Source organism: Psychrosphaera sp. 1_MG-2023, from assembly GCF_030548245.1.
GTDB classification, from domain to species: domain Bacteria; phylum Pseudomonadota; class Gammaproteobacteria; order Enterobacterales; family Alteromonadaceae; genus Psychrosphaera; species Psychrosphaera algicola.
Map to the genome: position 1 here is coordinate 57672 of NZ_JAUORW010000007.1, position 57671 is coordinate 115342.

Here is a 57671-nt window from a genome sequence, read left to right on the forward strand (position 1 = left end):
GCTAGGCGAATGATATTAGGGATATGTCGAGCAATAATAAGTAACGCTAACATGGTTACTGCGATTGTATATTTAGGCGAGGTTAGGTAAGTCACCAGTGGTGAAATCCCGACAGATACTATAGCGGATAAAGATGAATATCCGGTTAAACGGAATACGATCATCCAAGTTCCTAATAGAGTAAACGCAAGAGTCGAACCGACGGGCAGTAAGCAACCTAACGCGGTTGCGACCGCTTTGCCGCCTTGAAACCGGAAGAAAATCGGAAACATATGTCCGAGGCAGCAGGCCAATGCAATTGCGCCAATTTCTAAAGTCGAAAATCCTAGGTAATAACTCCCCCAGCTAGGGATTATTCCTTTTAGAACATCGAACAATAAAACCTGGATAGCCGCGGTTTTACCCGCAATACGGTAGACATTTGTTGCGCCAGGGTTAAAAGATCCTTTAGAGCGAGGGTCAGGTAATCGCCACAATTTACAGTAGATGATCGCTGAATTGACTGAACCTAGTAGATAGGTTGCAATTAATGTAAGAAAAAATTCAGCGGACATGAGTTCCTCATTGTTGGTATTTCAGCTATTATTCGCGCTTTCAATTTTCGCGTCGCGTAAACTAAGAGCGAAACGTTAATTTGGTAAGCAGATATTTATCATTGAGAGAGACGAATTACTATACAAATTTGTATTTCGTTATGGTATCCGACCTCTTGGCGATACACAAATACAGCTCAGTTATACTATGTTGAATTGAATTATATAGGACCAAAAATTACATGGCGCAAGATATTGTTTTTATTGAAGCTCTCAAAGTTGATACTGTTATTGGTGTTTACGAATGGGAAAAAACGATCCAACAGACATTGCAATTTGACGTTGAAATGTACACTGATATTAGTCAAGCGGCACAAATAGATGACCTATCTAAAACAGTTGACTACGCCATTGTTGCAGAAGATATAGTGAAACTTGTTAAACAAAATCAAGCGGAGCTTATTGAAACCGTTGCTGAAAAGGTCGCAAGCCACATTTTAACGTCGTTTCCTGTTGAACGTTGTCGAATTAAATTACGTAAATTGGGTGCTGTAGCAAGTACGGCATCTGTTGGTGTGTTTATTGAGCGCACAAAATAAAAGTTAACGCATTAAGGGAAATCTAATGGGGATCATAGAAGTCATTGTTTTGGCGATACTGCAGGGGTTAACCGAATTTTTGCCAATTTCGAGTTCAGCGCATTTAATTTTGCCGTCGCAGATTTTAGGTTGGCAAGATCAAGGTTTGGCATTTGATGTTGCTGTTCACGCGGGTAGTTTGCTCGCCGTTGTTTTATATTTTCGGGAAGAAGTCGGCCGCATGGCGGTGAGTTGGGTTCAGTCATTTAGTGGCAAACAGGATAAAGACAGTAAATTGTCGTGGTTGATTATCCTAGGGACTATACCTGCCGGACTTGCAGGCTTTATTTTTAAAGACTTCATTGAAGAAAACTTAAGAAATACAACCGTTATTGCGGCGACAACAATTGTCTTTGGTCTCTTGCTATGGTGGGCTGACAGACAAGCAAGCCAACTTAAAGACGAATATCAAGTATCGGTAAAAAATGTTGTCATTATTGGTTTAGCCCAAGTACTAGCATTAATTCCGGGGACGTCGCGCAGCGGCATTACTATTACTGCTGGGTTAATGGTGGGGCTAACTCGAAAAGCGGCCGCGCGATTTTCTTTTCTATTATCTATCCCGCTAATTGCCGCGGCCGGTGGTTATCAAGCAATAAAATTGAGTCAAGAAATTGTACCGGTTGATTGGGCCGCAATTGGTTGGGGCACCTTGCTGTCTTTTATCAGTGCCTATGCGTGTATTCACTACTTCCTAATCTTAGTAGAAAAGGTCGGTATGTTACCGTTTGTAATCTATCGATTAATCTTAGGTTTAGTATTGATCTTCTTTTTTATCTAATTAGTAGCCGCCAAACAGGTTGAATTGATGTGATAATGGGGCTTAAGGCCCCATTATTTGTTTATGGCGCGTAATGAGGTGACTATCTTTGTTTAGCCAAATAAACCACTGGTCAATTATTGTACAATCAATGTGTTGTTAAATTTACTGTCATTATTTAATTACGCTTTTCCTGTCACATATACCCTAGAATCTAGACTTTTTGTTATTATTTTTTTACTTTTGGGCGAGAAACGTCTTATGTACTCCAAAAGGAAGAATAATAAATGAATAAAATGTCGAAGCTAACTGCAGCTTTGTTTGTTTCCAGTTTGGCCATAGCAGGCTGTGCGAGTGATTTAATGAAAGAAAAACAAATCAAGCTTGTTTATCCAGTTACCCAAAAAGGTGATGTGGTTGAAAATTATTTTGGTATTGACGTAGCAGATCCATATCGTTGGTTAGAAGATGACATGAGTAGCGAAACCGCAGCGTGGGTTGTAGCTCAAAATGAAGTGACAAACAGTTACTTAAGTAACATACCTTACCGCGAAAAAATTGAAAAACGCCTTACTGATTTAATGGACTACGAAAAAGTAGGCATGCCATTTATTGAAGGTGATTACACTTATTTTTACAAAAATGACGGATTGCAAAATCAATCGGTTTTATATCGTCAAAAAGGCAATGCCGAGCCGGAAGTGTTTTTAGATCCCAATACCTTTAGTGAAAATGGGACAGTTTCTCTTGCTAGCATAGAGTTCACTAAAGACGGTTCAAAAGCGGTTTACCTTATCTCTGAAGGTGGCAGTGACTGGCGTAAAGCGATAGTTATCGATACTGAAACTAAACAACAGTTAGAGCCTGAGCTCATTGACATTAAATTCAGCGGCATTTCGTGGTTTGGCGACAAAGGTTTTTACTATTCAAGCTATGACAAGCCAAAAGGCAGTGAACTGTCCGCAAAAACAGATCAACATAAAGTTTATTTCCATAAGTTAGGAACCCCGCAGAAACAGGATCAATTGGTTTTCGGTGGAACTCCAGAAGAAAAACATCGATATGTTTTTGGTGGCGTCAGCGATGATCTTAACTATTTGATCATTCAAGCAGCGGTATCCACATCGGGCAATAAAATCTTTATCAAAAAAATGGGTGTTAAAAACGCACCACTTGTTGCGATTGTTGATAACACAGACTCAGATACTAACTTTTTAGAAAGCAAGGGTGACGATATATATTTGGTCACCAACCTTAACGCACCTAATAAACGAGTTGTAAAAGTTAATGTCGATAATCCAGCTCCGGCAAATTGGGTTGATGTTATTCCTGAAACTGATCATGTACTCAGCGTGTCTACTGGTGGCGGTTATATATTTGCTTCCTATATTAAAGATGCCGTCTCTATGATCCAACAGTACGATTTTAGCGGTAAGAAGATCAGAGATATCGCGCTACCAGAAGTTGGCAGTGCAAATGGGTTTTATGGCAAAGATGATCAAACCGAACTTTATTATTCATTCAGCAACTACAAAACACCGACAACGATATTTAAATTAAATGTTGATACAGGTAAGTCGATTGCTCATGCGAAATCTAAAGTGAATTTTGACAGCGACAAATTTGAATCTAAACAAGTTTTTTATAAGTCGAAAGACGGAACAAAGGTTCCGATGATTATTACTTATAAAAAAGGCTTAGCGTTAAACGGCGATAATCCAACTATTTTGTATGGTTACGGTGGTTTTAACGTAAGTTTATTACCAAGCTTTAGTTCAACACGCGCCGCATGGATGGAGCTTGGCGGTGTTTATGCCGTTGCTAATTTACGTGGTGGTGGCGAGTACGGTAAAAAATGGCATAACGCAGGTACTAAATTAAATAAGCAAAATGTGTTTGACGACTTTATCGCAGCGGCGGAATATTTGTCTGCTGAGAAATATACCTCTGCAGAAAAGCTTGCTGTGATGGGGGGATCTAATGGTGGTTTGTTAGTGGGTGCTGTTATGACACAACGTCCAGACATCATGAAAGTCGCTTTACCAGCCGTCGGAGTTTTGGATATGTTGCGTTACCATACGTTTACTGCTGGGGCTGGTTGGGCATATGACTACGGCACAGCGGAAGATAATAAAGAAATGTTTGAGTATTTACTAGGCTACTCGCCAGTCCATAATGTTAAATCTGGGCTGGATTATCCTGCAACTTTGGTAACTACGGGCGATCATGATGACCGCGTAGTCCCAGCTCATTCGTTTAAGTTTGCTGCTCATTTACAGGCAAAACACACGGGCACTAATCCGACATTGATCCGCATAGAAACAGATGCGGGCCATGGCGCGGGTACGCCAACGAGTAAAATCATTGAGCAATACGCTGACATATTTGGCTTTACGTTATATAACATGGGCATAAAATCCATTTAATAGGTTTGCCAAACTGCAAGTGCATCAGAAGCATGCGCTTGCAATACGTTTAGGTATAAAACCGATTATTATGTCGAGCCATTAAAAAGCCCAAACTGCAAAATTAGCGGTTTGGGCTTTTTTGTTTTTTTATCATCACACCATTTTTTATGACAATATGTGAGTTTAAGTCTGTTCGCTTACCGTTTTTTTATAGGTGTTTATAGTCGCTACACGGCGTTCGGTTAGACGAGTTCTAATTTCGGGGCCTTGGTATCCCTCAGCTATGACATCTTGAACATTGACTTCACCCCCGAGCACTAAACATTCAGCGAGGTAATCCGCTTGCGGATAGTCACGTTCTTCAAAACCTGTTCGTCCGCGCATATCGGCAGTACAAGCAAGTAAGAACTGCGAAAATCGTTCGGGTTTACGCCACGCGTCCATTTTATCAAACAGCTTCACTATGGTGTCTGCTCTTAACTCATAAGCTCTGTGAGTATGGGTGTGATATTCACACATAAGTAAGGCTAACTCTTTGTATTCGTTAGGTACTTTTAATCGAGTGCAAAATGCTTTTAACGGTGTTAATCCAGTTTTTTCATGACCACGATGATGAGGCCACATCGACTCAGGCGTCAGACCTTTACCAAAGTCATGAACAAGGGCAGCAAAACGCGTTACCGGGCTTTTAGATAGCTTAGCGGACTGATCCACGACCAACATCGTATGAATACCAGTGTCAATTTCGGGGTGCCATTTTTCAGGATTAGGTACTCCCCAAAGTGCGGCTATCTCAGGCATTAACAGCGCAAGCGCACCACAATCCCTTAGGACATTAAAAAACACTGACGGCGATTGTTCATTAAGAGCTGAGGACATTTCCTGCCAAATACGTTCAGGAATTAAGGCGTCAAGCTCGCCAGTTTCAACCATAGTTTTCATTAATAACTGAGTTTCTAACGCTACGGTAAAACCTAAATGGTGGTAGCGGGCTGCAAACTTAGCGACTCGTAAAACTCGCAGTGGGTCTTCGACAAATGCTGGAGATACATGGCGTAGGATCTTGTCTTTAACATCTTGTTGACCGTTAAATGGGTCGATAATTGTGCCATCTTCAGCTTTTGCCATGGCATTTACCGTCAAGTCGCGTCGCTCTAAGTCTTGTTCGACACTAATATCCGGGGAAAAGTCACAAACAAATCCGGTATAACCTGAGCCTGATTTTTTTTCAGTACGTGCAAGTGCATACTCATCTTGGGTTTTGGGGTGCAAAAAGACGGGAAAGGATTTACCAACTTGGTTAAATCCATTCGCCTCCATTTCAGCTATAGTCGCACCTGTAACTAGGTAGTCTTTATCTTTTATCGGGTACTTTAGAAGTTGGTCTCTTACAGCACCACCGACGAGGTAAGTTTTCAAATTGACACCTTATAACAAATAGGTATTCGCCTTAGTATATTCTGTTATGATTGACCTGTCTTAATCATTGTGATCAAAATTCTATTTTCAACACGACAATCAATAATTAACCAGATTAACATTTATTATGTATTTACAACATTTTCACCTGTCGGCAGAACCATTTAATATCGCGCCAAATCCAAGCATGTTATTTCCAAGCGATCGTCATCAGGAAGCTATAGGCTATTTGCAGCATGGACTCGCAGGTAATGGCGGATTTGTTATGTTAACTGGAGAGGTTGGCACCGGAAAAACCATGGTCAGTCGAGCGGTTTTAGGGCAGTTAACAAACGATGTTAATGTCGCTTACATATTAAATCCAACGTTAAATAAATTACAATTATTACAAACGGTATGTGAAGCGTTTGAATTAACGATTAAGCATCAGGTCGACCACAAAGTATTATCGGATTTACTGCAGGACTTTTTGCTAAACCAATATAACAATGGAAAACGTTGCGTTTTGGTTATCGATGAGGCCCAGCATTTGTCTGTAGATGCATTGGAATTGTTACGGCTATTCACCAATATCGAAACCAATGAACGCAAGTTGTTACAGATCATTTTAATCGGGCAACCTGAGTTACAGGAAAAGCTAAATAAACGGGAACTGCGACAACTCGCACAACGCATTACCGCGCGTTATCATTTGTTACCGTTAACTGAATTTGAAACTTTTTTGTATATTAACCATCGAATAGCAACAGTTGGTGGCAATCGCCCTTTATTTGAAAAGCGGGCGATGAAACAAATATTTAAATTATCCGGTGGCACACCGAGAAAAATTAATTTATTGGCAGATAGAGCCTTGATGGGAGCATTTGCGCTGAATCAATCTCAAGTCAATTCTAAGATGGTAAAGCAAGCGGCGAACGAAGTGTTTGGTCAATACCAAAGCAACGATCCTAGTTCGAGCTTATTGACTAAAAATGTAACCACAGCATTATTTATTTCTACACTTGTACTTGCAGTCATCAGTACTGTGTTATTTGTGGGTAGGGCATAATAATATGAGTTTTTTATACAAAGCGTTGCTAAAAGATAGCGCTAAAAAAGATCAAAATGAACAGGTTAATTTAACCGGAAACCCGGCGCAGGCTTCAATGTTTGCCCAGCCACAAACGACCTCAATACCGGCGGCGATATGGGCTTTAATTGGCGGCCTGTTATTAATTATTGGCTTACTCGGTGGTTATCTGCTGGGACAGACGCCAACCAATATTGTTCATTCACAACAGGTGACAAATGAGGTTCGAGATACCGGAACCGCGAATGATAGTGTAACTAATAAAATTGCGAGTACAGATAGCTTAACAGCACAAAATGAGAACCTATCGGAAGTTGCATCGCAAGCTCCCACTGAGGTTACGGCTCAAACCCCAAGTGCGGATGTGAGTGTGACAGCTAATTCGGTTGATGTGGCAAACACGGCACAACCTGTTGTGCAGGAAGAGCCGATAAAACAAATAGAAATAGGCAAAAATGAACAAGGCCAGTTGGTTACGTCGGTTACCGACGCAGTAAATCAGGCCACAAACGCGCCGACTGAGCGACAACAAGATGCGCTGACAACGGCAAATGATAACGACTTGCCTATTGCCGAAGTATCGGAAGACCTTAGATCGCAGTTTGCCATGGCGGTTGAAGCAACGGAAGAATTACCTCTTAACTCTTATTCAGAGGTTAATATCTCTACCGGCTCAAGTCTAATGAGTATTCACGAATTAAGTGACGCAGAAAAAGCGGGGATACCACCGCTTTATTACGGTATGCATATTTTTGCGACTGATCCAAATGAGAGATGGGTTAAGATCAACAACCAAATTCTCAAAGAAGGTGACGACCTAATGCCGGGATTACGTTTATTGGAAATTCGTCAGGATTTAGTCGTTTGGGAAACTCATTTCATCCGCTTTATGCAAGAGGCATTAGATGACTTTGCTGGATGAGCTAGGTTAGGGTATGTAACGGTTGAGTATTTCGTTTTTTGTTCATTTAAATGAAATACTCTCTGGGTGTTTTAAATACAATACTGACAAATTTGAGCAAATAGTTTTTATCTAAATCAAAGGTAGTTTTCAGCAAATATACCGATTTTATTACCGTAAAATAGACCAGAAATGACTTCAGATGGATTGTTCGAAAGGTCAAGATTCTTTGCTTCAACATGATGCCCCATTTTATCGTTATAAATTACTTTAACATTTGGGTGAACACTTGAAATTCCACGGTCTAAAACCAAGCCAACTTTACCACTGCTTAATTTGACCAAAGTACCCGGTGGGTAAACGCCGATACACTTAATAAATCGTTGTAACAACTCAAAGTCGAATTGCTTTTCAAGTTGTAACATTCGTCTAAATGCCTGCAATACACCATAAGGTTTACCGTGGTCACCAACCCGCGTCATGCGGTCAAATTCATCAATAATACAAAATAGACGGACACCATCATTAAGATCGGTAAGTTTCTGACCGGTAGGGTAGCCAGAACCGTCTAAACGTTCATGGTGTTGTTCAATTATTTCGATGGTTTCTTGAGTTAAGCTACCAACAAATTCAGCGATATTAATGCCATTTTGAACGTGTTCAGGTTTAACAAATTCATCTTTCATCCGTTGCTGTTCGGTCAGGTCATGCATGTTCGGTTGTTGGATGGATTGTGACATCTGTAACTTGCCTATGTCATGTAACAAGGCACCAACTACCCAGTTTTGTGCAACGTCTGCAGGCCACTCTAAACTGCGTAAAGTGGCAGAAAAATAAGCCGCGCAGCGGAGTGCATGGCCAAGTTGAAAATCTTTGTAGTACGTTACCCGCACTAAGCTTAAAACCGCGGCAGAATTGCGGTAGCTAGATGAAATAAATTCCATCGCGGCAAAGTGCAATAATGTCGCATCAATTAAATCATTATGCCTAATTAACTCAAAGGCCTTACTCAATTCCTTTGTTAATCGATTAACGGCTTTTTTTGCCGCGTCTAATTCTTGGTTAAAGGGGACATGGCCTAAATTGTCTTTAATGGATAGAGCGTCATCATTTTTGCTTTTAAGATGTTTCTCTTCGTTTATAACTACGGAAACAATACCCTTAGCAATAAGTTCATTAATTGCAATTTGAGTCCTAACCCAACCGGAAGCAGACACTCGCATATGCCCCAGTTGTTGAGAAATATCTACAACAAATTGACCAGGTTTGAGCTGGGTTACCGGGATTCGCTTTAAATTGGGCATTTAGTTCTTTCTTCCGTTAGGGTAGCAAAACTTGTTTGAAAAACTTTATCATATCGATGTTAAAATCGTCAGGTTTAACGCTACGTTCTATCTCATCATTTATATTCGAAGCCGACAAATTAACGACTCGAGGTTCTATATGGCTCTTGTTCGTTAAACTATAAAAAACGTTTACTTCTGGGCACAATGGATTAATAAAATTAGATTTAATTACAACACCAAGTTTATTGCTTTTTAGTTTAACTAATGTGCCAATAGGATGGATCCCCATGCAACTAATAAATTCAGTGACTAGTTCTTCATCAAAAGAGTCACCACTTTCAGCTCTTAATATTTTGAATGCCGTTATTGGATTTCGCGCCTTTTGATAACAACGATCCGCAGTAATCGCGTCGTAGGTATCAACAATCGTTATCATTCTTGCATAGGAGCTCAGCTCATCTGCAATTTTAAAGTTTGGATAACCCGTACCGTCAAGTTTTTCGTGATGATCTCGAACAACTTCCAAGCTAATGGGGTCAAGTTCTCCCGACCGTTTCAGTACTTCATAACCTAACGTGACATGACTGCGCATGATGTCCATTTCTTCATCAGTTAGACGACTGGGTTTATTTAGAACAGAGTCTGGGATACCGATCTTACCTAAATCGTGCAGTAAAGCCCCGGTTGCCAACGCATGAATTACGTCTCGGTCTAATCCAAGGTGACGGGCAAAAATGGTCATTACAATTGAGACATTGACTGAATGTTCGATAAGGTAACTATCTTTCTCACGCATTCTTGTCATACACGCAAGCGCATCTTGATTTCGAAATACAGAGTCGATAAATCCGTCAGCGACTTCTTTCATGGCGACGGTATCAATCGGCTTGCCAGCCTTCATATTGTCAAAAGCTTGCAACTGAATGTTCTTTGCAGTGCTATATAGTGTTGCGGCACGGCCTAGCTCTTGTGTAAAACCAGCGGTTGGGGTTTTATCGACTTTTTTAAGATTATTTTCAGGTACGACAGGTTCTAATTCTGGAAGAGGTTCGCGTTGTTTTGGTTGCAACGTTTTGGCTAAATCGACAATAACTCGTTCTACTTTTTTGTCCTTGAGCATGTCAATTGCACGCTGAGTTCGAACATAACCCTGAGACTTAATTTTTACTTTACCCGCTTGTTGTGTAACTTCGACCACAAACATGCCGAGTTTTAGATTTGAAATTGAAATTTCTTTCTTCATAAGAATATTTTTTATTTTTATTTTTATATTTTTGTTAATTATCTTTAAATTAGCAGAACATTTGCGAAAACCCCATGCAAATAATCAAATTATAGGTGATTTGCAACATATAACCGAGCTTGGCAATTTACCTTGACCAATAAAGTCCCTATAATGCGAGCCTATTTTTATACAAACGGGTATTTTTAAGACGTGTCTAAACCTATTCAAGCCATTCGCGGAATGAACGATTGTTTACCAAATGAAACAGCACAGTGGCAGCAAGTTGAAGAAGTTATCAGGAAAACAGTAGCCAGTTATGGATACTCAGAAATTCGTTTTCCAATTGTTGAGTTTACCGACTTATTTAAACGGTCTGTCGGCGAAGTAACAGACATCGTTGAAAAAGAAATGTATACCTTTGAAGACCGCAATGGTGACTCTTTGAGTTTGCGTCCGGAAGGCACAGCAGTATGTGTTCGGGCGGCAAATCAAGGCGCATTATTATACAACCAGCAACAACGTTTATGGTATCAAGGTCCAATGTTCCGTCACGAGCGTCCACAAAAAGGTCGCTATCGTCAATTCCACCAATTTGGTGTTGAAGCGTACGGGTTTGAAGGTCCAGACATGGATGCTGAAGTTATTATGCTTTCAGCTCGCTTATGGCAAGCATTTGGTATTACTGAGCATTTACGCTTAGAGATAAACTCACTTGGTTCTAATGAAGCGCGAGCAGACTATATTCGTGCGTTAGTAGAGTATTTAGAGCAACATAAAGACAAGTTAGATGAAGACAGTTTACGCCGACTCGGAACTAATCCGATGCGTATCCTCGACAGCAAAAATCCGGATGTACAGGCGGTTTTAGAAGCTGCACCTGTGCTGTCTGAATACTTAGATGAAGAATCAAAAACCATGTTCGTCGAGTTGCAACAACGACTTGACGCTGTGGGAATTAAATACGTCATTAATGAAAAATTAGTGCGCGGCTTAGATTATTACAACCGTACCGTGTTTGAATGGGTCACTGAGAGCTTAGGTTCACAAGGTACCGTTTTAGCGGGTGGTCGATACGATGGCTTAGTTGAGCAACTTGGTGGTAAAGCAACCCCAGGTGTTGGTTTTGCCATGGGAATTGAAAGGTTTGTATTATTATTGCAAACTCTTGACGTTTTAAAGGAACCAACTTCAACAGCTGATGTCTATATGGTCGCAGCTGGCGCAGGAACCGATATGAAATCGGTTGAACTTGCAGAAGTGTTGCGAACTGAAGTTGACGGTATTCGTGTTGTTAGCCATTGCGGCGGCGGAAACTTTAAGAAACAAATGAAACGGGCCGACAAAGTTGGTGCCAGTCTTGCCATTATTTTAGGTGAAGACGAACTGAATAATAAGCAGGTTACGGTGAAAAACCTACGTCAACATGGCGAGCAAGAAACCGTAGCTTGGGAACAATTAGCAGCACGTGTAAGTGCGATTCTTGAATTAGATTGAGAGCGAGCTCACGTAGCCGCTGTAGTACAAAATAAGAGGTTGTAATGGAAATTTACTCTACAGAAGAACAACAAGTCGAAGCAATTAAGAAGTATTGGCACGACAATGGTACTCAAATTATCGTAGGTGCACTTTTAGGTTTAGGTGGCTTTTTTGCTTGGAATCAATATGTAGATTCTAAAATAGAAGCGCAAGAAGCAGCATCAGCGGCTTATGACCAATTTATTGAAAAGTCGGATTCAGCGGACGCAAATTTATCTAGCGAACTACAACAGTTTGTTGATGCTCATGGTGAATCGGGATATGCCATCTTTGTTAATTTGGTGGCTGCGAGAAAATCAGTTGAAGATAACAAATTTGAACAAGCATTGTCTGAATTGTCAGCAGCAGCAAAGTTAACAACTGATCAAACGTTGAGCGGTCTAATCGCGACTCGTATTGCCCGTGTAAACATTGAGCTTAAGCAATATGATGCAGCGTTAACGACACTGAATGCAATTAAAGACGAAGGTTATAAATCTCGTGTTGCAGAATTGAAAGGCGATGTTTATCTTGCACAAGGCAACGCCGACAAAGCGCGCGTAGAATATCAAGCAGCTGCAGATGCAGGTGGTTTGACAGGTAACACGTTGTTAAAAATGAAATTGGATGATCTTGCACTTTCTTCTGAAGTTAAGGGCTAGTACGCACTTATGCCAATATTATCAAACAGCCTATTGAGGCATTACAATCCACTTAAAATCGTTGCAACGGCTGTTTGTGTTGCTTCGTTATTAGTTGGTTGTGAAAGCACTGAAGAAAACGAAGAGCTTCGTATAGCCGAACTTAAACCGTTTAACATTACACGTCATGTGGAAGTTGAATGGCGCGAACATCCGGGAGACGGGGTTGAAAATTACTTTAGTAATTTACGTCCAGCGGTAACGGAAGAGCGTATTTTCACGGCGAGCCGTGATGGCGAAGTGATTGCATTGTCTGCTAAAGATGGTGACGAAATTTGGCGCACAGACACACGGAAAAAACCACCTACATGGTGGACTAAAATTCGTATGAAATCTGTACCAAGTGCGAAGTTAAGTGGCGGCATCACTGCGGCTTATAACAATCTCTATATTGGTACTGAGAACGGTGATGTAATTGCCTTAAGCCAAGAAACTGGCGAAGTGCTTTGGCAGACCCGAGTGACTGGTGAAGTTATTTCAGCACCAGGCTGGGGAGAGGGTTGGATAACCGTTTCTACGACATCGGGACATGTGTCTGCTTTACATCCTGACTCTGGTGAAATTCGCTGGGAAGCTGAAACTGACACTCCGGCACTGACCTTGCGTGGTACTTCTACACCTTCGGTTACCGGTGGTGGTGTTTTAGTTGGTACTGCAACTGGTAAATTAAAAGTCTTTATTTTAGATGGTGGCATTCCTGCGTGGGAAGCTGTTATTGGCAAGTCAAAAGGCACGACTGAGCTTGAGAAGCTAATTGATGCGGACAGTCAGCCAATCGTTGCTAATCAAGTGGCCTATGCAGTTGCATATAATGGCAACCTTGCTGCTGTAGATGTTTTGTCTGGTCGTATTTTGTGGCAACGTGAATATTCGTCTTATCGTAATTTAACATATGACAATGACATGTTGTATTTGACTGATGCGAAGGGAAATATCGTTGCAGTAGATGCAAAAAACGGTATTGAAAAATGGACTCAATCTGAATTTTATAATCGCCGTTTAACTCAACCTGTAGTCTACAAAGACACGTTAGTTGTGGGCGACTATGAAGGCTACTTTCACTTTGTCGATAAAAAGACGGGTGAGTTAGTCTCTAGATTTAAGTTAGACGACATCGATTATTCAGCTGTACGTTGGTTTATTAGCTGGTTTACGTCGGAAGACCGAACAGCTTATACAGCACCAGTGGTACGCGGTGATTTATTATATATCCAAACTCGAGATGGCGAAGTTACAGCATTACGACTACCGTAATAGTAAGCCATTGATATTTGGGCTTTGCTGTTCAATTTGAACTGCAGAGCCTTTTTTGTTTTTAGAATTATCAGTTTTGGCATTGTGCCAAACAAATTTGAGGTAAACCCATGCTTCCTGTGGTGGCACTAGTTGGACGACCAAACGTCGGAAAATCAACCCTATTTAACCGTCTGACAAAAACACGCGATGCGCTTGTCGCAGATTTTCCTGGCTTAACTCGTGATAGACGTTACGGCCAAGCTGCGCATATGGAAAGCAACTTTATTGTAGTTGATACCGGTGGTATAGACGGCACAGAAGAAGGGATTGACGTCGAAATGGCTGAGCAGTCGCTGATTGCGATTGAAGAAGCTGACGTTGTGTTATTTATGGTGGACGCTCGAGCTGGATTAACCGCTGCAGATCAAGCAATTGCTGAGCATTTACGTAAGAAAAATAAACCTACTTTTATCGCTGCCAACAAAATTGATGGCATCGACGGCGATTCGTATAGCGCTGAATTTTACGGATTAGCAATGGGTGATGTATATCAAATCGCCGCCGCCCATGGACGCGGTATTTCGCAATTGTTAGATCTTGCATTAATGCCAATTGTCGAACGCCTTGCAAACGAATTTGAAGAGCAAATGGGCCTTATCGATGCGTCGGCTGTTGAGTCTGGTGATTATGAGTTTGCTGAACCTGAGTATGACGAAAATGGCGAAATCATTGATACTAATGATGAAGACGCTATCCCGTTTGAAGACCTCCCTATTAAATTTGCAATTATTGGTCGCCCGAATGTAGGTAAGTCAACGCTGACTAACCGTATGTTAGGTGAAGAACGTGTTGTTGTTTATGATATGCCTGGCACGACTCGTGATTCAGTTTATATTCCAATGGCCCGAAATGACCAAGATTACGTGATAATTGATACCGCAGGGGTTCGTCGACGTGGACGTATTACTCAATCTGTTGAAAAATTCTCTGTGGTCAAAACGCTGCAAGCAATTGAAGATGCAAACGTTGTATTGTTGCTATTAGATGCCCGTGAAGGTATTTCAGATCAAGATCTCAGTTTATTAGGCTTTGCGTTAAATGCGGGTCGTTCAATTGTTATTGCCGTGAATAAGTGGGATGGCTTAGATAAAAGTGACAAAGAAGAAGTTAAACGCGAACTTGATCGCCGCTTAGGATTCATCGACTTTGCACGACTTCACTTTATCTCTGCATTGCATGGTACTGGGGTTGGTCATTTGTATGAATCAATTGATGAAGCGTATAAAAGTGCGACTAAACGTATTTCGACATCAATGGTGACTCGCATCATGAAAATGGCGCAGGATGACCATCAGCCACCAATGATCCGTGGCCGTCGTATTAAGCTTAAATATGCCCATGCCGGTGGTTATAATCCACCGCGGATCGTTATCCACGGCAACCAAGTAAAAGACTTGCCTGACAGCTACAAACGCTATCTTATGAATTATTATCGTAAAGCCCTAGATGTAATGGGGACACCGATAAAAATTGAGTTTAGAGAAGGTGAAAACCCGTTTGAAGATAAAAAACCGAAAGCAAAAACTTTGTCGCAACAGAGACAAGCGGGCGGATTTATTAAACGTCACAGCAGAAGAACTTAATTTTGACGTGATTTGGTTTGGATCCGCTACGTAAAGTGGTTGGATCCAAATCATTGAAGTGCTATTCTCAAAGCACTTTGGTACATGTGAGAGTACATTTCATTTAGAAATGTGAGTTATGAAACAGTTATTAGAAACGTTCCCGAATCCCCATAAATACATTTTGGCTGCAGTCGCATCTATTTTAGCGATTGTTCTTTTATTGCCCTCTGAATCTGCTGTTGCGTCTAAACCTGCTCATGCAGTTGTTGCGAATTATGCGTCACTCGCCGTTGGTAAAGAATATCCTTTGCCGCTAGAGCTGAAAAATATCAGCACTGAAGTTGAATTTGAGACTTATCAAAAACACGTTGAAATTCGTAATGGTGATTCATTAGCGACTATTTTTAAACGTGAAAAACTTCCCCAGAAAACCATGTTGGCAATTGTCCGTTCAGGTGACGTTGCGAATAACTTTACCAAATTAGTGGTTGGTAAAGAGCTCACCTTTGAATTTGATCAAGATGATCAATTTATTGCCCTATATTATCCTCTCGACGCAATACGTACCCTGTCGTCTAAACTGACCGATGAGGGTGGTTTTGTTGCGACGATAGAAGATAAAGAAATTGTTACGACGGAGCGTTATTTTGAAGGCCATATCGCTTCTAACTTTTGGAATGCTGGAACTGCCGCAGGCTTGACAGATAACCTCATTATGAATCTTGCTAATGTATTTGCTTGGGATGTGGATTTTGCGTTAGATATACGCGAAGGTGATAAATTTTATACCCTAGTTGAAGAGATATATGTAGACGGTGAATTTGCCGGTTTTGGCGATATTCTCGCAGCAGAATTTGTGAATCAAGACGATACATTCACTGCGGTTCGATATACCGATGGTCGTTATTATACGCCAGACGGTGATAGTATGCGTAAAGCTTTTTTACGTGCGCCTGTCAGCTTTAAATATATTAGTTCTAACTTTACCAATCGTCGCTACCACCCAGTGCAAAAGCGTTATAAAGCACACCGTGGCGTTGATTATGCCGCAAGTACAGGGACACCTGTTGTTGCCGCTGGTGACGGTAAAGTTATCCGTTCAGGCTATGACAAATTTAATGGTCATCATGTTTTTGTTGAACATGGCGGCGGTATAACCACTAAGTACATTCACTTCTCTAAGCGAAAAGTGAAGACCGGCCAACGAGTTAAGCAAGGCCAGTTGATTGGACTAGTCGGTAGCACCGGATTGGCCGCTGGTCCGCATTTACATTACGAATTTTTAGTTAACGGTACTCACCGTAATCCTAGAACTGTGTCATTACCAAAAGCAAATCCAATTGCAGGTAAAGAAAAACCGTTATTTTTAAGCTTTGCATCTGAACGTCTTGGTCGTTTAAACCACAGTAAAAATTTGCTGCTGGCAATGCGCTAATATAGACGGCCAAATGATTGCGCCTGAGTATTACATTGGTTTAATGTCCGGCACCAGTTTAGATGGTGTCGATGGCGCTTTGGTAGCGATTAGCGCTCATGATTCAAATTCAGTTGATGTTAAACTACTTCAAAGTATTGAAATACCGATCCCATCAGAACTGACCAATACATTATCTTTGTTGTGCCACGCCGACGAATTTAATCTAACAAGGTTATTTAAAACTGAAGTACAGTTAGCACACTTATTTGCAGATGCCGTAATCCAGCTACTTGCAGAAAGTGAATTGAACGCATCTGATATAAAAGCGATAGGCTGCCACGGCATAACCATTAGGCATTTTCCGAATTCTCCAACGTATTTTTCAAAGCAAATTGGTGACGGCAGTAAGTTGGCCGCGTTGACTAAAATAGACGTCGTGAATGATTTTCGAATGGCGGATGTCGCTGTTGGTGGTCAAGGTGCACCATTAGTTCCCCCTTTTCATCGTGCGGTATTTAACAATCTTGAGCAAACCGCCGTGGTTAATTTGGGCGGGATTGCCAATATCACACTAACCGATGCTACCGGTCGTTTAATCGGTTTTGATACTGGTCCGGCTAATACATTATTAGACAAGTGGTGTTTTCAGCATACCGGTAGCCGTTATGATAAAAATGGTGAATGGGCGGCAACGGGGAAGGTAAATAGGCAACTTTTAGCGTTGTGTTTATCCGACCCTTATTTTCTAAAATTACCCCCAAAAAGTACAGGCAAAGAGCACTTCAATTTGCCCTGGCTAGAACGATTAATCTCAATTGTTGAAGAGGAAAATGCGCCATTATTGCCGCAGGATGTGCAGGCAACTTTGCTCGCCTTGACGATTCAGGCAATCAAAATCAGCTTAGAACCAAAATTTAATATTAAACAATTGATCGTCTGTGGCGGTGGTGTGCATAATACTCATCTTATGGCTGAGTTAGTGAATAATCTTCCTAATACGTTGGTAACATCAAGTTTAGAATTTGGTGTATGCCCTGACTCTTTAGAAGCCATGGCGTTCGCTTGGTTGGCGTATTGCCGAGTAAACAATATTGAAAGTAACTCACCAAGCGTCACCGGCGCGGCTAATGCCAAAGTATTGGGTGCCTGGTACCAAAAATAATAATAATGGGTAGAACTAAGTTTGAAGTATAATATTTCTGCATTTTTTAAAGCGGTTGCGTTTCCAAGTCTGATCTTTTGTAGCGTAATTTTTGCAGTTGCAATGCAATGGGTTGACTTGTCAGCTTGGCAGGGGATCATATTACAAACACCTTTTTTATTGTTTGTAGCCACAATCATTTTGGCCCTGCGTTTCAATCAAACTCGCATTATCTATATCGTCCTATTTTTAATGATCGGCTGGGCAACAATAGCCAAAATTGACGACTTTCAAAACCTTCGTTTACATTCAAGTTTGTTTTTTATTAGTCAATTGGCCGTTATTTGTTTGTTTAGTTTTGATCAGAATAAAGCTGTCTGGGGTCGCCATGGTCTCGGTCGGTTACTATTGTTATTTATCGTTTTCCTAATCAATTATCGTTTTAACCAATCGATTACACTTAATCAAATTTTAGAATTTAAATTTGTCACCTTGTCATCAACCGCAAATCTTTCTGAAACATTTCAAGTTGATATGTTGGTAGTGACTATTGGCTTAATCGTGTTGTTTGCGCGCCAATTAGTAAAACCAAACCAAATGAATGCTAATTTGTGGGCAATAGCATTTGGTTTAACGATAATGCATTTTGGTAAGTTTGATAGTCAAATTCAGATGATCTGCTACATACTATTTGGTGTGCTTTTGATCCACGCCGTGTTATCGGATTCTTACCAGATGGCATTTTCGGATGAGTTGACCGGTTTGGCTGCACGTCGAGCATTATTGCAGTCGTCAATTTCATTGGGCAAAAAATATACATTGGCAATGTTAGATGTAGACCATTTTAAAAAGTTTAATGACACTTATGGGCACGATGTTGGCGACCAAGTATTGCGACTCGTGGCGAGTAAACTCGATGAAGTTAAAGGCGGTGGCAAGGCTTATCGCTATGGTGGCGAAGAATTTACCATCGTATTCCCAAATAAATCGGTCAACTATGCAATTCCATTTTTAGAACAGGTTCGTGAGAATATCGCAAATTATCAAATGGCTATCCGCAATGATGACCGTCCTGAAGAGCCTCAAGACGGTAAAAGTAAGCGTAAGAAAAACGCCGGTGGTACAAAATTTGTAAATGTCACTATTAGTATTGGCGTAGCCGAACGTGAAGGTGAGCTGAAAGATTTTGACCAGGTTTTAAAGCAATCTGACGAAGCCCTTTACCGAGCCAAACAGGCAGGGCGTAATTGCTTAGCTGAATAGGTTTCATCGTTATGCGCGGATCTATTGTTTTTGAGGTTAAGGCTTAAAATCGACAAATCGTTGAAAAGGTTAACTATGGATAATCAGAAAGTTGCACTTATCACCGGTGGTGGTCGAGGTATTGGCGCGGCGACTGCAAAGTTGTTTGCTCAACACGGCTATGCAGTTTGCATTAATTACAAATCAAATAGTAAAGCCGCCACGAGTCTTGCCAAAGAAATTACTGCTGAGGGCGGATACTGCATAACAGTTCAAGCCGATGTAGCTAACGAAGCTGATGTATTACGACTGTTTTCTACCATCGACGATAAGTTTGGTCCGCTAAGTGTCTTAGTTAATAATGCTGCAGTTTTACAAACTCAAAGTCGATTAGTTGATATGAGCGCTGAACGAATTAATACAGTTCTTGTTAATAATGTGACAAGTGCATTTTTATGTTGTCGAGAAGCGATAAAACGTATGTCGACCGCTAATGGCGGTGCAGGCGGCGCGATAGTCAATGTATCTTCTGGGGCAGCACGCAGTGGCTCTCCAAATGAATATATTGATTACGCCGCATCTAAAGGAGCCATTGATACTTTAACCAAAGGATTGTCATTAGAAGTTGCGGATGAGGGCATTCGAGTTAATTGTGTCCGGCCTGGACTTATCTATACGGACATGCACTCCGATGGCGGTGAACCAACAAGAGTCGATAGGTTAAAAACTAAAATACCACTTAAACGAGGTGGGTTGCCAATTGAAGTCGCCGAGGCGATCTACTGGTTAGCTTCTGACAGTTCATCGTTTTCAACAGGGACCTTTGTTGATGTCACCGGAGGTATGTAAAGCTATTTGAAGTAATTCAAATAGCTTATTGAGCATTACGGTTCAAGTCTATAAATAGACTCAAAAGCGAGTCTAAAAGCTAATATAAAAGCTAATATAAAAGCTAATCAAAATTAACATAGGCGCTATCAACACAGGTGTAAAATAAGGCGAATACAATCGTTAATCAGCCGGAATATGACGCCAATGTTTGGCTAAATACATTTCATGGCTCAAACTGTTTGCCGCCGTTGCTTTAAGATTTTTTTCTATTCCGTCTAATGTTCTTGTCAAATCAAACTGAGTTTTTCCAGCCATAATCGGGGCAACAGCCTGTGGTAAAATACCTTGTCCTGTTAATACCGCTAGCCAGTTATCCTGCTTAAATAGTTCTTTGTCGTGGGCAACTAAATGCCCATGTTGCTTAAATAAGTCAATTTTACGTTGTAATGACGCTGGAATATCCATTTCTTGGCAACGTTGCCAGTATGGGCTGTCATTACGTTCTGTGGCTTTATAATGCAAAATAATAAAGTCTCGCAGGTGTTCATATTCTTTTTGCGTTTCTTGGTTAAATTCATCCTGCAATAAAGGTGAACATGAATTGTCTGGAAACAATCTAACAAGTCGCATAATAGCGCTTTGTATTAAATGCAGGCTGGTAGATTCAAGTGGCTCTAAAAATCCAGCTGAAAGCCCAATAGCGATACAGTTATGTTGCCAACTTTTTGTTCTTCGACCGGTTTTAAATTTGATAACATTTGGCTCAGTTAGGAGTGGGCCATCAATTGCTGAGGTCAGTGTGGTTAATGCTTCGTCATCACTCATGTAATCGCTGCTGTAGACATTTCCATTACCCATGCGAGTCTGTAGTGGAATTCGCCATTGCCAGCCTGCATGGTGAGCTATAGAGCGTGTATAGGGCGATATACTTGTCATATGAGCCGATTGAACTGCAATTGCACGGTCATTAAATAAATGTTCTCCCCAATCTTCAAATTCAACACCCAATGTATCACCAAGTAATATGGCGCGTTGGCCGCTGCAGTCGACAAAAAAATCGCCATCAACTTGTTGCTTAGTCGCCAAAGTAACCGATTCTATATGTTGGTTAACAGAGTTGCTGACGACATTAACCACTTTGCCTTCAATGCGATTAACCCCGAGTTTTTCTGCGAATGCTCTGAGAAACTTCGCGTATAGACCTGCGTCAAAATGATAAGCATAGTCAAAGTTATAACTTAATGATTTAGGGTCAGTGCTCGGTAACATAAATTTGTTGTTGCTAGCTAACTGCCACGCCATTGAAAACTCTTGCAGCTCACGTTTGTCGCCATTGAGTTTTGCCTGCAGCCAGAAGTAAGGGAACGGCATGTAGTCAAAGTCAGTAGCAAATGAACCAAACGGGTGCATATATTTGTGGTTTTGTGTCCGCCAGTTTTCAAACTCAATCGCTAATTTTATGCTGCCGTTACAAAATTTAATAAACTCGGATTCATCTATTCCTAAAAGAGCGTTAAATCGTTTGATTGGTGGAATGGTGGCTTCGCCAACACCGATAGTGCCAATTTCTTCAGATTCAATTAATGTGATGTTGACTGAGCTGTTCAGTTGTTTAGCTAACATCGCGGCTGTCATCCATCCCGCTGATCCACCGCCAACAATTACGACATTTTTTATAAGACTGTTCATAGTGTTTGTTTTTCGACTTTACCTGACAGAAGTAGATTAATTAACATAACGTAAATATCGTGTCCCGAAAATAAAAACTGCCGCAGAAGCGGCAGTTTATTAAGGACTTTTTTCTATTGTAGATTAAAACTTAGCGTTTAGACCTACGTAGAATTGACGACCGAAGTACTGCAACGTACCTGTAGCCGCTTGGCTACCAAAGTAAGAACGGTTAGGTTCGTCAGTTAAGTTATTAACTGAGAAAATACCTTGTAGTTCTTCTGTGAACTGCCATGACGCCTGGTAGTCGACAATAAGTTCTTCTGCGAAGAAGGCTTGTTGTTCATCACCGATAGCAATTTGGTTACCAACGTACTCTTCACGATAGCGCGCATTAATTCGGGTTGCGAATTTGTCGTCGTAATCGTAAAACAAGGCTGCTGTCCATACTCTTGGTGATAGGAATGGATATGGCGATTTAACATCGTCTTGCCCAGATACTGCCGCAAATTCAGATTCAACTTCAGATTCTGTGTAAGAGTAACTTGCACTGATACCTAAGCCTTCAAATGCACCTGGTAAGAAACTGAATGTTTGCGTATATGCAACTTCAATCCCGCGGAAATAACCGCCCTTACCGTTGTTTAGAAGAACATGGTAGTCACCAGATGGCACAGGTGTTTGCGATTCATCATTTGGATCTACAGCTGGCGGTGTAATGCCATTTGCTTCAAAGTCGTAATCACGTAACGTCGTTTTCTCTGGGAAGTTTTCGATGTCTTTGTAATAAAGTGCAACTACGATTGCGCCTTCAGTTTCCGAGAAATAATGCTCATAAGACAAATCATATTGATTTGCATAAAACGGGCGAACTTCTGGAGACGTATCACGATTTAAATCGGCTTCTTTTGCAACACCTTTTTCTTTGTCTTCACCAAACGACCATGCACCACTTACTGCCATGTTGTTCATGTCAGGACGTGACATTACACGTGCCGCTGCAAAGCGAAGTTGGTCGTTTTCCGTCAATTGAACATTTAAGTTCATTGATGGTAAAACGTCGGTGTAATCGATACCTAGAGTCGTGTGAAGATAAGTTGTTCTTGTCTCACCAAAGTCATCAGTAATAGGGTCGCCACCGCCAGCGACAACAGGATCTTCAACACCAGTCGCTGATTGTTCCGTATGAATTATACGAGCACCAATGTTACCTGTTAGCGGGAAGCCACCTATTTCAGTATCTAAGTTTGCTTGAAGATAAAACGATAAAGTTTCTTCTTCAACAAGGCTTTCTTGCCAGATTGTCCAATCGTAGGCCCAATCTTGACGAGCGGTCGTATCTTCACCTTGGCTTTTTAACCAGACATTTTCAATGTAAGTATTATCTACACCAATAAACGCTGGGAAGTTAGAAAACTCACCTTCAAGTTGCACAATTTCATAATCGCCATCTTGTAGCTGATAAGGCATACACGTTTCTTCAGGTTGTTGATTTTCATCGTAACCTAAAACGTATTGACCATTACGCAACAATTGACCGTAATTGGCAATGTCACAGTAGTTGTATGCTTGACGACGGTTGCTATAACTTCTGTCAGCATAGCGAACACCTGTTTCAATACCCGATAAATAATCATTATCAAGCGTATATTTAAAGTCTAAACGTACAGAGTTTGCTTCGTTTTTCTCTAAATGAGGGTACTTCTCAAGTGAACCAACCATCATGCGTGACGGATCGGTTAACGCACCTTGAACATCGTCATTAAACGAAATATCAGGTAATTCTAAGCCATTATAATCGACATTAACAACAATGTTGTCAGTAACAACAGGCATTGCTGCAGATGCATCTTCAGAAACCCATAAACGCATAACTTCGTCACGGTAGTCAGACTCACCGCTTGAATGGGCAATATCTAATGTCATTTCTAAGTCATCGGAGATTAAATAGTTAACATTAAAACCAAAAGACTTAACTTCACTGTTTGTCGTGTTGTCATCCGCTTGAGTTTGGAATGTTAATGTATTTGCATAACGTGGGTACGGAGGGTTGTTATCCGGATTGTCATCGACATCTCTATAATACGAACCACCAACTAGGTATTCATTATTGTCACCCGCAAATACTGGGTTCTGGAAGTAAATTGAATTACCATCTGCAATTGAACCAATACCATTAACACGGTAACCGCGGTCTATACCTTGTGAATCAAACTTAGAATAGAAGAAGTCACCTTTGATGGTAAGTTCATCAGTAGGTTGATAGGTCAGTGACCCCATAACACCTTGGCGAAGTTCTTCACCACCGCGAGCCATTAATTCAAAACCCTGTGGAATGATGTAATAACCTGATTCCATCACTTCGTTGCCATTTTCATCAAGTACGACGTTGCCGTCGGTATCGATGACAGGTTGTGACAAACCACCATCTTCTAAGCCATCAATTGGTAACTTAGCGAGTCGCGGTTGATAATTTACAAACTGTGTAGATATCTTTGGTTGTTGCAAACGCGCATAACCCAAAGAAACACCAACCGTTTCATCTAGGAACTTACCTTGATACGAGAAACTGATACGGTTACCTAGCGGATCTGCATCTGGATGTTCATCAGCAGAATCGTTGTAACTAAGTTTGGTTTGGATTGCGAAAGTGTGGTCTTCGTCATTTTCCAAAGCATTTGCCGTTTTAAGTTCGATAGAACCGGCAACACCACCTTCAACAAGTGACGCTTTTTGTGATTTGTATACTTGTACTTGGTTTATGAGTTCTGATGGGTATTGGTCAAATTGAACAGAACGACCACCTTCATCAGTAACGACTTCACGGCCATTTAAGGTAGAAAATACAAATCCACCTGACATACCGCGTATATTTAGTTCACTAGATTGACCACCAGAACGAACGGCAGTAACACCAGGTAATCGTGAAATCGCGTCGGCGATTGATACGTCTGGTAATGCACCCATGTCATCTGCGGAAACTGCTTCTACAACAGTATCTGAATAACGTTTGGTATTTAGTGATTCTATAAGACTGCGACGGAAACCACGTACTTCGATGACTTCTACGTCTTCTTCAGCTGCTTTTGGTTCGTCATCTTCAGCTGCGTACGTAGGCAAAGTTGCAAACGAGACACCGCCTAACATTAACGCAAGTGAAAGCGCGCTGGGCTTAAACTTTTTCATGTGTATTCCTCAAACAAGTTGTTGTTATTTTTGTTGAAGAGTGTGACTGCGTTTATTTCGGACTAAACTTTTCACATTTAAATAGCGTTTATACACTTTTTGATTATTTTTTCTGGCAACGTCGCTAAACATAATCAACAAATTAGTAATTAACAAGCTTGTTTGGCACGCATACGTATTCATGGGTATGCAAGTCCGTTCTATATATACAAAGGCCTAAGCGTCTATTATCTTTCATGGTGTTGAGTGTTTTGTAATCAGCGATTTCGGACAGGTAAAATAAATGTAATCTACCACTAGGCAACAACCAGTAGTAGAGCAGTATCGACAGGGTTACGTTTTACCAAAAACCTTAGAAGCCAATGCTTCTGGGGATAACATTTTAATAGCACCTAATGACTAAACACTAGTTAATGGAGTTATTTCCTATGAATTTTAAGTTAAAACCTTTGGCAGTTGCATTAATTGCAACGACAACAGTCTTAAGTGGCTGTAGTACAGAGGATGAAAAAATTGAAAAAAATGTTCTGACAACACCCGGGCAGGTAAATGCTGTCACTGGTGTAATTGAAACTGCAGCGTCTGGTTTGGTATGCCAATTACCAGATATCGTGCAATCAATAGATTCAGATTTTTATCCACTAACTCAAGATGAAAAAGACAGTTTACGTGCAATCGTCGATCCGGCAGGTACATGGTCAGATGCGGAAATTACTGCTTGGAATAGCAATGATTTGTCCGCAACTGGAACTGCGTATACTTACGATTACGGCGCTGCTGATCTTTACGCTGCTTTTGCGACTGCCGCTACCGGTCACACTAATCAATTTGGTTTGACTGAAGAAGAAGTTGCACGTCAGGTAATTGCAAAAGCGGAAGCTAAAGCGTTTAAAGTCGGTCAAAAACAAGATGTCATTTTTGGTGACAACTTTGATACTTGGTTTGACTCTTGGTTTGCACAAATTCCTTATTCTGACTATTTAGGTGCTTCACAGCGTCTTGATAGAGCTAAGCGTGGCTTAGAACTATCAATCAATAGTGCATTAGATAATCAAGAATTGTGTTACACACCGCCGACGGAATGTCCAAACTACAAAATTTTGGATGAATCAGGAACATACGACTGTATTACACCTGAAGCAAACCCTATTGCTGATGCGCCTGCACCTATTGATATGGCAGGGACGGGTCAAGCAGTAGTTTATTTCCGTAAAAATGGTGAGCAGGATTCAGCTAACTATGAAGGCATAACTATCCATACCTGGAACAATAGTAACTGTACTGCGTACGCCGAAGATGGCGACAATGCTAGTGTTACGAGCTGGGGCCAAGGTAAATCGCCAGCAGGCATTGATCCTAATTACGGTATGTTTTGGGTTTTAGATCTAGTTGATGGGCACGACAATTGCGGTAACTTTATTGTTTACCACAAAAGCAGTGGTGATAAATTCATTACTCAAAACGATGCAATGATCCCATTAGGTAATAGCGGCGACGTTGTATTCCACGACATAGACAAGCGGGTCTTCTTCCAAGAAGGTTTCCCAGCGAACTTTATCGACGGCGTTTTCTTAGCTAACCAACATCCGTTTTTTGGTGCCTCTGCTGGCAGTAAATCATGTGGTTGGGGAACAGCACTTGATGCATCAGGTGAAGCATGTTTAGGCCAAGAAATCTTAGATTGCCCTGCAGGTTCATACCCAGTCGGTGTTGGCCAAACAGATATCGCGTCTAAATGTATAGAAGAGTTTGACCCAACGGAAACCACTGTTTACCTACGTGGCGGCTTTAATGGTTGGGGTGACCCACTGGAAACTGCGCAATTTACGCACAAAGGTGACGGCCACTATGCTTATCATTTAACGTATACCGATCACCCAGAAGGTTCATCACTAAGTCATGTTGCAGGTAAACAGATAGAAGTGATGATTGAAGCTGGCGAAACGCTAACTTTACCTGACGGTGAAGTGTTGGCTGTTAATTCTATCCCTGCGGGTTCGGTATTGATGCTTGCTGATGGCACGTCAGTTACATTAGGTGACGGCACACATATGTTGAGTCTACCTGATGGTGTTGATGCACCGACGTCTGATACGCAGACTTATGCTTTAACAGAAGGTTCTAAGCTGACATTGGCGGCTAATGCTAACTTCGATGATTTTGCCTGTGTCACTCAATGTGAAACAAGCTACTTCTTCAAAGTTGCAGATGCAAATTGGTCAGAACCTACCACTTACGGTGGCGTAAAAGGTGGAGATACCCCAAGTGTTGGTGGAACAATCGCTTTAACCGCTGGTGAAGGTGTTGGTCAAGATATGTCGATTTCTTTGGAATCTGATTCATTCTACCTGTTTGAGTTTGATGCTGCTAAATCGTCAGAGGCAACTTTGACTATTAATAAAACACCAGTAGCTGCGTTTCCAATGTTAACAATTGATGCTAATGACCCAATTGAGCTTGCTTATACGAGTAATGGTCAATATGCCGCATCAAAAGTTGCATTAACCGCAGGAACTTATTCATTGGTTTTAGCCGACGCTGACAATGGCTTTGCTGTTGGTGGTAAGACAGGCGATGCTGATGTCACTATAGGTGAAGCTCTGACATTAGAAAATGATGGTAGCGCATTATCCTTAGTGGTGGCATCTGACGGTGAATTTGACGTTGTTTTAGACCTTTCAGATGTTGCTAATCCTACGTTGCTAGTACAACCAGGCGTGCCGTATGGAACTGAAAAAGTATACATTCGCGGAACGATGACAGGTTGGGGTGACCCTGCACCAGATGAAGACGAAGCTAAATATAACGAAGATACTCGTGAATATTCATTGGTTTATGGTCTTGAAGCTGGTGGCACACATGCATTTAAGTTTGCAAGTAAAGCATGGGGTGGCGCACTAGATTTAGGTCCTGGCGCATATGACTATTCTACAGCGGATGGCGCATTAGCAATCGGCGAGAATGGTAACTTTACTGTGTCACCGACTGAGTCTACAGCGTATGAGTTCTCAATTTCATTCGATGGTAAGACAAAAGGTGAGTTGAAAGTTGTTGAAGCGCCAATCTACATTCGTGGCGGTATTTACGGCTCAGGTGACTGGGGGGCAGACGAAACAATGCGTTTGAACTTCGAACCATCTGATGCAGGTAACGACGCAGAAGCGGGCCATGTTTACTCAAGTGTTGTAACTACAACTGGAACAGGCTTCTTTAAAATAGCCGACGAAGGTTGGGGTGGGTCATTTGGATTCAACTACGGTGCAAGTGCAGAGCAAGAAGCTGCAGGCACTAACGTAATTGAACTAGGTGTGCCATTTGATACAACGCATGGAAACGATTCTAAAAACATCAGTTTCCAACAACCTGCGGGTCAATATAGATTCTCGTTTGATGATGTAACTAAGCAGTTAACAGTTACAACAGTAGAATAAGTTTTGTAATGACTACAAAAACATAAAGAAAACCGGCTCCGGCCGGTTTTTTATTGCCTAATTTTTATTAACACATTGGATAGATTTAGATGACAAAGTGATTTTTATTGTTGCGCTTCTTCGCCCCCATATCCTGTTCGGATGACAAACCAAAAAATATCAACTTTGGTTATCAGGCTGGTTTGTATTAATCCGAGAATATTTGCCGGACTGTTGTTCTAGCTTATTTTTCAATGGACATATTTGTATACATAATTCTAATAACCCAAAATTACGATTGTTTTTAAGGTTTAGCTTTAACTAATAATGGTGCTATAACAAACACTTAGATACTAATTGAGTGAAAATAGCGCAACTAATAACTAAGCGTTTTTTACTAAAAACTAAAAACTAAAAACTAAAAACTAAAAACTAAAAAAATAAAAAGGAAAAATAGATGAAATTGGTCTACCAAATAGGAATATGGCTCGTCGTTGTCGCAGGTATGTCTGGTGCTCACGCTGAGAATTTAAACTTGAGTATCGTTGGCAAAGGTGAAGTTCTTATTAGTAGCCAAGAGGATTCTTGCACCGATGACTGTGTCCTTAATTACCCTAAAAACGCACTAATTACTCTGGAACATAATGCCAGTGAAAATTGGGAGTTTAGTCACTGGGACGACAATTTATGCATTCAAGATGAAATTGGTTATTTTAGCGGCACTGAAAATTTATTCCCAGTCACAGAACAGTCGTTGGGTGCCAAAAGTATAATAATCAATGATTTTAATAATGACGGTCAAAATGATGTCGTTACTAATTGGCTATTTAGCAAAAAGGTTGAAATCTTATACAACAACGGCAATGGCTTTGATACGCCTGTTTTGATCGGCAATCAATTTAACTATAACTCAGCATTAACCGCTGTTGATTGGGACAAGGATGGCAGCCTTGATATTGTTGTAACTGACTTTGGTGCTAAGACAATCACAATATTTGGTAATAAGGGCCTCGATGGTTTCGAGAAAATTGAAACCTTGGTATTCGAAGACATTTCGCCTTATGCAGTTGTAGTGCACGACATCAATAGTGACGGTGAATATGATCTACTAATTTCAAGTTTTGAAGCTGATTATTCGAGTGACCTTGGAAGATTAGAAGCTACGATTACTGATGCGCAATTAAGATGGTATATCAACCAAGATGACACTTTTGTTGCTGACAAGTTGATTTCTGAAGGTGAAGGAATAATTACATTAGATTCGGGTGACGTTGATGGCGACGGCGATTTGGATATTGCTGCAGCGTCTATTACAACCTACTCTAGTTTCATTTTTAAGAATAATGGCGACACATATGAAACGCAACTTGCAAGAAAGGGGTATGGTACTTATGGCGTTGCGCTTGGTTATGTTAATAGCGACAGTAAACTGGATTTGATCACAACTGACTACTGGAAAGGGGCGTTAATTTTAAACATTCAAATGGAAGACGGAACCTTTAGTGCAGATCAAAAAATTGGTGTACATTTCGATGGTGTGACTGCAACCGCAATTGGAGATTTAGACGGTGATGGGCTAAACGATATTGCAACGTCGGTTTTTAACGAGCAAGATTTTCGATGGTATAAAAACGAAGCGTTTGATATTTGTCATTTTTATCTAGCTCAAGATTATGACGTTACGGCGACCTTTACCTCAGATACGGAAACTGAAACCGAAACCGAAACCGAGGAAGATGACCAACCCGAAAAAGACTCAAAAAGTGGTGGGGTATTTTCTATTTACTTCTTAGTTGGATTGTTAGTTTCTCGAATTTATCTTAAACGATAACTCGGCCTAGCATGTATATACCGGTTTAGACCAAGTAAAGAGCCATTTGTTTTTAAGTTCCTAGAATTTAATTATGAATGGCGAATCATTCACAGCTGCCAAAGCCCAACATTCTATTGTTCGGCAGTTCAAAGCTTTATCTGTGGCAGGGAAAGAACTTAATTTTAGCCAGTATCATTATTCGTTTTAACAATATTTGACGAGCTTTTATACCAATCCTCTATAACACGTTGTTTTCAGTTAACGTTTTATTCACAAAACTTTCAATTTACAAAGCTTTCAATTCACAAAGCTTTCAATTCACAAAGCTTTCAATTCACAAAGCTTTCAATTCAAAATATAAGATTGATTAATTGGGTCGATAGTATTCTTTTTTGATCACAAATATTAATTTGTCTGCAAATACACCGAAGCCTACTGCTATGGGTATAAGGGCAACTGTTACCTTATTAGACAATGCAAAATCCACTTCTTTTATTCCAACCATATAAAACTTGGATAAATTCAACTAATTGCAAAAAAATACCTACGTTCGGGTTGACAGATGCTGGTCATTTTCTTATTGTGTAATTAATTCAATACACACTGTAATTTTAAGTTTACACACTGAGTTAAGTATAAAGGTGTTTGTCTTTGTTTGTCCCAAATTGGTGCATAGATGATGGCTGGGTTTTTTGCGTTTGGTGGATAGAGAGGAAAACAACATGCAACGAGATATTTTAAACAACGTAAATGTAACGTCTGAGCGCGTACTAGTAATGCCAAGTGTAATGAAGACAGCATTACCCCTGTCGCCGGCAAACGCAGAGTTTATTTCAAATTCACGTCTTACTATTTCAAATATCATTCATAAAAAAGATCCGCGTACTTTAGTGATCATGGGACCTTGCTCAATCCATGATATTGCAGCTGCAAAAGAATACGCGCTAAAACTTAAAGCATTACAAGAGACTTGTCTTGATACTCAATTTATTGTGATGCGTGTTTATTTTGAGAAACCACGCACAACAGTAGGTTGGAAAGGACTTATAAACGATCCGCACTTAGATGGAACATTCGACATTGAAACAGGCTTAAATAAAGCTCGTGAACTAATGTTGTGGTTGACCGACCAAGAGATCCCAGTTGCGACAGAAGCACTTGATCCTATTTCACCACAATATTTGTCTGACCTAGTATCTTGGTCTGCTATTGGTGCGCGTACAACTGAATCGCAAACACACAGAGAAATGGCGAGTGGTTTGTCTATGCCTGTTGGCTTTAAAAACGGTACAGACGGCAACGTAAATATCGCACTTAACGCAATTGGTGCAGCTGGTAGCGGTCATAACTTCCTTGGAATTAATGAACAGGGCCAAGTGACAATTATGCAAACGGTTGGTAATCCTGATGCACATTTGATTCTGCGTGGTGGTAAACAACCTAATTATCAACAAGAGCACGTTAAATCAGCGGCTGATTCATTGACCAAATCTGGTTACAATCCTGCAATTATAGTTGATTGTTCTCACGCAAATTCATATAAAGACTTTAACCGCCAAGGTGAAGTAGCAAGAGATGTGTTAGGCCAAATTGAACAAGGCGATGATTCAATTGTTGGGATCATGATTGAAAGCCATATCAACGCGGGTAACCAAAAACTGGATGCGGACTTATCTAAATTAAAATATGGCGTGTCTATCACCGACGGTTGTATTGACTGGCAAACGACGGAAGAGTTAGTGCTAGAATACCACCAGAGATTACTTGCGGTTGTAGCTAAAAAAGAAACGACACACGCCTAGGAGGCGCCTAGTGGCAATAGAAAATTTAAGAGAACAAATAGACCAACTCGATATTCAATTGGTTGAACTCTTAGCGAAACGGCAGCAGGTTACTGCTGCCGTTGGCGTATATAAAAGAGAAGTGGGGAAACCAATTTACGACCCAGTTCGTGAAGCCGAACTTATTTCGGAACGTCGAGATTTAGCTACTTCACTAAATGTTTCGCCCGATTTAGTCGAAGATCTTTTACGCCGAATTATGCGTGAGAGCTATCAAACTCAACATCATGCATACCGATGTGTTAACCCTGGCGCCAAAATTGTAATCGTCGGTGGCGCTGGCGTGTTAGGCCGCAGATTTGTCGAAATGTTTGAGCGCAGTGAATATCAGGTTTCAGTGATCGAACAACAAGATTGGGCCAATGCCGCTGAAATTGTCGAGGGCGCAAGCGCCGTTATTGTTGCAGTACCAATTAAATTAACACCTATGGTTATCAAGCAACTACCACCATTACCTCAAGACTGCATATTGGCTGATTTAACTTCATTAAAAGCAGAGCCTTTGGCTGCAATGTTAAACGCCCATGCGGGACCCGTTGTTGGTTTGCACCCAATGTTTGGCCCTGACGTACCTAACTTTGTAAAACAAGTTGTCGTTGTGTGTGAAGGACGTGAGTCAGATAAATACGACTGGTTGTTACGTCAAATTTCAATTTGGGGTGTTGTACTGCAACACGATGACGCAGCTGAACATGATAAAAGCATGCAGCTTATTCAAGCTATGCGCCACTTCACAACTTATGTGTATGGACGCTTTTTATCTGAACAAGGTGCCGACCTCAATAAGTTATTAAGATTAAGTTCACCAATATACCGACTTGAATTGGCGATGACGGGAAGGTTGTTTGCGCAAAACGCTGAGCTCTATGCTGATATCATTTATGGTGCCAGTTCAGCCATTGAACTAGCCGATACCTTTAGCCGTGAACTCGATCAGGCTGTTGATGACTTGAAACGTGACGATAAAGAAGCGTTTAAACAACGTTTTGGTGAGGTTGCAAATTGGTTTGGTGAAAAGTCAAAAGAGTTCTTACAGGATAGCCGTGCTATGTTACAAACGGCTCAAGATTCTCGTGATTTATCATAAAGTAGGGTAAATAATAGGCAATCTATTGATTTTATTATTTTGTCTCAATTTACTTTGCTTTTTTATCATAAAACAAGTTGTGAAATCATTGATTTAGATTAACATTAAAAACAGACACAGCTTATGTGATTTACCGTTAATCACCTCATGTGCAATTAAAGGAAACTATATGTCTACTGAGAATGCCTTATTAACAATTTTGGTTGAAAAGATACAAAGCGATTCTTTGGTTTTACCAACGCTACCTGAAATCGCAATTAAAATACGCGAAGCCGCGGATGACCCTGATGTAAATTTGTTAGCGATGGCAGATGTTATTGCTTTTGATCCAGCACTTTCTGCGCGTATGGTTAAAGTTGCTAACAGTGCTTTTATGGGACGTTCAGTTAAGGTTGAAACACTTAACCAAGCTGTTACTCGTATTGGTCTGCGTCAAATAAAAAATATAGCTACAGCAATTGCAATGGAACAACTGTTTGTTTCAAGAAATGAATTGGTTAAAGATTACATGACCAAAACATGGCAAAAAACAGTAAATGTTGCATGCGTATCAATGGCCGTTATGCAATGCTGGTTAAAAGAGAACAAGCACTCTTCGATCAATATTGACACATTAACTTTGGTTGCTCTTGTCCACACGATTGGCGTATTACCAATTTTAACTGAAGCAGAACGTCACGAAGAAGTGTTCGCTAACCCTAGTTTCTTAGAAGCGGCAATTAAACGTATGGCTGGTAAACTTGGGGGCGCAATTATGCGCTCTTGGGAATTTACTGGTGAGTTTATTGAAGTTGCTGAAAACTGGAATGACCTAACGTATCAAACTGAGAAAGTAAGTTACTTAGATTTTGTTCGTGTTGGCGCTATCTATAACAAGATTTTAGGTAAAAATGCTGATACCAACGAAATGTTAAAACCTTATGTTGAAAAAGGCGTTATTCCAGACCTGAAGTTTTTCAATAGCGAAGAATTCACTAAAAACTTAAGTGATGTTAAATCTGTATTTTCTTAAGTAAATGATTGTCGTATAAAAGCGATAACCAAAAAAACCGACGTCATGTCGGTTTTTTATTTTTTAACGCTGCAACACTGCATTACTTCAAGTACTACAACTTGTCATGGACGTATAGGTGTCACGAGTTAATCGTTCTCAACTGTTTGGGTTTTACTTGCCAGCAAGTCTTCTAGTTGGTCGACAGGGACAGGTTTACCAAAGTAAAATCCCTGGAGTTCATCAACCTTATTTTCACTCAGAAACGATTGTTGCTCAGGAGTTTCAATACCCTCTGCAATGACCTTCATATTTAGGCTATTGGCCATAGCAATAATGGCTAAGGTAATTTCTTGGTTGTTCTGTCCATCGTGAATACCACTAACAAAAGAACGGTCGATCTTAATTCGGTCCATCGGGAAGTGTTTGAGATAGCTTAATGAAGAGTAGCCCGTACCAAAGTCATCAATTGATAAACTAATACCTATTTTTTTGAGCTGGTTTAAGGTGGTGACAGCGGCATTAATATCGTCAACAACACAACTTTCAGTTAACTCTAATTCCAAAAATTCTGGAGCTAATCCCGAAGATGAAAGTGCGGCCTCAACTTCTTCAATAAGGCGTGAATGAGCAAACTGAATGGAAGACAAGTTGACTGCAATTCTAAATGTTGGATTGCCGTTATTTTGGATTTTTTTCGCCCGTTTACATGCTTTACATAATATCCAGTTACCGATGTCGATAATAAGCCCTGTGCTCTCCGCAATTGGAATAAATACGTCTGGACTAATCATGCCAAGCTCTGGGTGATGCCAGCGTGCTAGAGCTTCTGCGCCAACAATTTTGCTTGTGCTCGCATCAACTTGTGGTTGATAGAAAATATCAATTTCCCCCTCGTCTAGCGCTTTGGCCAAATCGGATTCAAGTTTTGCCCGTTCTTTTAATTTAAGCTTAATATCATGGGAATAAACACACATATTAGATTCATTTTTTTCCAATGCTCTGTGCAAGGCTGATTCTGTCGCATCAAGTAATGACAGCCTATGGGTGGCATCTGATGGAAAACTTGCGACGCCAATACAAACTGGCAGTTTAAACAGTTGATCACGGATCAGAAACGGTTTTGAAAAGGCAGTTAATATCGAATTACCTATATCTTCGATTTCGTTTTTGTTGCCAGTAACTGGGATGCAAATTGAAAATTCAGCACCGTGGTAGCGTGCCATTGCTACGGCATTAGGAAATAGTGTTTGGAGTTGCTCTTTGGCGGTAAGTAACAGCTCATCACCGGCTTCAGTTCCAAGTAAATCATTGATCCCTTTAAATTTACCAAACTTAATTGTAAACAAATGGAACGCCGGTTCATCTACTGACTTTGTTAATTTTTTAAGTTTATTATTGAGTCCGAGTTCATTAGCGAGCGAGGTGACTCGGTCATGGACTAAATTGTGATTTAAGGTCGAAACTTCACTAAATAGTTGATCGGATTTGACTAAAATAAACAGAGCATAAATGAGGCATTGCGATGCAATTAATACGATGGGAGAAAACCAATAAGCTATTAAGTTATATAACAAAATCGTGGCAAGAGTGTCGATAACGATAAACGCCATCAATACTGGCAACATTCGATTAAGCTTAACTTTAAAAAAGACAAAAAATACTAAGAGGGCGTTAATCCCATAAATTATGTTTAACAGCAATTTTGGTAATGGTATTACTTCGGTTTTATTTAGAATGTCATTAACAAGGTGCGCGTTAATAAATACCCCAGGTGTGGTGCTATGAGATGGCGAAGTGGGCGTAATAAAGCGATCACCCATTGCCGAAGCCGTCATCCCAATTAGAATCACTTTATCATTCAGCTTAGTTAGATCAACGGTGCCATTTAACACATCAACATAAGAGTAACTATCAATTCCACCTTTGACTTGTTGATATGAAAGGAGTCTTGGGTTTTTCCTAACCCAACCATTTCCAAGTGCCACATCTGAGTCAATTGCATTTACGGTTTCGTCGTGTAAAGAGGCTAGTGCTAATCCAAAACTTGGCCATTTTGTTTCTTTATAGCCCGCATTTAAAAATACTTTTCTTATGGTACCGTCGCTGTCTAATTCAAAATCGACATGGCCTAAAATCGCTGCATTTTTAGCTAAAAGGGGCGTTGGCAATAATTCATATTCTGCGGTAGCAAATGGAGTTGAGCCCGAAGGTGCTACAGCAAGAACCACATTGTTTGATTTTTTTAGCTGCGCTGAAAACAACTCATCGTCTTGCGGATAACGACTGGCACCTGAAAAAATCACGTCAAAACCAATAGCTTTGGTATTGCTCGACGCCAAGATACTTAATAGATCAGCGTGGGTATCACGCCCCCATGGCCATTGTCCTATTTGGTTGATACTTTTATCGTCGATGGTAATAACAGCGACGTGATTGTTATTTTGTTTTATCTGAGTATTTAATACTAGATCATAAATAAGTTGTTCTACCGTTGTTTTTGCGGGGCTAAATAACAGTACTAACCCAAGTCCCAAAATGATCAAATGAAGTTGATAATCACGCCATTGCGTATGTCGAATTGGTGGAGAATCGATCAATTAGTAAGCTCCAGGTTGGCAATGTCGCATTTTGCAAATTGCTTAGTGACATTAACTAAACAGGTTCCAGACCAGTCACCTTCGTATCCGCCTTTAGTTTGTATTAAGCGGCCCCGGACATAGAATTTAGTTGTTGATTGGGGTTTAAAAACATACTCGGCTTCAGTGGTTATTACCTTGTTAAATTGTTTAAAATCACTTTCAGAGCTAGTTTGAATTTCAAGGCCGAGTCCTTTTTTCAGTGCTTTCCAGCGCCCCGTAACTTGCTCATCTTTAACCGAAATAAACAAGTTTGGCGACAATAATACCGGACGAATGTTCAACTCGGCAGCCATAGAGAAGGGGCCACGTTTTAGAATGCTATTCGCGGAGCTTGTTGCGACTCGCCAATAATAGTTGCCTACGTTTAAATCATCAGAAATAGCCAGCTTGTTCTCAGATGTACTTTTATCCAAGATGATATTGTTAAAATGTCGATCTGATGCAATTTGAACTCGGTAGCTATTTGAGCTATTTGAAGTCCAATCCAATCGAGAGCCGGAGAAACGATAAACCGAAATATTTTGCAACTGCATTGGAGGAGTTGGTGTTGTATTTACTATGGTTGATTTTTGAATATTAAAGCCAATTAAGCCACTTTTAGACACTGGCGCGACTCGAACAAAATATGTACCTTCGTCTAGCGTTGGTAAAACATAACTTGTTGTGGTCACATTATTAGCATAGACAACATTAGAAAAAAGCACATCAGTTGCTATTGAAAATTGGTAGTGACTCGCTTCGTTAACGGCAGGCCAACTTACTTCAACGTTTTGTTTAACTGTTTCGGGGGCTAATGCCATCGATGTCGGCGCGGCTAAAAGCGATTCAGGCTCTGACATATTGCCTGTTCCAGCGACGACGACACCAAACCCTTTAGGGATGTCGACATCTTTGCCACCTGACGCTACCGCAACTTTCCCTTCTAATACTTCAATAGAAGAAAGAGTAATGTCATTTTTGGTAACCGATGACGTTCTAAATACAGTACCTCTCACAGAGGTAATCGCTGAAGCGGTAGTAATGTCGAGGCGCGATCCTGCTCCTTTCGCTTTTTCGGCTCTAATTTCCAGTTTTCCGTCTTTGAGTCGAACACTAGTGTCAACCATTCCGGTTTCACCATAATGTTGGAGCTGGTCAAAACCAACCGTAGCCGGACCATAAATGGTCATTTCCGTATTGTCGGCAAACCGAATTGTTGCTGTAGAATGCGCGAGGACTTCTAACTCGTCACCAAGGGTAAAGACATCGAGTGCTTTAGCTGGTGAAGTTTGTGACTTTTGGACTTTCAAGGCTTTACCGTTTAATGAGATTAATTGCACATCTGCGGCAAAAATTTTGACCCATTCAAGCGGGATCCTAATGCGCGTACCAGGGGCTAGTTTTTTAGGATAAAGCACATTATTAATTGATTGAACTTGTTTGAAATAAGAAGGGCTTTTAAGATATTTTTTACTTATGTCCCACAGATTATCGCCGTTGGTAACATAGTAAACCCACTCTTTCGCGAAGGCATTTGAGTGAAATAGTATAGTCAATAATATAAAAATCCGAATTCGTAACATACACACTTCTTAGCTTATTTGCTTATACAACTCGGGCCTCTAACATCGTCCCAATCCTAGACTAGATAAATTATTTGATTAACTCAAGTTAATCGTTCCTTAATTAGGCTGATTTTACCATTACAATTAATGGGGTGTAAGTCAAATTTAACATTCAATGTATTTTTACATTTAATTAGGTAAATCTTGATGTAAATGAGTAATTTAATTTTGTCGTCCAAATAGGCCATTGTGGGTTATGAGATGGTTTTTGTTGAAAACCGCCAGTGAATTGGGTAAACATAATCACATTAAGTAAATGTATTTAAAGTTGAAAATACAAAATCTAATTTTTGGTAACTCATTAGAAATAGTGAATTAATAGGGCATAACATTGAAAATTGACATCAATGCAGATATTTCGCTGTTGTCTTTGACTTTAGACGACGCACAAACCATTTCTATTTTGGTTAATCAGAACCGTGATGATCTAGAGCGTTTCTTCCCCTGGGCTAAAAACTTGCACACTAGAGAAGAAGCCGAAGCATATATTTCAGATCGTATATTTGACGAGGTAAATAAAGGGAAGTGGTTTGTTATTAAATTCAGAGGTGTTAAGTCCGGTATATTTGGTATCAAATCTATTGATAAAGTTAATTTAACAGCTGAATTGGGTTATTGGCTGTGTGCCGAAGCTCGTGGTCGTGGTGTAACCAATATCATCATTAAAAGCTTAAGTGGTTTTTTAGCTCGTTCACATTTAATTGAAACCATTGTATTTCGTTGTTTAGAAAAAAATAGCGCGGGCATCCGAGTGATTGAAAAAGCTGGGGGCGAATTGGTTGACGCAATTGAAAACGATATGGATATCGAGGACAAGTTGCAAAAGATTAATATTTACCATTTAAAAATTGCTGAGTAAGTTTGGAATTACATTAACGTGACAATTAACGTGACAAGAAATGAATTGGCCGACTACTGGGATAACATTTTTGATAACCAAGATCGTCATAAGTTAGAGTGGTTTGAACCTGATGTTAGCCAAACCATTGAGTTTTTAGGAAATGCCTTACCGGCAGAAGGTAGCCTAGTTTTTATTGCCGGAGCAGGGACGTCAAAACTAGTTGAATACCTCCATCATCGCAATTTCCAAATGGTTTTGAATGATATTAGTAAGACCGCACTTAAAGAAACTAAAAGTAGGGTAGGTGGCCGCAATCTCCACGTTTACTTAAACAGCGATATCTCAAAACCATTTTTTAGTCATAAAAATCACCTCGAAATACCCAACTCTGTCGAATTGTGGATTGACCGGGCAACATTGCACTTTTTGATTAATCAAAAGCAAATTGACCAATACTTTGTCAATTTAAGGCAGGTATTAAAGGTTGGTGGTTATGTGATGTTAGCTCAGTTTGTCATTGGCGGAGTTTCACAATGTACTGGCTTGCCAATTAAACAATGGACGATAGATGATTTTCAGCTAAATCTTGGTAGCGAATTTCGACTTCATGCGTCTCGGTATCATGATTTTATAGCGCCTAACGGTGAAACTAAACCTTACGTTTATGCACTATTTAAAAGGGTATAATCGCAAGTCAAAATTAGGAATACCGATCGTAAGTCGATATTATGAGTACAATTACTTTGGACTATACAAGCAAAGCAAGTGCGTCTTAGGAAAATATGACTGAACCAATTGTTAACATTACAGGATTAGAATTTAACTTTGACGACAAGTCTAAAACTCGATTATGCGTGCCAAAGATGAGCATTGAAGCAGCCCAAACGGTATTTTTACAGGGTGATTCGGGATCAGGAAAATCGACATTATTGCATCTGATCTGCGGTTTATGGCGAGCTCAAAAAGGTTCTTTACGTGTTCTCGGACAAGAGTTAACCACGATGTCGGGAAGTGAGCGGGACTTATTCCGCGCTCAGAATATTAGTGTCATTTTTCAAAAGCTCAATCTGATCCCTTATTTAAGCGCGGTTGAAAATATTCAACTTGCCTGTCAATTTGCCAAGCAATCAATAAGTGTCAGTGATATTCATACACTTTTAGAAAAATTGAATTTACCGCGTTCAGTTTTTCAATTATCGGCAAACCAATTAAGTCTTGGTCAACAACAGCGCATAGCTATAGCGCGAGCGTTGGCAAATAAGCCTAAACTGATCATCGCAGATGAACCTACCTCAGCGTTAGACCAAGATAACGCCGACGACTTTATAAAATTGCTGTTTGATGTTGCAGGGCAAACCAATACCGGCATATTGTTTGTTAGTCATGATACTCGGTGGGCTACTCAGTTTGACGAACATCTTCATATGCGCGAACTTGCCGTTTTAGAGAGGCAATTAGCATGTTAACTACTTTAGCCTATAAGAGCTTAAAAAGCCGAAAATTGACGGCCATTATGACCGTAATTGCGGTGGCGATCAGCATTTATGTCTTTGTCTCTGTGGCGCTTCTTAAGCAACAAACACGGGTAAATTTTACCCGAGCAGTGTCAGGTGTTGATTTAATTGTAGGCCCTAAAACCGGGTCGTTAAACTTATTACTGGCAAGCATTTACCGAATTGGCAATGTTAATTCGAGCATGAATTATAACACTCAAGAGTGGTTAGAGCGTCAAAGTCAAGTGGACTGGGTATTACCAATAGCGATGGGCGATTCCCATCGAGGATTTCGAGTTATTGCTACGAGCGAAGAATATTTTACTAAGTTTAAATACGGGCATAAACAATCTCTTTATTTTGCCAAAGGAAAATCTTGGCAACGTGCATCTGAAGTTGTGATTGGTTCAGACATTGCCAAAAAGCTAGGTTATACATTGGCAGATGACATCGTATTGTCCCACGGCGTTGGGGTCACTAGCTTTATGCATCACGATGGTTATCCGTTTAAGGTTGTTGGCATATTAGCTAAGACAGGGACGGCAATCGACCAAACGTTACATGTCAGTTTTGATGGATTGGCGTTTGCTCACGGTGAACAATCTCATGGTATTCAACCAAAAAAACCTGAATCCGCGATTAAGAGTCAAAGTCTAGAACATGAAACTCACTTACAAACTCAACATCAGCACGACGATCATGCCAATGAAAAAGGCGATCTTAGTAACAGGAACGGATCAGGCGAAGTTGCCAATCAGATAGGTCACTCAAGTTATCAATCTTCTGCTTTTTTAGTCGGGGTTAAAGCCAAATATGCAACTTTGATGCTGCAACAAAAGATCAATAAATATGCGGGCGAACCTATTATGGCGATAATTCCTGGGGTCGCGTTAACCGAGCTATGGCAACTCATAGGGCAATTGGAAACACTACTATCTGTGATTGCTTCCCTTGTTTTATTGGCTGCGCTATTTGGGTTAGCCACTATGTTGCTAGCAACGATGAAAGAACGAAAGCAAGAGTTGGCGATTTTTAGAAGCTTAGGCGCAAGCCCCAAACACATATTTGCGTTAGTACAACTCGAAGTCATGATACTTACGTTCTTGGCCTTGGTGATTGCAACAGTGTTATTTGCAGTCAGTTTGGGTCTTAGTGGCGATTGGTTGGCTCAACGATACGGACTTTATTTACAGTTCTCCGACGTTTTATATGACCTTGGCCAAACCAGCCTTATCGTTTTTATAAGTGCTTTTGTTGTTGGCTGTATACCATCGTATTTTGCATTTCGAGAATCAAAGTCGGTGTCTATTTCCTGATGGCATTGGCTGTACCTCACATTTAGTTTATTTATTCAGCACTAAATGCTGATGACATAATTTGGCATTTCGCCCCATCCGTTTAATTTATACTCAAGCGGATTTTAGTTGTGTTCTTAAGGGATAATCATGGTGCGAGCTTGTGTTTCTGCCTAAAACTTCACTTTGAAGAATGCAAATTGTTAAACACTTCCATTCCCGATATTCCATGTCAGATTTATCTTCCTAATATTGACAATTTGGTCAGAAAATTACCGAATAATTTACATATTTGTCGATGACATACTCTGATTTTGATCAAATCTTCTGCTGATTGAAAACCTCACTTTAGTGTTGTCTGTAAATTTTTATTTGATTTTAGGTAACCGCTTGCCTTAAAAATAAGCAATAAAAACAATCATTTGTAATTTTATGTTGATCTTTGTTTAAAATAATAGTGGTAAACGTTTACCTTGGTTGTTATAAATACGCCATACATCGATGGGAAGTTGCTTTTTTTTGAACCTGAAAATTTAAAAACGAGCAAATAAAAAGCGTCACTTGCGTAAGACAAAAATTAAATCAGAATAAGAATTAACAACGGGGAAATATCATGAACAATTTGTTCAAATCCACTTTGGTCGCACTTGCTGTTACGCAAGGGATCAGTGCTCACACAGTATTTGCAGCGGAGAAAGCAGAGTCAACCGGTAATGACATAGAAGTCATTGAAATTAAAGGGTTTAGCGGATCACTCGGGAAAGCGTTAAGAGAAAAGCGTTATTCAGAAACCGTGGTCGAAATCATTTCCGCCGATGATTTAGGCGTTTTGCCAGATGTTAGTATTACAGACTCTCTTGTTAGATTACCGGGCATTGCAGCCTCTCGAGATCGTGGAAACGCGAGTCGAATCTCCATTCGCGGAATGGGGCCACGATTAAACATAGCAACGATGAATAACCGTGAAATAGTGTCGTCTGAACCAAGTCGCGACGTACGATTTGAGCAATTTCCTGCTGAATTAATTGATTCAGTTGAAGTATATAAAAGCCCAATGGCTAATCTAGCAGAAGGTGGAATTTCAGGCTTAGTTAACATGAACTTCGTTAGCCCGTTGTCTAAAGATAAACGTACCGTTGCGATTAGCGGCAACGTAATGAAAAACAGCCTAGGTGACGACTTACCAGGGGAAAATGGAACAGGGGTTAAAGGGAATATCAGTTATGTAGACCAATGGACAGAAACATTTGGTGTTGCAATTGGATTAACGTATCAAGATCAACCATCAATGGAACGCGGTGTAGAGTCATGGAATTACAATAATGGCGGTAACCGTGGCGACATTAATGGCAACGGTATTTCAGAACATGCGCCCTGGGGCGTAATGGCTAAGAGTAAACGCGGTAGTAATGAACGTACTGGGGGATTATTAATTGCAGAATGGCGTCCTTCGGACAGCCTTACCATTAAAGGCGATATGTTCTACTCAAAATTTGATATTGAAGAACGTGATGACCAAATGGGACCGGGTGATTTAGGCAACTGGTGGGATTCTTCTGCACCGGAGGGAGGTTGGGCCGCCGATGCATATCGCAATGGTTCGTATAAAATAATTCCACATGCTGACGGCACAGAACAGTTAGTCGCGGGGAGTCAATGGGGCGGAATCGATGTATCTGTTCCTACTTGGTTCCAACAAAACGAAATGCTAAGCACAGGTTTGAAGGTCACCCATATTGGCGATATTTGGACAATAAAAGCCGACATTGGTTACTCTGAAGCGAGCATCAATTCAGTTTGGGTCGATATTGATCCTGTATATGTAGGTGACGCTTATGAACTTGGATTTAACGTTGAAGATACCAATGCAGCAGAGATATTGGTGCTAAATGGAGACATTAGTAACCCGGACAGTTATGCGCTCGGCGCGGTAGCGGATGTATGGTCAGAAACATCACCAGGTGTGTGGGAAATTACCAGTCAAGAATTTACCCCCGCGGCAATGAATGGCGAAGGTGACAAAGAGCTCACCGATGAAATGCACAACATCAATTTAGACTTTGTGCGCGATGTTGAGTGGGGCATAGTTGAAACGTTTAGCTTTGGTGGCCGTTTCACCGACAGAACAAAAATCAATGATCAAATCCATGACTGGGAACGTCTAGCAAAACAAGACCATGGACTAACCGATTTCGGCACAAGTTATGATATTGGAGGCGGTTTTAATGTTCCTGCAATTTATACCTTTGCTGACTGGACAAACGTTGCAAATGTTGCATTTGGGGGTTATACCAATCCTGGCGATAGAAGTAACAAAGATCAATTGGCCTCCTGGGAATTGAATGAGACGAACACGGCTGCTTATGTGATGGTCACAATGTCTGGCGAGTTAGGTGATATTCCCTTCTCAGGAAATGTTGGATTACGTTACGCCAAAACAGAAGTTACATCTACCGGGCATGAACAAACCAACTGGGGTGACATCAACCCGATTTCAGTTGACCACGATTATTCTGAATTTTTACCATCGTTAAATATGTTGTTTAACATTACGGACGACTCTCAAATTCGCTTTGGTATGGCTCGCACAATGGCGCGTCCACCATTGTTAGAAATGAGAACCGGTTTTTCCTTAGACAATACGTCATTACCACCTACCGCCAATGGCGGGAATCCAACATTAGACCCGTATATTGCAAATCAAGTTGACCTAGGTTACGAATATTTTTGGGGGGACAATTCCGCCGCAACCATTAACTTTTTCATAAAAGATTTAGAGTCGCATATTGGTTTGTCAGAAGGTACTGTGAATTTAGATGGTGAGACTTACCAGTATACGGGAACAGTCAATGGTGATGGAGGGACTATCAAGGGAATCGAAGTGTTATATCAACAAAAACTTGATATGTTACCAGCACCATTTAACGGCTTAGGTATATTCGCCAACTACTCATATACAGACAGTGAAGTCATGGAATTTAAACCGACTAATAATCCTTATAATTTAGGCGGTTTGTCTAAAAACATAGCGAGTGTAACGTTATGGTATGAAAAAGATAATTTTGACGCACGTATTTCATATAACTATCGAAGTGAATTTACCGGCATTAACAGTTGGTTGCCATCGCAAGTTAATTTAAATGCGGCTGAAACGACCATTGATGCAAGTATTGGATATCAAGTTTTAGATAATCTGAAACTGACATTACAAGCTCAAAATTTAACAAATGAAGCGTCGGAAAACTACTGGGACAACGACTACTCAAAACCTGCAAATAACGTAGAGTGGGGGCGTCGTATTCTATTTGGATTCCAACTTACACTTTAGCTGAAAACACGGGCGCGGAAATGCCGCGCCTTTAATTAAACCAACATTTATATTATTAACAGACGCATAGGCGAGTAGACTGATTGCAGCGTTACAAGTATTTACAGAATTTTAGCCTGAAGGGGTATTTCGTGTTTAAATCACTTATTGGTAAGTTTTTTACTTTCTTAATTATTTTTCAATTGTCGCTTTTTGCGGCCCAGCTCCACGCAGCATCAGCTAAAGACGTTAGCCTAAATCAAGGGTGGAGTTTTAAACGGATCAGTGGCAATGAGGTCGACAAAACGGCTATCAAAGTTAATTTGCCCCATACACCAAAAGTTGAACCTTTGATTGTAAACGACCAATGGCAGGGCACGTCAGAGTATATTAAAGTCATTCAGTTTGATCCAGAATGGCAGGACAAGGCGCTTTACATTCGTTTTGAAGCGGCGATGAATCATGCAGAAGTTTGGCTAAATGGAACAAAATTAGGTGAGCATCTAGGTGGTTATTTGCCATTTACTTTTGACGTAACCAATTTACTTAATAGCCAATCGGCTAACACATTAAAAGTGGTACTACATAATGTTGATAATCCGATAATTGGCCCTAAACCGCTAAAAATATTAGATTTTAATACTTACGGTGGCTTGTATCGAGATGTGAACTTATTGGTCCGTAATAAGGTCCACATTACCGATCCTATTTTGGCGAATACGCCAGCGAGTGGCGGTATTTTTGTTACTTTTCCTGAAGTATCTAAATCTCGTTCTATTGTGTCTGTTAAAACCCATCTAACAAATAAGTTGGAGTCAAATCAAGACGTTTCTGTTACACAAAGTTTGTATTACAAACACAAGCTCATTACATCTAATACCCAACAACATATTTTATTGGCGGCTAATAAAAATCGTCAAATTGAACAGCAGCTCGACGTTACCTCTGCACTGCTGTGGAGCCCGAAGACCCCCCATCTATATGAGCTACAAACTGATGTGTTTGTCGCCGACCGATTAATTGAATCTAAGACGACTCGAGTTGGGATCCGTAAGTTTGAATTTGACGCCCAGCACCAACTCTTGATTAATGGTGAAAAAACATTTTTGCGAGGGGTTAACCGTCACCAAGAATACCCATATGTCGGGTACGCGACATCGAAACAAGCAGACTATCGCGATGCAGTGAAAATTAAGTCTGCCGGTTTTGATTACGTTCGCTTGTCTCATTATCCACATTCACCAGCATTCATGGATGCAGCGGATGAACTGGGATTAGTATTGGTCAATGCGGTTTTAGGCTGGCAATATTATTTAGAATCACCAGAATTTAAAACCCAAATTATCAATACTTGTGCCGACTTAATTAGACGAGATCGAAATCACGCCAGTGTACTTGCATGGGAGTGTTCATTAAACGAATCTGCTATGCCTAAGTCATTTGTAAAAGACTTACATGACACCGTTCATCAAGAATACCCAGGTGCCTTTTCAGCTGGGTGGCAACATGGTTATGACCTATATCTTCAAGCTCGCCAACATAGACTACGCCACTATGAGACACCGACTCAACCATACAATGTTTCGGAGTATGGTGATTGGGAATACTACGCTCAAAATGCAGGCTTAAACCAAGATGCATGGGGTAATTTGAAAAAAGAAGAGCGCACTTCACGACAATTATTAAGTGCCGGTGAAAGTCGTTTATTGCAACAGGCTCGCAATTTACAAGAAGCTCATAATGACAACTTAGCGAATACCCCAGCGTTTTCTGACGGGTATTGGGTGATGTTCGACTACAACCGAGGCTACACAGATGACTTAGAAGCCTCGGGCATCATGAGTATTTTTAGAGTGCCTAAATACAGTTACTATTTTTATCAAAGTCAACGTGACCCAGACTATTTTGTTAAAGACCAAGGATTTGCCGAATACGATGCGGGACCTATGGTATTTATTGCCAGTGAATGGCGTAAGTCATCATCACCGAAAGTTCGGGTTTTCAGTAATACAGATACAGTTGAATTGTGGCTAAATGGAAAATTGCTCGCGACGAAAAAGCCGACTAAAAATAAATATTCAACACATCTTCCGCATCCACCATTTGAATTCAATTTGGATCAATTTAAAGCAGGTACGTTAATCGCAAAAGGATTCATTAATGGTAAGGAAGTTACACGTCACCGTGTAAGCACCCCTGGAAAAGCGACAGGGGTCGAATTAACGTTAGACATTAGCGGACAGGAAATGGCTAAAAATGGTCAGGATTTAGTATTTGTTTACGCACAGTTAATTGATGACTCCGGTAACCCTGTACCGTTAAACAATCAAGAAGTGACGTTCAATACTGTCGGTGATATTGAAATCGTTGGTCAAGAAACGTCGTTAACTGAACAAGGTGTTGCAACTATCTTATTACGTATAGGTAATAGTATAAAAGGCGCAGCAGTTGAAGTAAGTGCTGACAAACTGGGTATTGAGTCTGCGATATTTCGTCTCGCCCATTTGGCTGAACAAGAATAATAAACACAGTTAAATCAATTCTATTTTAGTAACTCATTGACTTTGGTAGTGGCGATTTGCGACTACCGATATACATTTTTAGGTGGAAAAATGACACTCAACCCAATAGATTTGGCGATATTTGTCGTCTATGTGCTCGGTTTAATCGCCGTTGCATTTTACGTGTCCCGCGAGAAAGCGGGCCACGACAAAAACACAGATGACTATTTTTTAGCAGGCCACAGTTTACCTTGGTGGGCTATTGGTGCATCCCTCATAGCGGCCAATATATCAGCAGAACAAATAATCGGTATGTCTGGTTCGGGCTATGTATTAGGTTTAGCTATTGCATCCTACGAATGGATGGCAGCCATCACTTTGATCATTGTTGGCAAATACTTTTTACCGATATTTTTGAAACGTAAAATCTACACTATGCCGCAGTTTTTAGAACAGCGATTTGATAGTCGGGTAAAAACCACAATGGCAATATTTTGGTTAGCGGTTTATGTCTTTGTCAATCTAACGGCCGTCCTGTGGTTAGGTGCTCTAGCAATTAACACCCTAACGGGACTGGATTTAACATATTGCATGATTTTGTTAGCGGCACTTTCGCTGACTTATTCGCTATATGGTGGCTTAAAAGCGGTTGCCTTTACGGACATCATTCAAGTTGTTCTGCTCATCGCTGGTGGGTTGTTTTTGTCGTATATGTCGTTGAATTTAATTGGCGACGGACAGGGGATTATTGCAGGATTTGACCGTTTATCGAGCGAATTGCCAGAAAAATTCGACATGATATTAACGCCGGATAGCCCTCATTACGTCAACCTACCTGGATTGAGTGTGTTGGTTGGTGGAATGTGGATCATGAACTTATCTTATTGGGGATTTAATCAATATATTATCCAACGAACATTAGCGGCGAAAGACTTAGCCGAGGCACAAAAGGGAATTGCTTTTGCCGCATTTTTAAAGTTGTTAATGCCGGTAATCGTGGTTTTACCAGGCATCGCCGCCGTACTAATTTTACCTGACTTAGCAAAACCCGACCAAGCTTATCCAGAGTTGATGAACTTGATGCCAGTCGGTTTAAAAGGACTTATATTTGCTGCACTAGTTGCGGCTATATTGTCGAGTTTAGCGTCGATGACCAACAGTGTTGCAACTATTTTTACCATGGACTTATATAAGCCACGTCGTCCTGACGGCACTCAAGGTCATTACGTTAAAGTCGGCAGAATTGTTAGCTTAGTCGCGCTTATTGTTGCGTTAGTCACTGCGCAACCTTTACTCGGTAAATTTGACCAAGCATTCCAATATATTCAAGAATTTACCGGCTTCTTTACCCCAGGAATTGTTGTGCTGTTTTTACTCGGTATGTTTTGGAAAAAAACGACGGCTAATGCTGCGCTTGCCGCAACGATAGGTTCCGCCGCTATTTCATTGGCATTTAAAATGATAATGCCGGAGGTGCCGTTTATGGACCGAGTTGGCTTAGTGTTTATTAGTTGTATGGCGTTAGCTATTTTAGTGACTTTGGTGGAAAAACCAGAAGAACACAAAAATGCAGTTGATCTAAATGATGTCGACTTTAAAACACAATCAAATTTCAATATTTCGGCGCTTTTAGTCACGCTCATTTTAATCGCACTTTATACGACATGGTGGTAACAAGGGCCGTCAAACTAATTGTCGTTCGCGGGGATTAAGCGGAGAGTAAGACAACACGATACAGCAAAATATTCAAATAAAGAGCTTAATAAATGGCATGGCTTCGATGTCGAAATGACTCGCATTACTAGGCATTAAAATAGGCCGTGTTAGTAGTTAAGTATAAGTACTTAAAAGGTTTTTCATTGAGACTGAATATAGGAATAATCAGCAGATTATTCTATTATGGGTCTATTTAAATTTATCAAATGATTAGTCGATTTATGACTAATCAACTGACCAATCAATTGACCAGTTTGATCCTCTGGAATTGATGCAAAGTTAGAATACAAGGTAGAGCACAGGATATGGCTACAATAAAAGACGTTGCTAAAATTGCGGGCGTTTCAACAGCAACCGTTTCTAGAGTTATCCACGACGGTGGGCAGGTCGGGGATGCGTGTCGTGCGCGAGTTAAAAAAGTAATAAAAGAACTTAATTATCGACCAAACGTTAATGCCAGTGCATTGGCGGGTAAAACCACAAATACCATAGGTGTGGTAACGCCTAAGTTATCGATGACCTTTTTTGGCACCTTGGCCAGTGGCGTCGAAAAAGCTGCACGCGAAAATAATTGTAAATTATTAATGAGTAATTCCCTTTATGAAACACAGTCTGAGTTAGATGCCATTGAGTCTCTTAGAGAGCACAACTGTGATGCCATAATTTTACACTCCGAATACTCTGATGAAAAAACCTTAATTAAGCTGGCTAAACAAATCCCAGGATTGGTGATTCTAAATCGCTATATTCCACAAATTGCTAATCGTTGCGTTTGGTTAGATAACGTATCAGGTGCTCAGGAAGCCACCGAATATTTGGTGGAGAAAGGGCATCAAGAATTTGCTGTGGTGACCAGTATTTACCAAAATCGCGATCCCGGCAGTCGAATTGAAGGAATTACACGTACTCTTAAAGAACATGATTTGATGTTATCCCCGGACAATATTGAAGAGTCCACAGCAAACATAGAAGGCGGCGAACAAGCAGTCAAAACGTTATTACAAAATGACCGAAAGTTTACCGCACTGCTGGCGTACAACGACCTAATGGCGATTGGGGCAATTCACGCATTATTCGATGCAGGATTGCGGGTGCCTGAAGATGTTTCAGTTATCGGTTTTGATGATTTAATTGTGGCACGTTCTTGTCGTCCCAAACTAACGACAATGCACTACCCAATTGAAGAAATGGCCGACTACGCGGCAAATTTGGCGTTAAAACTGAGCGATCCAAAACACAAAGCGACAAATCAAACCCATTTGTTTGTTGCCAACATTGTAGAGCGAGATTCAGTCGCGGCAGTGTCAGAACAAACTCCAGAATAAATAACCGACCCTTTGTCGCCCACAGATTAGTAGAGCGACAAATCAGACAGCAGAACTGAGTTATCCCGATGTTGGAATTCAGTTAAATTAGGTGAATATTGTGATTAACACACGTGAACGATTTCAATTACGGTTGCTTAAGGGCAGCCTTATGTTTTTTATAATGGCGTTGAGTTTTGGGTGTGAAAATTCTCAAAACCATCAGACGTTAGAGCCATCCCCTACTGGAAATAAAGATTCGGCGGTTGCGCCACGAACGACGGACAACTATATACTCGGGGCCGATATTTCAAGTTTAAAGGAACTTGAGGACAACGGAGTTACTTTTATCGACACTGACGGCATCGAAAAAAGCTTGTTGGATTTACTGAAGTCACATGGCTTTAATTATATCCGCTTGCGCACCTTTGTTAACCCAACAACAGATTACGGGTATGCGTCAGACGATGGACAGTGGTGCAGTGGAAAATCAAAAGCATACAACGATAAAAACCATATTGTCGCGTTAGCACAACGCGTAAAAACATCAGGGATGAAATTACTTCTCGATTTCCATTACAGCGATACTTGGGCAGATCCCAACAAACAAGTTATTCCGCAGGAGTGGCGACATCTAACGACGATAAACGAGCTGTCTGCGGTAGTTGAAGAGTACACTTTTGATGTTTTAAACGCCTTAAAACAACTTGGCGCTACACCAGATATGGTTCAGGTTGGCAACGAAATTACCCACGGAATGATGGTCCATATTCCGACAGAGAAGACCGACTGTTATGGCAACAACTCAATTATTAGTCCAAATGTAAATGGCAGCACAGCGAATTGGGATAATTTAGCTAGCTTGTTAAAAGCAGGGATTAAGGCCGTTGACGATGTTGACCCTAACATTGAGGTTATGTTGCATGTAGAAAACACCGGTGACCCTGAAGGGGTGTTGAGTTGGGTACAAAACGCCACTTCTCGCGATGTACGATTTGATGTGCTTGGTCTATCCGCTTATGAAAAATGGCAAGGACCTTCGGTTAAATGGAAGTCGACATTTGATAAGTTTGCAACAGCATTACCTGATCTGCAATTTTCAATTGTTGAATACAACCCTGAGATAAAATTGTTAAACGACATTATGTACCAACTGCCAAACTCAAAGGGGGCGGGGACGTTTTTTTGGGAACCAGCTTTGTCGGGGGAATGGGGCGAGTCGATGTTTACAATTAACGGCAATGTGTACACGGCCAAACCCGAACGATTTAAAATTTACGATCAGATCACAGCTGAATATGGCCTGTAATTAGCAACGAAAACTTTGGAATTAATGATTTTGGAATTTAGTTTGAAATGGCGTTGCTGGGGTAACAGCTCAACAACGCCAATGTTGAATACAGACCTACAATGTTTTCCTTAATGTTAAAGATAGATCAATAGGTATCTGTTTATCACTGATTAATGACTTATGATTGCCAGTTTAAAATAGCGTCGTCTTCGACTTTTTCTAGTGGACGATAAACCAAAGAATTCTCTTTAAACGGTTTTGCACTATTTGCACAATACGCAGGTATCAGTGTCCAGCGCGGATCGGCCGAGCGATTTTGATTAGACTTATGCAATAAATTGCAGTGAAAAAACAGCGTGTCTCCAGGCTCTAGCTCCACTTTAATTAGCTCGTGATGTTTTAATGCTTCATCAACAAATACCATATCAGCGCCTTTTTGGTCACCTGTTTTTAGATGATTGATTCGGCCAATATGATGCGAGCCTTTAAGTACTTCTAAACAACCGTTTTCCACTGTCGCTTTGTTTATTGCAATCATGCAACTGACAAGGCGCGGGTATAAATGATAATTGTCATTAGCCCAGTAACCATAGTCTTGGTGCCACTCCCACGCGCCTCCGACATAGGGTTCTTTCATCATGATTTTTGAAGTAGTGTGAAATACAGGTTCGCCTAATATTTTCTCCACAGAGTCGACCAAGCGGCGGCCTCTTGAAAACATGCTGTAAAAATCATCGCCAAGTTCTTGCCATAAACTCACTTTACTTACTGTGCCCGAGGCGTCTTTTTTGTCCCAGGCGTTGGCATATAAATTTTTGTCATTAAATGCGGTGTCCTGCAAACGGGCAATTTCTTCTTTATTGTAAAAACCACGAGCGATGACATAGCCATCACGGTGAAAATCGGTGACTTGTTGGTCGGTTAAAATCAACTGTGCAGATGTTAATGACATAATATGATCCTAGTAAAGTTTAATTGTTAACAATACTGCCTTGGGTTTTCGATAAGTGCAAGTGTTATTTATATACAAAGTTGTTATTTTTATATGAATATCCATGTTGGGCATTAAGATTTAATGGTATGGTGCGACTTTATGTTGTGAGAAAATACTGGGCATCAAATTAAAGGGTTAAATTTTATATTGGCTTTTAATATAAATTTCATCAGCTTAAGTTTATGCATTGAAGAGTAGACAAGGTAATTCCGTGATAGAAAAAAATGAAAACAAATATGCAGTGCCTGCATTAGATAAGGCGCTTGATGTGCTTGAATTTTTGGCCTCGCAAATTACGCCCAAGTCACAAACTGAGATTGCCCATCAGCTGGGGCGAAGTGCCAACGAAATCTATCGAGTTTTAATTGGCTTAGAACATCGTGGATATTTAACGCGTGATGAGTCATCTGGTAAGTATTCCGTGTCGCTAAAACTTTACAATTTGTCGCGATCCATTTCACCAATAGACGAAATACGCCAGGTTGCTCTGCCTCATATGGAAGACCTAGCCGTTGATATTGGAATGTCCTGCCATTTAAGTGTCCTATATCAAAGTCAGGTTATGGTTCTCGTCCATGCTCGGAGTCATTCGCCTGTCTCGTTGAATATTAGCGAGGGTGCTTTGTTTCATCCGGTTAAAAGCATTTCAGGACAGGTATTATTGGCGAATAGCAATGAACAAGTGAAGGCCATGATTTTACAAAGAGACAATGACTTTGTTAATTCTTCGTCTAATGAAAAGGCAGAATTTGAAACTAAATTAGCGACTTACAGCAAGCAAAAGCATTTTGTTGGTAATAGTACGATTACTCCGGGAGTATTTGAATTGGCCACTCTAATCGGCGAAGCTGAAGGGAAAATAATTGCGTCGTTAGCAGTTTCTTCACTCGAGCCTTTAGATTGTCATGCTGCAGATTTTCAAAGTTTAAAAGCAAAACTAATGGCGACAGCCGCAGCAATCACAAAACAACTAATGGGTTAATGGTAATTTGCTGAAGACTGCTCTAAGGTAGCCAGCATAAGTGCGCATAAACTAAAATAATAAAAAAGAACTTTAAATTATGTCAACGATTGAACGACTTAATAATGACCCATTTCTACAGGAAGCAAATATAACTCAGTTGCTTGAGATGTTTGACTTATTGCCAAATACCTTGTTTTGGGTAAAGAATTTTGAAGGCCAAGTTAAATACGGTAATTTGCGTTTTATCGAACATGTGGGAGCAAAGTCACTCGCTCAAATAATAGATAAGACAGACTATGATTTTGCGCCTAGGCATCTGGCGAAACAATTTGTCACTGATGATAAAAAAATTGTTCTTGGTGACGTGGTGACAAATAGGTTAGAACTGAATATGGATGTAAGAGGCAATATTGCTTGGTATTCCACCTCCAAGCGTCCTTTGTATAATAAGCAACACGTTATCATTGGTTCATATGGTATTACTCGAATATTGCACGATAAGGTTGAGCCCTATCCTGAGTTACACTCAATACGTAAGCCTTTAGAATTTATTAAAGAAAATTTCGCGCGGGACATTTGTATACAAGAGTTAGCAGATACTGCACATATATCTATTAGTGCGTTGGAACGTCGTTTTAAAAAGTTTTTACAGAAAACCCCAAAACAATTTATCACCCAGATCCGACTCGAATATGCCCGCAAACAGTTAATAGAAACTGTAACGCCTATCGCCGACGTTGGGTTTAATTCAGGCTTTAGCGATCATAGCTATTTCAGTAAACAATATAAATTGCTCTTCGATGAATTACCGTCGGTAACTCGCAAGCATAGAGATGCAAACGAAATTTAACCACAAATGCTCTGTGCGTTTATTTTAATTGCGAATTTTATTATCTCTATGTTGTTTTTAGACCTACCTATTGAAATGTTTATTGTTTGCGCGTTGACTGTCTTTATTATTAAATCAACACAGATTTTGACAGGGTAGATAATGAAAAATATGCGTTTATTGGTTAAGCCGTTAGTAACTCGTTTATTAAAGGGTAATTTATTAAGTTTACTCGCTTTAGTTACGGTTGTTTTTGGCGTAGTTGCCTGCTCAGAAAAAACGACTCAATTAGAGACAACGAAGACCAAAGTGGTTGAAAACCATCTTCACGACAATACGCCACCTAAAGTAAGTAAATGGACCAAAAGTCCTACTGTTTTGGTTTTTTCTAAAACCAATGAGTGGCGTCATAACGAGGGTATCGCTGCTGCGGATCTGCATTTTGTCAGGCTTGCTCAAAAGTTTAACTACGGTATTTTCACAACGACAAATGGCGCTATATTTAACGACCTAGACTTAAAAAAGTTCGACGTTGTTGTTTTTAACAATGCGACAGGCGATGTTTTGTCAAAAGAACAAGAGCAATCATTTGAACGTTGGTTAACTAATGGGGGCGCATGGATTGGTTTGCATGGTTCGGGTGACCACTCCCAGAAAGATTGGCAGTGGTATCAATCGACGTTAATTGGCCCTAAATTTATTGGTCACCCAAACAACCCTCATTTACAGGAAGCTAAAGTCGTTAATTTGGCAGCCGAACACCCAGTAATGAAAGGTATTCCGGCCTCATGGATGGCTTTTGATGAATGGTATTCATTCGACGGTGTTCCACAAAGTTATGGTTTGACGCCACTTGCGGGCGTAGATGAGTCGACGTATGTTGCGGTTCTCAATATTGATGAATTTCCAGCCAAAGGTGACCTGCGGATGGGGAGTAAACCAGAACAGCATCCTATTATTTGGAGCAAGTGTATAGGTAAGGGCAGGGCGGTTTATTCGGCACTTGGCCATCACGATCGAGTCTATGATGACAAGATTTACAGCCAACTATTAGACAACGCATTTACTTGGGTTACCCAAATTAATGGTGCAAACAGCCTTGGATGCGAAAAATAAGTCGAAGATAAATTGCCAAGATTGTTTGTAATTCGAACAATTAGTGCAAAGTTGTTGATAAAGAGCTCTAATGTTGCTATATTTTATTTTAATTCCGGTTTATTTTTTATTTATATTTTTCAGTGACTTATGAAAATTATGACAAAAAAATCAGTCGTTCAACAACCAGACGTTAAATACATAGGTTTTATTATTCGTGTCTTTGGCGTTTGGCAGTTATAATGTAATCGCAAAACATTGCGAAAATTAAGACAATCAAACTAAAGAGAAGAATATGAGTAAAGGTACAGTTAAGTGGTTCAATGCAGATAAAGGTTTCGGATTTATTACACCAGAAGACGGTAGTAAAGATCTTTTTGTTCATCATTCAGAAATCCAAAGTGGTGGCGGTTACGCAACACTAAATGACGGACAAGCGGTTGAATTTGAAGTTGGCCAAGGTCAAAAAGGCCCTTGTGCTAATAAAGTTGTTCCTCTTTAGTCGTAGTACATAAGCAGAGCATAGGCGTCAAATATAAAATAATGATGACGCAATGAATATAAGGAGGCCTAATAGCCTCCTTTTTTATTGTCTTAAATTGTTATTTTAAAAACTGCAGTTTTCAAAACAAACAAGTCAGATAGGCACTTTTTAATCAGCGTTCATTAATTTTGTTATACTGACCTTTAGTTCAAACAAAGGATCAAACGAACTTCACACGACATTCAAAAGATGGTGTCTTTAATTTAATTCTGTATTCATATGTCTAAAACACGCAGGGGTATCTTTACCTACGGGCTGTATATTTTTAGATGGGCGTTAATTTTAGGCTAGCGTTGTGTCCCAGAGGGTGGACGACTATCTTGCATTAAAATATCGAGTTTTTGTTGGGCCCGTATAGGTTTGTCCAAGTCTGTTATTTCAATCATCTCGCATTCATCTCTGATCATTTCAGCAATTAGACTAGGATAATGGCGACAATCTTCCGGTCTATTCTGATAAATACTGCAGGTATACTTTGTTTGAGTTGGCGGTTGCGCTTTTAAGTCGGCATTACTTTCGACTTCAAGGAATGGGCATCGGGTGAGTTTTTGGCCTGAAATGGGATCGAACCAAATATCGTCGTTTTTCACAAATTCAAAAATTTCGGGATTAAATATCTCCCACAAATCGATTTCGTCCTGAGTGGCCGATAACGCACCATCACCGTATTTGATACAACATTTACCACACTGGTTACAATCTTTCATAGTAGGCCATGAAGTTGGGCTATTAAGCGAAGTGTAACACCTCTTACCGGCTCCGTAAGATTATTTAATATGTTGGTGCTTTATTTTAGAAATGGTGGGAGAGGGTTCGTCAGGTGGCTTAGAAGACAAGGGCTCGTCCACACTGCGAGGTAGTGAACGAGTTTTGTTTGTATTAAAAAGTTAATTACTGCGTGGCAGTGCCTTAGTGGTCGTAAATACCATCAACGTTGTGGAAGCCATTCTGCCACCATCATCGGTAAAATTGACACTTATCTCATTGTTTTCTGAGAGTAAACTATATGGTACGGGTATTTCAATTACACCGTAAAAGTTATCTCGACCACTTAGGTTACGCCCATTTTTTTGGTCGTATCCTCTAAAGTCGTTTGGTACCGTAACAGTAGTGCCATTAATGGTTACCACAGGTGATAACGACTTGCCGTGATCTCGAGCAAGCCCAATTCGTAATATCGCTTCGCCTTGTTCACCTAAAACGACATCGTTAATGGTTGACGTGATAGGCGTATTTTTCTCGATTTCAACGGTGACCTTATCACCGTAATATTTGGCTTCATTATTACATTCTGTTTGAGCGATAACG

The 57671-nt window shown here is 40.4% G+C and carries 42 protein-coding genes (2 of these 42 cut by a window edge); 31 read left to right on the forward strand and 11 right to left on the reverse strand.

All coding sequences use genetic code 11. The annotated features are described in order from the left end of the window. Window positions 1-554, reverse strand: the 5' portion of a protein-coding gene (plsY, locus tag Q4575_RS08285; protein WP_215965435.1) for a glycerol-3-phosphate 1-O-acyltransferase PlsY. 37 nt of this gene lie to the left of the window's left edge; the window shows 554 of its 591 coding nt (coding positions 1-554); its start codon is at window positions 552-554; the stop codon falls past the left edge of the window. A 221-nt stretch (window positions 555-775) separates the two neighbouring features. On the opposite strand from plsY, the gene folB reads away from it, so the two are divergent. The 3 genes from folB (at window position 776) to Q4575_RS08300 (ending at window position 4357) form a co-directional block, all read left to right on the forward strand. After that, window positions 776-1132 carry a dihydroneopterin aldolase gene (gene folB / locus Q4575_RS08290; protein ID WP_215965436.1) on the forward strand — a complete coding sequence of 119 codons (357 nt, stop codon included), beginning with the start codon at window positions 776-778 and terminating at the stop codon, window positions 1130-1132. A gap of 25 nt (window positions 1133-1157) precedes the next feature. After that, the gene (locus Q4575_RS08295; protein ID WP_215965437.1) at window positions 1158-1952 is read left to right on the forward strand and encodes an undecaprenyl-diphosphate phosphatase; all 795 of its coding nucleotides are present in this window, start codon (window positions 1158-1160) and stop codon (window positions 1950-1952) included. Between the two features lie 341 nt (window positions 1953-2293). Beyond that, complete coding sequence (locus tag Q4575_RS08300) at window positions 2294-4357, forward strand: prolyl oligopeptidase family protein (protein ID WP_303522495.1); 2064 nt, start codon at window positions 2294-2296, stop codon at window positions 4355-4357. Between the two features lie 165 nt (window positions 4358-4522). Here Q4575_RS08300 and Q4575_RS08305 read toward each other — a convergent pair whose 3' ends face one another. After that, window positions 4523-5758 (reverse strand): multifunctional CCA addition/repair protein, encoded by a 1236-nt coding sequence (locus Q4575_RS08305; protein ID WP_303522290.1) that lies wholly within the window; start codon window positions 5756-5758, stop codon window positions 4523-4525. Between the two features lie 127 nt (window positions 5759-5885). Here Q4575_RS08305 and Q4575_RS08310 point away from each other — a divergent pair, with 127 nt between their 5' ends. Together Q4575_RS08310 and Q4575_RS08315 are read left to right on the forward strand one after the other, a co-directional pair. Beyond that, window positions 5886-6806: an ExeA family protein gene (locus tag Q4575_RS08310; protein WP_215965439.1), complete on the forward strand. Its 921-nt coding sequence runs from the start codon at window positions 5886-5888 to the stop codon at window positions 6804-6806. Between the two features lie 4 nt (window positions 6807-6810). After that, entirely contained in the window at window positions 6811-7749 is a 939-nt protein-coding gene (locus Q4575_RS08315) for a general secretion pathway protein GspB (RefSeq protein WP_303522293.1), read from the forward strand. Between the two features lie 116 nt (window positions 7750-7865). On the opposite strand, the gene Q4575_RS08320 is transcribed toward Q4575_RS08315, so the two are convergent. Together Q4575_RS08320 and Q4575_RS08325 are read right to left on the reverse strand one after the other, a co-directional pair. Further along, on the reverse strand, window positions 7866-9032 hold the full coding sequence (locus Q4575_RS08320; protein WP_303522294.1) for an HD-GYP domain-containing protein: 1167 nt from the start codon (window positions 9030-9032) through the stop codon (window positions 7866-7868). 16 nt (window positions 9033-9048) lie between these two features. Continuing rightward, on the reverse strand, window positions 9049-10257 hold the full coding sequence (locus tag Q4575_RS08325; RefSeq protein WP_303522296.1) for an HD-GYP domain-containing protein: 1209 nt from the start codon (window positions 10255-10257) through the stop codon (window positions 9049-9051). A gap of 192 nt (window positions 10258-10449) precedes the next feature. Here Q4575_RS08325 and hisS point away from each other — a divergent pair, with 192 nt between their 5' ends. The 8 genes from hisS (at window position 10450) to Q4575_RS08365 (ending at window position 19965) form a co-directional block, all read left to right on the forward strand. After that, window positions 10450-11733, forward strand: a complete 1284-nt coding sequence (gene hisS, locus Q4575_RS08330; RefSeq protein WP_215965443.1) for a histidine--tRNA ligase — start codon at window positions 10450-10452, stop codon at window positions 11731-11733. A gap of 44 nt (window positions 11734-11777) precedes the next feature. Next, window positions 11778-12416, forward strand: a complete 639-nt coding sequence (locus tag Q4575_RS08335; RefSeq protein ID WP_215965444.1) for a tetratricopeptide repeat protein — start codon at window positions 11778-11780, stop codon at window positions 12414-12416. Window positions 12417-12425: 9 nt separating this feature from the next. Then, a complete protein-coding gene (gene bamB, locus Q4575_RS08340; RefSeq protein ID WP_303522299.1) occupies window positions 12426-13709 on the forward strand; it encodes an outer membrane protein assembly factor BamB in 1284 nt (427 codons plus the stop codon). A 110-nt stretch (window positions 13710-13819) separates the two neighbouring features. Next, window positions 13820-15334, forward strand: coding sequence for a ribosome biogenesis GTPase Der (gene der, locus Q4575_RS08345; RefSeq protein ID WP_215965446.1), 1515 nt, complete (start codon window positions 13820-13822; stop codon window positions 15332-15334). 118 nt (window positions 15335-15452) lie between these two features. Further along, on the forward strand, window positions 15453-16751 hold the full coding sequence (locus Q4575_RS08350) for a peptidoglycan DD-metalloendopeptidase family protein (RefSeq protein WP_215965447.1): 1299 nt from the start codon (window positions 15453-15455) through the stop codon (window positions 16749-16751). 13 nt (window positions 16752-16764) lie between these two features. After that, entirely contained in the window at window positions 16765-17895 is a 1131-nt protein-coding gene (locus Q4575_RS08355; protein ID WP_215965448.1) for an anhydro-N-acetylmuramic acid kinase, read from the forward strand. Window positions 17896-17916: 21 nt separating this feature from the next. Next, window positions 17917-19137, forward strand: coding sequence for a GGDEF domain-containing protein (locus Q4575_RS08360; RefSeq protein WP_252736545.1), 1221 nt, complete (start codon window positions 17917-17919; stop codon window positions 19135-19137). A 75-nt stretch (window positions 19138-19212) separates the two neighbouring features. Further along, the gene (locus Q4575_RS08365; protein WP_303522305.1) at window positions 19213-19965 is read left to right on the forward strand and encodes an SDR family oxidoreductase; all 753 of its coding nucleotides are present in this window, start codon (window positions 19213-19215) and stop codon (window positions 19963-19965) included. 162 nt (window positions 19966-20127) lie between these two features. Here Q4575_RS08365 and Q4575_RS08370 read toward each other — a convergent pair whose 3' ends face one another. Next, complete coding sequence (locus Q4575_RS08370) at window positions 20128-21636, reverse strand: tryptophan halogenase family protein (protein WP_303522307.1); 1509 nt, start codon at window positions 21634-21636, stop codon at window positions 20128-20130. Window positions 21637-21759: 123 nt separating this feature from the next. After that, window positions 21760-24801 carry a TonB-dependent receptor gene (locus Q4575_RS08375; protein WP_303522309.1) on the reverse strand — a complete coding sequence of 1014 codons (3042 nt, stop codon included), beginning with the start codon at window positions 24799-24801 and terminating at the stop codon, window positions 21760-21762. 428 nt (window positions 24802-25229) lie between these two features. Between Q4575_RS08375 and Q4575_RS08380 the strand changes: the two genes are divergently transcribed. The 5 genes from Q4575_RS08380 (at window position 25230) to Q4575_RS08400 (ending at window position 33964) form a co-directional block, all read left to right on the forward strand. Further along, window positions 25230-28232 (forward strand): pullulanase-associated domain-containing protein, encoded by a 3003-nt coding sequence (locus Q4575_RS08380; protein WP_303522311.1) that lies wholly within the window; start codon window positions 25230-25232, stop codon window positions 28230-28232. A gap of 436 nt (window positions 28233-28668) precedes the next feature. Beyond that, complete coding sequence (locus Q4575_RS08385; protein WP_303522312.1) at window positions 28669-30042, forward strand: VCBS repeat-containing protein; 1374 nt, start codon at window positions 28669-28671, stop codon at window positions 30040-30042. A 704-nt stretch (window positions 30043-30746) separates the two neighbouring features. Next, window positions 30747-31826, forward strand: a complete 1080-nt coding sequence (locus Q4575_RS08390) for a 3-deoxy-7-phosphoheptulonate synthase (protein WP_215965454.1) — start codon at window positions 30747-30749, stop codon at window positions 31824-31826. A 10-nt stretch (window positions 31827-31836) separates the two neighbouring features. After that, the gene (tyrA, locus tag Q4575_RS08395) at window positions 31837-32952 is read left to right on the forward strand and encodes a bifunctional chorismate mutase/prephenate dehydrogenase (protein WP_215965455.1); all 1116 of its coding nucleotides are present in this window, start codon (window positions 31837-31839) and stop codon (window positions 32950-32952) included. A 169-nt stretch (window positions 32953-33121) separates the two neighbouring features. Next, window positions 33122-33964, forward strand: coding sequence for an HDOD domain-containing protein (locus tag Q4575_RS08400; protein ID WP_215965456.1), 843 nt, complete (start codon window positions 33122-33124; stop codon window positions 33962-33964). Between the two features lie 128 nt (window positions 33965-34092). Here Q4575_RS08400 and Q4575_RS08405 read toward each other — a convergent pair whose 3' ends face one another. Both Q4575_RS08405 and Q4575_RS08410 read right to left on the reverse strand, forming a co-directional pair. Next, window positions 34093-36543, reverse strand: coding sequence for an EAL domain-containing protein (locus tag Q4575_RS08405; RefSeq protein WP_303522315.1), 2451 nt, complete (start codon window positions 36541-36543; stop codon window positions 34093-34095). Then, the gene (locus Q4575_RS08410; protein WP_303522317.1) at window positions 36540-38120 is read right to left on the reverse strand and encodes a FecR domain-containing protein; all 1581 of its coding nucleotides are present in this window, start codon (window positions 38118-38120) and stop codon (window positions 36540-36542) included. The genes Q4575_RS08405 and Q4575_RS08410 overlap by 4 nt, the downstream gene beginning before the upstream one ends. Before the next feature lie 400 nt (window positions 38121-38520). Here Q4575_RS08410 and Q4575_RS08415 point away from each other — a divergent pair, with 400 nt between their 5' ends. The 9 genes from Q4575_RS08415 to Q4575_RS08455 all read left to right on the forward strand — a co-directional run bounded on the left by Q4575_RS08415 (window position 38521) and on the right by Q4575_RS08455 (window position 51955). Next, complete coding sequence (locus tag Q4575_RS08415) at window positions 38521-39048, forward strand: GNAT family N-acetyltransferase (protein WP_303522319.1); 528 nt, start codon at window positions 38521-38523, stop codon at window positions 39046-39048. Window positions 39049-39066: 18 nt separating this feature from the next. Then, a complete protein-coding gene (locus Q4575_RS08420; RefSeq protein ID WP_303522321.1) occupies window positions 39067-39717 on the forward strand; it encodes a methyltransferase domain-containing protein in 651 nt (216 codons plus the stop codon). Between the two features lie 95 nt (window positions 39718-39812). Beyond that, the gene (locus Q4575_RS08425; RefSeq protein ID WP_303522323.1) at window positions 39813-40496 is read left to right on the forward strand and encodes an ATP-binding cassette domain-containing protein; all 684 of its coding nucleotides are present in this window, start codon (window positions 39813-39815) and stop codon (window positions 40494-40496) included. Then, a complete protein-coding gene (locus Q4575_RS08430; RefSeq protein ID WP_303522325.1) occupies window positions 40490-41839 on the forward strand; it encodes an ABC transporter permease in 1350 nt (449 codons plus the stop codon). Before Q4575_RS08425 ends, Q4575_RS08430 begins: the two co-directional genes overlap by 7 nt. Window positions 41840-42431: 592 nt before the next feature. After that, entirely contained in the window at window positions 42432-45146 is a 2715-nt protein-coding gene (locus Q4575_RS08435) for a TonB-dependent receptor (RefSeq protein WP_303522327.1), read from the forward strand. Window positions 45147-45277: 131 nt separating this feature from the next. Further along, on the forward strand, window positions 45278-47647 hold the full coding sequence (locus Q4575_RS08440) for a glycoside hydrolase family 2 TIM barrel-domain containing protein (protein ID WP_303522329.1): 2370 nt from the start codon (window positions 45278-45280) through the stop codon (window positions 47645-47647). Between the two features lie 90 nt (window positions 47648-47737). Then, window positions 47738-49300, forward strand: a complete 1563-nt coding sequence (locus Q4575_RS08445; protein ID WP_303522331.1) for a sodium/sugar symporter — start codon at window positions 47738-47740, stop codon at window positions 49298-49300. Between the two features lie 347 nt (window positions 49301-49647). Continuing rightward, complete coding sequence (locus Q4575_RS08450; protein WP_215965465.1) at window positions 49648-50667, forward strand: LacI family DNA-binding transcriptional regulator; 1020 nt, start codon at window positions 49648-49650, stop codon at window positions 50665-50667. Window positions 50668-50767: 100 nt separating this feature from the next. Further along, window positions 50768-51955: a glycosyl hydrolase 53 family protein gene (locus Q4575_RS08455; protein ID WP_303522334.1), complete on the forward strand. Its 1188-nt coding sequence runs from the start codon at window positions 50768-50770 to the stop codon at window positions 51953-51955. A gap of 160 nt (window positions 51956-52115) precedes the next feature. Here Q4575_RS08455 and Q4575_RS08460 read toward each other — a convergent pair whose 3' ends face one another. Next, window positions 52116-52889, reverse strand: a complete 774-nt coding sequence (locus Q4575_RS08460) for a phytanoyl-CoA dioxygenase family protein (protein ID WP_303522336.1) — start codon at window positions 52887-52889, stop codon at window positions 52116-52118. Between the two features lie 253 nt (window positions 52890-53142). Here Q4575_RS08460 and Q4575_RS08465 point away from each other — a divergent pair, with 253 nt between their 5' ends. The 4 genes from Q4575_RS08465 (at window position 53143) to Q4575_RS08480 (ending at window position 56321) form a co-directional block, all read left to right on the forward strand. Next, window positions 53143-53913 (forward strand): IclR family transcriptional regulator, encoded by a 771-nt coding sequence (locus Q4575_RS08465; RefSeq protein WP_303522338.1) that lies wholly within the window; start codon window positions 53143-53145, stop codon window positions 53911-53913. A 79-nt stretch (window positions 53914-53992) separates the two neighbouring features. Continuing rightward, window positions 53993-54745: a helix-turn-helix domain-containing protein gene (locus tag Q4575_RS08470; protein ID WP_215965469.1), complete on the forward strand. Its 753-nt coding sequence runs from the start codon at window positions 53993-53995 to the stop codon at window positions 54743-54745. A 141-nt stretch (window positions 54746-54886) separates the two neighbouring features. Then, on the forward strand, window positions 54887-55840 hold the full coding sequence (locus Q4575_RS08475; protein WP_215965470.1) for a ThuA domain-containing protein: 954 nt from the start codon (window positions 54887-54889) through the stop codon (window positions 55838-55840). Between the two features lie 274 nt (window positions 55841-56114). Continuing rightward, window positions 56115-56321, forward strand: coding sequence for a cold-shock protein (locus Q4575_RS08480; protein ID WP_215965471.1), 207 nt, complete (start codon window positions 56115-56117; stop codon window positions 56319-56321). A 329-nt stretch (window positions 56322-56650) separates the two neighbouring features. Here Q4575_RS08480 and Q4575_RS08485 read toward each other — a convergent pair whose 3' ends face one another. Next, window positions 56651-57070, reverse strand: a complete 420-nt coding sequence (locus tag Q4575_RS08485; protein WP_303522341.1) for a YkgJ family cysteine cluster protein — start codon at window positions 57068-57070, stop codon at window positions 56651-56653. A 180-nt stretch (window positions 57071-57250) separates the two neighbouring features. After that, window positions 57251-57671, reverse strand: partial view of a hypothetical protein gene (locus tag Q4575_RS08490; protein ID WP_303522343.1) — the end only. 1964 nt of this gene lie beyond the right edge of the window; 421 of the gene's 2385 nt are visible here — the last part of the coding sequence; its start codon lies beyond the right edge, outside the window — the gene reads right to left on this strand; it ends in the stop codon at window positions 57251-57253.

What these genes read in the sequence shown, in the direction of transcription:
- folB (WP_215965436.1), top strand. Translation starts at nt 776, where the DNA reads ATGGCGCAAGATATTGTTTTTATTGAAGCTCTCAAAGTTGATACTGTT.
- Q4575_RS08295 (WP_215965437.1), top strand. Translation starts at nt 1,158, where the DNA reads ATGGGGATCATAGAAGTCATTGTTTTGGCGATACTGCAGGGGTTAACC.
- Q4575_RS08300 (WP_303522495.1), top strand. Translation starts at nt 2,294, where the DNA reads ATGAAAGAAAAACAAATCAAGCTTGTTTATCCAGTTACCCAAAAAGGT.
- Q4575_RS08310 (WP_215965439.1), top strand. Translation starts at nt 5,886, where the DNA reads ATGTATTTACAACATTTTCACCTGTCGGCAGAACCATTTAATATCGCG.
- Q4575_RS08315 (WP_303522293.1), top strand. Translation starts at nt 6,811, where the DNA reads ATGAGTTTTTTATACAAAGCGTTGCTAAAAGATAGCGCTAAAAAAGAT.
- Q4575_RS08320 (WP_303522294.1), bottom strand. Translation starts at nt 9,032, where the DNA reads ATGCCCAATTTAAAGCGAATCCCGGTAACCCAGCTCAAACCTGGTCAA.
- Q4575_RS08325 (WP_303522296.1), bottom strand. Translation starts at nt 10,257, where the DNA reads ATGAAGAAAGAAATTTCAATTTCAAATCTAAAACTCGGCATGTTTGTG.
- Q4575_RS08335 (WP_215965444.1), top strand. Translation starts at nt 11,778, where the DNA reads ATGGAAATTTACTCTACAGAAGAACAACAAGTCGAAGCAATTAAGAAG.
- bamB (WP_303522299.1), top strand. Translation starts at nt 12,426, where the DNA reads ATGCCAATATTATCAAACAGCCTATTGAGGCATTACAATCCACTTAAA.
- der (WP_215965446.1), top strand. Translation starts at nt 13,820, where the DNA reads ATGCTTCCTGTGGTGGCACTAGTTGGACGACCAAACGTCGGAAAATCA.
- Q4575_RS08350 (WP_215965447.1), top strand. Translation starts at nt 15,453, where the DNA reads ATGAAACAGTTATTAGAAACGTTCCCGAATCCCCATAAATACATTTTG.
- Q4575_RS08355 (WP_215965448.1), top strand. Translation starts at nt 16,765, where the DNA reads ATGATTGCGCCTGAGTATTACATTGGTTTAATGTCCGGCACCAGTTTA.
- Q4575_RS08365 (WP_303522305.1), top strand. Translation starts at nt 19,213, where the DNA reads ATGGATAATCAGAAAGTTGCACTTATCACCGGTGGTGGTCGAGGTATT.
- Q4575_RS08370 (WP_303522307.1), bottom strand. Translation starts at nt 21,636, where the DNA reads ATGAACAGTCTTATAAAAAATGTCGTAATTGTTGGCGGTGGATCAGCG.
- Q4575_RS08375 (WP_303522309.1), bottom strand. Translation starts at nt 24,801, where the DNA reads ATGAAAAAGTTTAAGCCCAGCGCGCTTTCACTTGCGTTAATGTTAGGC.
- Q4575_RS08380 (WP_303522311.1), top strand. Translation starts at nt 25,230, where the DNA reads ATGAATTTTAAGTTAAAACCTTTGGCAGTTGCATTAATTGCAACGACA.
- Q4575_RS08385 (WP_303522312.1), top strand. Translation starts at nt 28,669, where the DNA reads ATGAAATTGGTCTACCAAATAGGAATATGGCTCGTCGTTGTCGCAGGT.
- Q4575_RS08390 (WP_215965454.1), top strand. Translation starts at nt 30,747, where the DNA reads ATGCAACGAGATATTTTAAACAACGTAAATGTAACGTCTGAGCGCGTA.
- Q4575_RS08400 (WP_215965456.1), top strand. Translation starts at nt 33,122, where the DNA reads ATGTCTACTGAGAATGCCTTATTAACAATTTTGGTTGAAAAGATACAA.
- Q4575_RS08425 (WP_303522323.1), top strand. Translation starts at nt 39,813, where the DNA reads ATGACTGAACCAATTGTTAACATTACAGGATTAGAATTTAACTTTGAC.
- Q4575_RS08430 (WP_303522325.1), top strand. Translation starts at nt 40,490, where the DNA reads ATGTTAACTACTTTAGCCTATAAGAGCTTAAAAAGCCGAAAATTGACG.
- Q4575_RS08435 (WP_303522327.1), top strand. Translation starts at nt 42,432, where the DNA reads ATGAACAATTTGTTCAAATCCACTTTGGTCGCACTTGCTGTTACGCAA.
- Q4575_RS08445 (WP_303522331.1), top strand. Translation starts at nt 47,738, where the DNA reads ATGACACTCAACCCAATAGATTTGGCGATATTTGTCGTCTATGTGCTC.
- Q4575_RS08450 (WP_215965465.1), top strand. Translation starts at nt 49,648, where the DNA reads ATGGCTACAATAAAAGACGTTGCTAAAATTGCGGGCGTTTCAACAGCA.
- Q4575_RS08460 (WP_303522336.1), bottom strand. Translation starts at nt 52,889, where the DNA reads ATGTCATTAACATCTGCACAGTTGATTTTAACCGACCAACAAGTCACC.
- Q4575_RS08470 (WP_215965469.1), top strand. Translation starts at nt 53,993, where the DNA reads ATGTCAACGATTGAACGACTTAATAATGACCCATTTCTACAGGAAGCA.
- Q4575_RS08475 (WP_215965470.1), top strand. Translation starts at nt 54,887, where the DNA reads ATGAAAAATATGCGTTTATTGGTTAAGCCGTTAGTAACTCGTTTATTA.
- Q4575_RS08480 (WP_215965471.1), top strand. Translation starts at nt 56,115, where the DNA reads ATGAGTAAAGGTACAGTTAAGTGGTTCAATGCAGATAAAGGTTTCGGA.
- Q4575_RS08485 (WP_303522341.1), bottom strand. Translation starts at nt 57,070, where the DNA reads ATGAAAGATTGTAACCAGTGTGGTAAATGTTGTATCAAATACGGTGAT.